42 protein-coding genes and 12 pseudogenes (1 of these 54 running past the window's edge) are annotated in these 57,671 nt (G+C 59.1%); 25 read left to right on the forward strand and 29 right to left on the reverse strand.

All coding sequences use genetic code 11. From position 1 onward, the window contains the following. From EN808_RS31235 to EN808_RS31270, 8 genes are all read right to left on the reverse strand, one after another. A partial coding sequence (locus EN808_RS31235) for an IS110 family transposase (RefSeq protein WP_135917874.1) occupies positions 1–752 on the reverse strand: 752 nt, incomplete at its 3' end. Beyond that, the gene (locus EN808_RS37855) at positions 664–1,266 is read right to left on the reverse strand and encodes a transposase (protein ID WP_189524210.1); all 603 of its coding nucleotides are present in this window, start codon (positions 1,264–1,266) and stop codon (positions 664–666) included. The genes EN808_RS31235 and EN808_RS37855, both read right to left, overlap by 89 nt. 122 nt (positions 1,267–1,388) lie before the next feature. Further along, a complete protein-coding gene (locus tag EN808_RS31245) occupies positions 1,389–2,615 on the reverse strand; it encodes an aminomethyltransferase family protein (RefSeq protein WP_245525169.1) in 1,227 nt (408 codons plus the stop codon). Then, complete coding sequence (locus tag EN808_RS31250) at positions 2,612–4,186, reverse strand: NAD(P)/FAD-dependent oxidoreductase (protein WP_135917875.1); 1,575 nt, start codon at positions 4,184–4,186, stop codon at positions 2,612–2,614. Before EN808_RS31250 ends, EN808_RS31245 begins: the two co-directional genes overlap by 4 nt. Continuing rightward, positions 4,173–5,795 (reverse strand): NAD(P)/FAD-dependent oxidoreductase, encoded by a 1,623-nt coding sequence (locus tag EN808_RS31255; RefSeq protein ID WP_135917876.1) that lies wholly within the window; start codon positions 5,793–5,795, stop codon positions 4,173–4,175. Before EN808_RS31255 ends, EN808_RS31250 begins: the two co-directional genes overlap by 14 nt. Further along, entirely contained in the window at positions 5,792–6,844 is a 1,053-nt protein-coding gene (locus EN808_RS31260) for a histone deacetylase family protein (protein WP_135917877.1), read from the reverse strand. Before EN808_RS31260 ends, EN808_RS31255 begins: the two co-directional genes overlap by 4 nt. After that, the gene (locus EN808_RS31265; protein WP_189524211.1) at positions 6,841–7,308 is read right to left on the reverse strand and encodes a GNAT family N-acetyltransferase; all 468 of its coding nucleotides are present in this window, start codon (positions 7,306–7,308) and stop codon (positions 6,841–6,843) included. Before EN808_RS31265 ends, EN808_RS31260 begins: the two co-directional genes overlap by 4 nt. 176 nt (positions 7,309–7,484) lie before the next feature. Next, positions 7,485–9,044, reverse strand: a complete 1,560-nt coding sequence (locus EN808_RS31270) for a class I adenylate-forming enzyme family protein (protein ID WP_189524212.1) — start codon at positions 9,042–9,044, stop codon at positions 7,485–7,487. A gap of 190 nt (positions 9,045–9,234) precedes the next feature. Here EN808_RS31270 and EN808_RS31275 point away from each other — a divergent pair, with 190 nt between their 5' ends. The 6 genes and pseudogenes from EN808_RS31275 to EN808_RS37350 form a co-directional block, all read left to right on the forward strand. Next, on the forward strand, positions 9,235–9,996 hold the full coding sequence (locus EN808_RS31275) for a TetR/AcrR family transcriptional regulator (RefSeq protein ID WP_189524213.1): 762 nt from the start codon (positions 9,235–9,237) through the stop codon (positions 9,994–9,996). Next, positions 9,993–10,472, forward strand: a complete 480-nt coding sequence (locus tag EN808_RS31280; protein ID WP_135917881.1) for a MaoC family dehydratase — start codon at positions 9,993–9,995, stop codon at positions 10,470–10,472. Before EN808_RS31275 ends, EN808_RS31280 begins: the two co-directional genes overlap by 4 nt. After that, positions 10,454–12,541, forward strand: a complete 2,088-nt coding sequence (locus EN808_RS31285; protein ID WP_135917882.1) for a 3-hydroxyacyl-CoA dehydrogenase NAD-binding domain-containing protein — start codon at positions 10,454–10,456, stop codon at positions 12,539–12,541. The genes EN808_RS31280 and EN808_RS31285 overlap by 19 nt, the downstream gene beginning before the upstream one ends. Continuing rightward, entirely contained in the window at positions 12,538–13,719 is a 1,182-nt protein-coding gene (locus EN808_RS31290; RefSeq protein WP_135917883.1) for an acetyl-CoA C-acyltransferase, read from the forward strand. The genes EN808_RS31285 and EN808_RS31290 overlap by 4 nt, the downstream gene beginning before the upstream one ends. A gap of 80 nt (positions 13,720–13,799) precedes the next feature. Continuing rightward, complete coding sequence (locus EN808_RS31295; RefSeq protein WP_210235475.1) at positions 13,800–14,237, forward strand: acyl-CoA thioesterase; 438 nt, start codon at positions 13,800–13,802, stop codon at positions 14,235–14,237. 170 nt (positions 14,238–14,407) lie between these two features. Beyond that, positions 14,408–14,566 (forward strand): annotated as a pseudogene (locus tag EN808_RS37350) (IS6 family transposase); the annotation flags it as partial. A 494-nt stretch (positions 14,567–15,060) separates the two neighbouring features. Here the strand turns inward: EN808_RS37350 and EN808_RS31305 are convergent. Continuing rightward, positions 15,061–15,432: a hypothetical protein gene (locus tag EN808_RS31305; RefSeq protein WP_135917884.1), complete on the reverse strand. Its 372-nt coding sequence runs from the start codon at positions 15,430–15,432 to the stop codon at positions 15,061–15,063. Between the two features lie 546 nt (positions 15,433–15,978). Here EN808_RS31305 and EN808_RS36825 point away from each other — a divergent pair. From EN808_RS36825 to EN808_RS31340, 7 genes and pseudogenes are all read left to right on the forward strand, one after another. Beyond that, the gene (locus EN808_RS36825; protein WP_210235477.1) at positions 15,979–16,191 is read left to right on the forward strand and encodes a hypothetical protein; all 213 of its coding nucleotides are present in this window, start codon (positions 15,979–15,981) and stop codon (positions 16,189–16,191) included. A gap of 895 nt (positions 16,192–17,086) precedes the next feature. Further along, the gene (locus tag EN808_RS31315; RefSeq protein WP_135917885.1) at positions 17,087–18,703 is read left to right on the forward strand and encodes an ABC transporter substrate-binding protein; all 1,617 of its coding nucleotides are present in this window, start codon (positions 17,087–17,089) and stop codon (positions 18,701–18,703) included. After that, positions 18,703–19,644, forward strand: coding sequence for an ABC transporter permease (locus EN808_RS31320; protein WP_135917886.1), 942 nt, complete (start codon positions 18,703–18,705; stop codon positions 19,642–19,644). The genes EN808_RS31315 and EN808_RS31320 overlap by 1 nt, the downstream gene beginning before the upstream one ends. A gap of 1 nt (position 19,645) precedes the next feature. Beyond that, on the forward strand, positions 19,646–20,527 hold the full coding sequence (locus EN808_RS31325) for an ABC transporter permease (RefSeq protein ID WP_135917887.1): 882 nt from the start codon (positions 19,646–19,648) through the stop codon (positions 20,525–20,527). Position 20,528: 1 nt separating this feature from the next. Beyond that, the gene (locus EN808_RS31330; RefSeq protein ID WP_135917888.1) at positions 20,529–21,536 is read left to right on the forward strand and encodes an ABC transporter ATP-binding protein; all 1,008 of its coding nucleotides are present in this window, start codon (positions 20,529–20,531) and stop codon (positions 21,534–21,536) included. Continuing rightward, the gene (locus EN808_RS31335; RefSeq protein WP_135917889.1) at positions 21,533–22,576 is read left to right on the forward strand and encodes a dipeptide ABC transporter ATP-binding protein; all 1,044 of its coding nucleotides are present in this window, start codon (positions 21,533–21,535) and stop codon (positions 22,574–22,576) included. The genes EN808_RS31330 and EN808_RS31335 overlap by 4 nt, the downstream gene beginning before the upstream one ends. Before the next feature lie 99 nt (positions 22,577–22,675). After that, a pseudogene (locus EN808_RS31340) lies at positions 22,676–23,038 on the forward strand (IS6 family transposase); the annotation flags it as partial. A 164-nt stretch (positions 23,039–23,202) separates the two neighbouring features. On the opposite strand, the gene EN808_RS37720 reads toward EN808_RS31340, so the two are convergent. The 6 genes from EN808_RS37720 to EN808_RS31370 all read right to left on the reverse strand — a co-directional run bounded on the left by EN808_RS37720 (position 23,203) and on the right by EN808_RS31370 (position 30,017). Continuing rightward, complete coding sequence (locus tag EN808_RS37720; RefSeq protein ID WP_210235478.1) at positions 23,203–23,922, reverse strand: PDR/VanB family oxidoreductase; 720 nt, start codon at positions 23,920–23,922, stop codon at positions 23,203–23,205. A gap of 301 nt (positions 23,923–24,223) precedes the next feature. Further along, the gene (locus tag EN808_RS31350) at positions 24,224–25,183 is read right to left on the reverse strand and encodes a sterol desaturase family protein (protein WP_210235479.1); all 960 of its coding nucleotides are present in this window, start codon (positions 25,181–25,183) and stop codon (positions 24,224–24,226) included. A gap of 328 nt (positions 25,184–25,511) precedes the next feature. Beyond that, positions 25,512–26,081, reverse strand: a complete 570-nt coding sequence (gene gfa / locus EN808_RS31355) for an S-(hydroxymethyl)glutathione synthase (RefSeq protein ID WP_135917891.1) — start codon at positions 26,079–26,081, stop codon at positions 25,512–25,514. Positions 26,082–26,126: 45 nt separating this feature from the next. Then, positions 26,127–27,239, reverse strand: a complete 1,113-nt coding sequence (locus EN808_RS31360) for an S-(hydroxymethyl)glutathione dehydrogenase/class III alcohol dehydrogenase (protein ID WP_135917892.1) — start codon at positions 27,237–27,239, stop codon at positions 26,127–26,129. A gap of 79 nt (positions 27,240–27,318) precedes the next feature. Beyond that, entirely contained in the window at positions 27,319–28,776 is a 1,458-nt protein-coding gene (locus tag EN808_RS31365) for an aspartate ammonia-lyase (protein WP_245525170.1), read from the reverse strand. A gap of 74 nt (positions 28,777–28,850) precedes the next feature. Further along, complete coding sequence (locus tag EN808_RS31370; RefSeq protein WP_135917893.1) at positions 28,851–30,017, reverse strand: aminotransferase class V-fold PLP-dependent enzyme; 1,167 nt, start codon at positions 30,015–30,017, stop codon at positions 28,851–28,853. 392 nt (positions 30,018–30,409) lie between these two features. Here EN808_RS31370 and EN808_RS31375 point away from each other — a divergent pair, with 392 nt between their 5' ends. The 6 genes and pseudogenes from EN808_RS31375 (at position 30,410) to EN808_RS31400 (ending at position 37,178) form a co-directional block, all read left to right on the forward strand. Continuing rightward, positions 30,410–31,207, forward strand: a complete 798-nt coding sequence (locus tag EN808_RS31375) for an IclR family transcriptional regulator (RefSeq protein ID WP_135917894.1) — start codon at positions 30,410–30,412, stop codon at positions 31,205–31,207. A 179-nt stretch (positions 31,208–31,386) separates the two neighbouring features. Continuing rightward, positions 31,387–31,503: pseudogene (locus tag EN808_RS31380) on the forward strand (IS6 family transposase); the annotation flags it as partial. Between the two features lie 1,634 nt (positions 31,504–33,137). Beyond that, complete coding sequence (locus EN808_RS31385; protein WP_135917895.1) at positions 33,138–33,794, forward strand: antitoxin Xre/MbcA/ParS toxin-binding domain-containing protein; 657 nt, start codon at positions 33,138–33,140, stop codon at positions 33,792–33,794. Between the two features lie 677 nt (positions 33,795–34,471). Further along, positions 34,472–34,762 carry a DUF982 domain-containing protein gene (locus EN808_RS31390; protein ID WP_135917896.1) on the forward strand — a complete coding sequence of 97 codons (291 nt, stop codon included), beginning with the start codon at positions 34,472–34,474 and terminating at the stop codon, positions 34,760–34,762. A gap of 224 nt (positions 34,763–34,986) precedes the next feature. Further along, the gene (locus tag EN808_RS31395; protein ID WP_135917897.1) at positions 34,987–35,214 is read left to right on the forward strand and encodes a hypothetical protein; all 228 of its coding nucleotides are present in this window, start codon (positions 34,987–34,989) and stop codon (positions 35,212–35,214) included. Positions 35,215–35,531: 317 nt separating this feature from the next. Then, positions 35,532–37,178 (forward strand): MFS transporter, encoded by a 1,647-nt coding sequence (locus EN808_RS31400; protein WP_135917898.1) that lies wholly within the window; start codon positions 35,532–35,534, stop codon positions 37,176–37,178. Between the two features lie 1,004 nt (positions 37,179–38,182). Here the strand turns inward: EN808_RS31400 and EN808_RS37860 are convergent. From EN808_RS37860 to EN808_RS31425, 6 genes and pseudogenes are all read right to left on the reverse strand, one after another. After that, positions 38,183–38,270, reverse strand: a pseudogene (locus EN808_RS37860) (SRPBCC family protein); the annotation flags it as partial. Positions 38,271–38,329: 59 nt separating this feature from the next. Next, a complete protein-coding gene (locus EN808_RS31405; protein ID WP_135917899.1) occupies positions 38,330–39,562 on the reverse strand; it encodes an FAD-dependent oxidoreductase in 1,233 nt (410 codons plus the stop codon). Positions 39,563–39,591: 29 nt separating this feature from the next. Further along, a complete protein-coding gene (locus tag EN808_RS31410; protein ID WP_135917900.1) occupies positions 39,592–39,918 on the reverse strand; it encodes an FMN-binding negative transcriptional regulator in 327 nt (108 codons plus the stop codon). 25 nt (positions 39,919–39,943) lie between these two features. Next, positions 39,944–40,606 (reverse strand): annotated as a pseudogene (locus EN808_RS31415) (IS3 family transposase); the annotation flags it as partial. A 101-nt stretch (positions 40,607–40,707) separates the two neighbouring features. Next, positions 40,708–41,952: pseudogene (locus tag EN808_RS31420) on the reverse strand (LLM class flavin-dependent oxidoreductase); the annotation flags it as partial. Positions 41,953–42,639: 687 nt separating this feature from the next. Beyond that, positions 42,640–43,527: pseudogene (locus EN808_RS31425) on the reverse strand (IS3 family transposase). Between the two features lie 64 nt (positions 43,528–43,591). On the opposite strand from EN808_RS31425, the gene EN808_RS31430 reads away from it, so the two are divergent. Then, complete coding sequence (locus tag EN808_RS31430) at positions 43,592–44,623, forward strand: IS110 family transposase (protein ID WP_135917924.1); 1,032 nt, start codon at positions 43,592–43,594, stop codon at positions 44,621–44,623. A gap of 337 nt (positions 44,624–44,960) precedes the next feature. Here EN808_RS31430 and EN808_RS31435 read toward each other — a convergent pair. The 5 genes and pseudogenes from EN808_RS31435 to EN808_RS37725 form a co-directional block, all read right to left on the reverse strand. After that, positions 44,961–45,134: pseudogene (locus EN808_RS31435) on the reverse strand (IS110 family transposase); the annotation flags it as partial. A 259-nt stretch (positions 45,135–45,393) separates the two neighbouring features. After that, positions 45,394–46,650, reverse strand: a complete 1,257-nt coding sequence (gene glyA / locus EN808_RS31440; protein ID WP_135917902.1) for a serine hydroxymethyltransferase — start codon at positions 46,648–46,650, stop codon at positions 45,394–45,396. A 13-nt stretch (positions 46,651–46,663) separates the two neighbouring features. Continuing rightward, the gene (locus EN808_RS31445) at positions 46,664–47,476 is read right to left on the reverse strand and encodes an amino acid racemase (RefSeq protein WP_135917903.1); all 813 of its coding nucleotides are present in this window, start codon (positions 47,474–47,476) and stop codon (positions 46,664–46,666) included. Positions 47,477–48,258: 782 nt separating this feature from the next. Further along, positions 48,259–49,056: an IclR family transcriptional regulator gene (locus tag EN808_RS31450; protein WP_135917904.1), complete on the reverse strand. Its 798-nt coding sequence runs from the start codon at positions 49,054–49,056 to the stop codon at positions 48,259–48,261. Between the two features lie 185 nt (positions 49,057–49,241). Further along, the gene (locus EN808_RS37725) at positions 49,242–49,430 is read right to left on the reverse strand and encodes a hypothetical protein (protein ID WP_281041856.1); all 189 of its coding nucleotides are present in this window, start codon (positions 49,428–49,430) and stop codon (positions 49,242–49,244) included. A gap of 997 nt (positions 49,431–50,427) precedes the next feature. Between EN808_RS37725 and EN808_RS31460 the strand changes: the two are divergent. The 3 genes and pseudogenes from EN808_RS31460 to EN808_RS31475 all read left to right on the forward strand — a co-directional run. Continuing rightward, a pseudogene (locus EN808_RS31460) lies at positions 50,428–50,857 on the forward strand (ISNCY family transposase); the annotation flags it as partial. After that, a pseudogene (locus EN808_RS31465) lies at positions 50,857–51,116 on the forward strand (IS630 family transposase); the annotation flags it as partial. The pseudogenes EN808_RS31460 and EN808_RS31465, both read left to right, overlap by 1 nt. A 717-nt stretch (positions 51,117–51,833) precedes the next feature. Then, the gene (locus EN808_RS31475; RefSeq protein WP_245525172.1) at positions 51,834–52,754 is read left to right on the forward strand and encodes an IS110 family transposase; all 921 of its coding nucleotides are present in this window, start codon (positions 51,834–51,836) and stop codon (positions 52,752–52,754) included. 172 nt (positions 52,755–52,926) lie between these two features. Here the strand turns inward: EN808_RS31475 and EN808_RS31480 are convergent, their stop codons facing one another. Together EN808_RS31480 and EN808_RS31485 are read right to left on the reverse strand one after the other, a co-directional pair. Further along, positions 52,927–53,208 (reverse strand): hypothetical protein, encoded by a 282-nt coding sequence (locus EN808_RS31480; protein ID WP_135917906.1) that lies wholly within the window; start codon positions 53,206–53,208, stop codon positions 52,927–52,929. A gap of 887 nt (positions 53,209–54,095) precedes the next feature. Continuing rightward, positions 54,096–54,935 (reverse strand): annotated as a pseudogene (locus EN808_RS31485) (IS3 family transposase); the annotation flags it as partial. 65 nt (positions 54,936–55,000) lie between these two features. Here EN808_RS31485 and EN808_RS31490 point away from each other — a divergent pair. Further along, positions 55,001–56,053, forward strand: coding sequence for an IS110 family transposase (locus EN808_RS31490; RefSeq protein WP_135917908.1), 1,053 nt, complete (start codon positions 55,001–55,003; stop codon positions 56,051–56,053). A gap of 252 nt (positions 56,054–56,305) precedes the next feature. Here the strand turns inward: EN808_RS31490 and EN808_RS31495 are convergent. Then, positions 56,306–56,554, reverse strand: a pseudogene (locus EN808_RS31495) (transposase); the annotation flags it as partial. 547 nt (positions 56,555–57,101) lie between these two features. On the opposite strand from EN808_RS31495, the gene EN808_RS31500 reads away from it, so the two are divergent. After that, positions 57,102–57,671, forward strand: the beginning of a protein-coding gene (locus tag EN808_RS31500; protein WP_135917909.1) for a peptide ligase PGM1-related protein. Its footprint extends 771 nt past the window's final position; the window shows 570 of its 1,341 coding nt (coding positions 1–570); it begins with the start codon at positions 57,102–57,104; its stop codon lies off the right edge, out of view.

Consider the following 57,671-nt stretch of genomic DNA (forward strand, 5'->3'; position numbering starts at 1 on the left):
GGCACGAGCCCAAGCCAGGCCGCAAAGTCCCGCCCGCGTTTGAAGCTCTCCATCGGCGGAGCAAAGCCGCTGATCGCCAACGCGGTCTGGGGCCCGACACCAGGCATTGTCTGCAGGCGCCGCGCTGTATCTGTCGCCAGGGAAAGGGCTTTGGCCTTTGCCGTTTTGACGTCGATCCGGGCCGTCTTTTCAGCAATCTGTTCGAGCAGATCAATGCATTCCTCGCGCACCAGAGCAGGCAGGTCACTGTTCGGCTCCTCCAGAATAGTCTCAATCCGCTTGATATGGGCGATCCCTTTCGGAATGATGTGACCATATTCGTACAGCACCGAACGCAGAGCGTTCACAAGCTCGGTGCGCTGATGGAGGAGGCGCTCCCGACCTCGGAACAACACAGCGCATGCCTGCTGATCTTCCGACTTCGGCTGTACAAAACGCATCTCCGGGCGCTGTGCTGCAACGACGATTGCTTCAGCATCGGCAGCATCGTTTTTCTGCCGTTTGACAAAGGGCCGCACATATTGAGGTGCGATCAGCTTCACCTCGTGGCCAAGCTTGACCATTTCTCGAGCCCAGTAGCTCGCGCTGCCGCATGCTTCCATCACAACCACAGCAGGCGGCTGGCATGCCATGAACTGCCGGAACCGTGACCGCGTCAGCTTCTTACGGAATCTCAGATGCCCCGTCATTGTCGCGCCGTGAAGCTGGAAAACGTTCTTTGCCAGGTCCACCCCGATCATAGTATCTTTCATTTGCCGTCCTCTCCTTCTTGTGGCGTTGAACACCACGACCTTGGCACATTGCGATGCCGTCTGGGGAGGGCGGCAACCATCCCATCTTCTGCCGCTTCACGAACGGTATGACATAGGCCGGGGCAATCAGTCTTGGCTCATGGCCAAGCCGAGCCATTTGAAGAGCCCAGTAGTGAGAGCTGCCGCACCCTTCCATCGCCACGACACATGCCTGTTGACTAGCCATGAACTTGCAAAACTGCAGGCGCGACAGCTTCTTGCGGAACACAACCGATCCGTCAGCTGCCGCCCCGTGCAGCTGAATGACGTTCTTTGCCAGATTGACCCCAATGATGGTAACCTTTCCATGGATGGCTGCCTCTCCTTTGTGTGGCGCTAACACCACAAACTTGGCACATTCCGATGCCGTCGGAGAAGGCTGGCTCCACCCCATCAGCAAAAATGGCGTGGCGTTCAGCGGTAACGTTGGCGTGTCCGCCGCGCAGCTCCCGTGTTTTAACGGATCGGTGGACATGGCGACTGCGTCTCAGGCGGCCAACGGGTTTACGCGGATTCGGCTGCCGCCGGAGGAGCAAGGGGACGGAACGGCAGTCCGCCCCGCAGCGCACCGGCAGCATTCTTGCCCGCCCCGTCCGCCTAGAAGGCGGGGGGCGGGGTCGCCGAACGGCGCTTGTGGGTGAAGAACGGGCGATCGACGATCGTGGTCCTGACCTTCAGCTTTCGCCATCCGAGCTCACGAAGCGTATAGATCTCGACCCACAGATTGCCGTTGTCCTTGCCGACATACCTGCTCTGGAGCGAGGCGATTGCGATGTTGCGTTTCGCAGTGGGGGACCATGCCGCCGCGGTGATGTGGCCGATTTCCTTATTGCCGTTCAGATAAACGAGCGAATCGACCGCCGGTACGTTGCCTTCCGTGTCCAGGCCGACGAGCGTGTAGCGCGAACTGCCGCTGTTCCGTTCGCGGAGCAGAGCCGTGCGTCCAGTGAAATGCGCGGCTTTGTCGAAGGCGATCATCCAGCCGAGCCCAATCTCGAAGGGCGAGCGACGGCGTTCGGCCCGGATCGCCGTGGCAGCGCTGACGAAATCCGAATTCGTCACGATGAACCCGGCTTCGAGCCGCGCGAGGTTGAGGGCGTTGCTGCCGATCGACGTGATGCCGTAGAGCGAGCCGGCATCGAACAGCCTGTCCCACAGGCCAAGCGCATTTTCCGGCGACAGGACCAGCTCATAGCCGAGGTCACCAGTGAATCCGGTGCGCGACATCATGATCGTTGCGCCGTCGATCACAAAATCACGGATGCCGAAGGGCTTCAATGTCTCGATGCCGGTAAAGCCGGCCTCCTTCAGGACGGTGCAGGACGTCGGTCCCTGGACCGAAAGGCCGGCATAATCCTCGCTGACATCGCCCACTGAGACGTCGAAGCCGACCGCGCTGTCGCAAAGCCAAGCGAAATGCCGCTCCTGGCAGAACAGCATGAATTCGTCGGCGCTGCAGCGGAATAAGGTCCCGTCGTCGATCACCTTGCCGTCGTCGTTGCACCAAGCGGTATATTGCACCCGTCCCGGTGCGAGTTTCGTGATGTCGCGCAGGGTCATCTTATCGAGCAGGGCGGCCGCGTCGGGACCGGTGATCCGGTATTTCACCATTGGCGTCATGTCGAACACCGACGTGGAATTGCGGATGGAGAAATACTCCGCCGATTCATTGGCGATCACGCCGGCGGTCAGGTAGCCGGCCCAGCCGTGCCAATCATGCGTCGTCGAGAGTTCGGAGATGCGCGGGTAGAACGCGGTTTCCTTCAACGGCTTGCGGTAATGGTCGCGAGGAAAGGATTTGTGCATCTGATCGGCGTTTGTCACCACACAACCCTCTGTTTGAGGATTCGCTTTGCTGCATTGAGGCCAGCAAGGCCCCTGATCCCGCCGCCGGGATGGCTGCCGGCGCCGCAGAGCCACAGGCCCTTGACCGGAGTCTCGTATTGCGCCGTCTCGGGTACTGGCCGGAGCATGAACATCTGGTCCACCGCGAGTTCGCCGTGATGCCAGTGACCGCCCGGCAGGCAGTAGCGCGCCTCGAGATCCGCCGGGGTCAGGATTTCGGTGCCGACGATCTGCTGGCGCAGGCCCGCGGAAATGGTTTCCAGCGTTGCGAGAACGTTTTCTAGGAAGCCAGCACGCTGCTCCTCATTCCATCCGCCCTTCAAGGCATAGGGCGCATAGATGGCGTTGATGGACAGGACGTGATGCCCCGCCGGAGCAAAGCTCTGATCGGTCACGGTCGGGACGACGATCTCCAGCGCCGGATTGGGCGAGAAGCGGCCGTATTTGGAGGCGTCGAAAGCCTTTTCGAGCGCGTTGATGCCCGGAGCGACGAGAAACCGGCCGGCCATGCCCTTGCCATCCACGCCGTTGAAGCGCGGCATGCCGTTCAGCGCGATGTGGACGCGCGCCACATTGCCTCTCGCGCGGAAATTCCGGACGCGGCGGACGAACTCGGTGTCGAGATGTCTCGGACCGACGAGGTCGAGCAGGGTCTGATGGGGATCGGTGCCTGATACTACGAGTTTCGCGGCGATCTTCTCGCCGGAGCCCGTCAGCACGCCGGCGACACAATGGTCCTCGATCAGGATCTTGTGGACCTTGACATTGGTCTCGACCGTGACGCTCGCGGCTGTGGCGGCAGCATGGAAAGCCTTGGCGATCGCGCCCATTCCGCCGTTGGGAACAGCGATGGCACTCTGGACGCCCGCAACCTGGCCGGCGAGCCGGTAGAGCAAGGTCAAAAGCGTGTTCGGCGAGCGGGGTCCGAAATGATTGCCCAGCACGGCGTCGAAGGCGAGCGCGCCCTTCAGACGATTGTCCTCGATCTCCTCCTCGAGGACGTCGGCGATATTCATCAGGATCATGCGCAGCAGTTCGCGCATGCTCTCGCGACCCATCCCTCGGATCGAAAGCCCCAATTTTCCGAGCGTCATCCAGTCCGCTAGTTGACCGTTCTTCAGGCGTGGCGGCGTTTCGGACAGCATGCGTCCGAGCGTGTCGGCCAGCTTGAGAAGCTTGGCGCGCAGCTCCCGCCATGCGGCGAGATCCGCCTTCGACAAGTCGCCGTCGATCGTCTCGCCGAAGCCGCCCCGCATCACCAGATTGCGGCCGTCCGGCGAGAGGAGTGTGGTCGGCAGTATGGCCGGGGAAAGCTCCAGGCCATGACGTCCGAGATCGAGCGCGGCGATGACGGCGGGATCGATCTGGTTGACAATATGGGCGACCGGAGATACCTTGTAGCCCGGTGCGAACTCCGCCGTTCGCGCCGCGCCGCCGATCTCGGGGCCGGCCTCCAGCACCAGGACCCGGTGCTTTGACTTGGCCAGCAGGGCGGCGCATGCGAGGCTGTTGTGGCCGGCGCCGACTACGATGATATCAAAGGATCGCATAGGCATCGCTCACCACAGTTGTGTCCCGCTTCAGGTCGCTGAGAATTTCTTTCGCCGCATTGCGGCCGGGGGCGCCCATGACGCCGCCGCCGGGATGGGTCGACGATCCGCACATATAGAGGCCGGAGATCGGCGCCCTGTACTGGGCATAGCCGGGGATCGGGCGATTGAAGAGAATCTGGTCGAAGGTGAGTTCGCCCTGGAAAATGTTGCCTTCGGTCAGGCCGACCTCGGCCTCAATCTCGCGCGGGGTGCGAACCTCCATGTTCAAGATCTTTGAGCGGAAATCGTCGGAATAGTCGGCAATCTGGCTGACCACGGTTTCGGCGAAGGCGTCGCGATCGGCATCGGTCCAGTCCCGGCCCTCGACCTTGGGCGGGCAATATTGCACGAAGCAGCTCATGAAATGCTTTCCCGGTGGCGCCATTGTCGGATCGACGGTGGTGGGGATCATCAGGTCGATGAAGGGATCGGCCGACCATTTGCCGGACTTCCAGTCGTCATAGGCCCGCTCCATGCGTTCGACCGTATCTGTGAAATGCAGGTCGCCCTTGATGCAGGGCGATCCCTTCGGCAGAGCGCGGAATGTCGGCAGGCCGTCGAGCGCGATGTTGAGCTTGCCCGACGAGCCACGGATCTTGTAGTTGCGCACCTTCTTCAGGAACGTGTCCGGCAGTTCCTTCTCGTCGACATGCTTGAGGAAGGTCCGCTTCGCGTCCATATTCGAGACGACGATCCGGGACCGGATCTCCTCGCCGTTTTCCAGAACCACGCCGACCGTGCGGCCGCCGGTCACCAGGAACTTGTCGAGGCCGGCGTTCAGGCGGATCTCGCCGCCATAGGACTGGAGCGATTGCGCCAGCGCCTGCGTGATTGCGCCCATGCCACCGCGGGCATAGCCCCAGGCACCGATCGTGCCGTCGACTTCGCCCATGTAGTGATGGAGCAGGACATAAGCCGTTCCAGGTGACATCGGCCCCAGCGCCGTGCCGATGATGCCTGAGATCGACAGCTTCGCCTTCAGCACTTCCGTCTCGAAATATTCGTCGAGGAAATCCGAGATCGACATGGTCCAGAACCGCATCATGTCGCACATTTCGCGTTCGGTCAGGTCGTGCAACTTCTTGCCGATATAGAGCAGTTCGGAAACGTCGCGCGGGCGGAACGAAGTCGGGTCTGGCGGCGTGCGCATCAGCATCGGCTGGATGAAACGGCACTGGCGGATCAAGTCAGCCGCATAGCGTTCGTAGGCCTCGGCGTCCTTCAGCGAAAAGCGCTCGAGTTCGCGCCGATGCGCGTCGTGGTTCCGGTAGCTCGCGAGTGCGTCGCCGTCCTGGGTCAGGACCGCGCCGCCTTCGAAAGGAAGGATCTGCAGGCCGTGACGCGGGAGGTTGAGGTCGCGAATGATTTCCGGGCGTAGCAGGCTGCACACGTAGGAGCAATTGGAATAGATGAAGCCCGGATAATGCGAACGGCTTGTGGCCGCGCCCCCGACCCAGTCGTTCTTCTCGATGACGAGAACCGATAACCCCGCCTTGGCGAGATAACACGCGTTGACGAGGCCGTTGTGACCGGCTCCCACGATGGTCGCATCATAACTCTTGCTCATATTGCCCTCACGCCCAGAGGGGCCTGTGTCTCTTCTACTCCGTGCAGCAGACGGATCAGATTTGCTCCGAGCGAGGGGTAGACATAGCCTCCCTCCTGGACGAGCACGGCGGGCAGGCCGATCCTGCCGACCATCTCGCCGATCCGGGAAAATCCGCCGCCGGTAACCTTCAACCCGCCGAACGGGTCTTCTTCCGAGACATCGAGGCCCATGGCCAAAACCAGGGCGGATGCCGAGAAGCGATCGATTACGCCTATCGCGATCTCGAGCGCGCTCAGGAATGCCTCATCGCCCGACCCGCGTTCGAGCGGAATATTGACGTTGGCGCCTTCTCCCTCGCCATGGCCGACTTCGGAGGCATAGCCCGAGAAGAACGGATAGAAGCGCTGCGGATCGGCATGGATGGAGATCGTCAGAACATCGCCGCGCTCATAGAAGATCTCCTGCGTGCCATCCCCGTGATGCAGGTCGATATCTAGGATGGCGACGCGATCGTATCGGCTTCGAAGGATGGCGGCTGCAATCGCCGAATTGTTAAGATAGCAGAATCCAGATGCGGTATTGCTCGATGCGTGGTGCCCCGGCGGCCGGCAAAGGGCATACACAGAGCGCTCGCCTTCTAGAACGAGATGGGCCGCAGTGGCTGCGACATTGGCGCTCTCGCAGGCCGCCTCGAACGTATGCGCCGAGATCGGGCAGGCGGCATTGGTCAGGTGAAATCCCGCTTGGCCTTCAACCGCCTGCGGATAGGCGCCGCGCCCGCGACCCACCGCATGCACATTCGGAATGATCTCGACCGCGTTGGGATCCACATGTTGCCACCTGTCCCAACTCGTCTCGAGAAATTTTAGATAGTGGGCGTCGTGGACAGCCTCCCGCGCGCCGGGGCCGTAATCCTTCGGCGGGACGACTTCACAACCCCCAGCTCTGGCCGCCTTGCGCAGGATATCGGCGCGTTCGGGCACTTCCGGGTTCGGAACATCGAAGCGGCTGTTCAGAAAGTGACGCGGCTGGTGCAGCCGGTGTTTGTCCGAATAGACGGTCTTCATGAAATTGCCTGTGAGGAATTGCGGTTGAGCGCGAGGCGATAGACGGCATCGCCGTCCTTGAATTCTCCCGTCGCGACGAAACCGAGCGAATGATAGAGGCGTGTGGCTGTTTCGTTTCCCGGCGTGACCGCCAGCATGATCTCGCGGCAGGCGGTCGTCTCGACGAGGAGGGCGATCGCAGCTTCGACGGCGGCTCGTCCATAGCCGTGGCCCTGATAGTCCGCCCCGATGATGACACGGTGGATCCAGCTCGATTTGTCGTCCGGCTTGAGAACGATATGGCCGACTACGCGCTCGTCGACCTCGACGGCGAAGGGCAGGAGCTCCGGCACATAGGCACATTGGGCGAGCGAGAAGGCGGCCGTGAACACGAAACCCGTCTGGCGCTCCTGAACCTGGAGCCAGGCACAGGCTTCCCAGTTGTGGGCGTCGACCTTGACCAAGGCCAGAGTCGGTGAAGCCATGGCGCTATTCCTCCGGCGAGACAACATGCACGCAATCCAAAGCGGGATCTCGGGCCGGCGCTGGGCCTGATCCAGAACGAATAGGCTATGATGAACGCCAGTAGACAAAGGAGCAGCGCGACCACTACGGCGAGGGCTGGGAACGGCAGTGCGGGTATTGCCGTCGATGCCGCGTTTCATGACCATTGCGACGTCTCGCGATCGAAGGTGGCCGGATTCGTCGACAAGATGACCTGCTGCAAGCGGGGCTTGTCGACCTTATCGCCATTCGCTGTCATCGGAAGCGCTGGCAGGTAGGTGATGAAGCGCGGCACCTTGAAGGGGGCCAGAGCCGTGGCGCAGTGCGCGGCGATGGTCGCGGGCGGCAGCGCGTCGGGGGCGGCTTCGTCGCCGAGGACGATGCAGGCCCTGACTTCTTCTCCGCGCCGGTCGTCGGCAACGCTGACGACTGCGACCTGGCGTACCGCTTCGAGCTTCGAAATCACATGCTCGACCTCATAGGCCGAAATGAACTCGCTGCTTCGGCGAATGACGTCATTGAGACGGCCCTCGAACCTGTACCAGCCCTCCTCGTCCATTGTGAAGAGGTCGCCGGTACGGAACCAGCCGTCGACATGCGCCCGTTCGGTTGCGTCCGGCCGGTTGTTGTAGCCGAGCGAGATGCCGGGTCCGCGAACCCAGAGCTCGCCGAGTTCGCCGGCGGCAGCCGGCTGGTTGTCGGGACGCAGGATCTTCACTTCGCGAAACGGAGCGGGAATGCCGCACGTGGCACTCTTCGCCTTTTCGGTCGCGGCACGCGGCACATAAAGCACGGCGCCCAGCTCCGTCGTGCCATAGGCCTCCCGCGCGATGGTGCCGAACCGGTCCTCGATCTCCTGGCGGCGGGTAGGATTGATGCCGAAGCCGTGGACGAATCTAAGCTCGTTCTCGCGATCGTCGGCCTTTCGCGGCTGCCGCAGCACGAGTTCCGGGAAGTTGCAGTAGTTGATGCCGAGGGTCTTGATCCAGTCGAGCAGCCGCGTCGAGCTGATGCGCCGGGCGCAGCAGAAGGTTGCACGGTTGAACATGGACATGATTAGGACGTACAAAGGCTCCATGTAGAAGAGCGGTTGTGGAACCAGGAGCTTGTCGAGCGGGGTCTCGATTTCCTCGGCCACCACCCAGCCGAGCTTCAGCCAATATTCATGCGTCAGCAGGCAGCCCTTCGGAAAGCCTGTCGTCCCCGAAGTGTACTGGATATTGGCGAGATCGCCTGTCTGCACGGGCTCGTCATCAATTCCGCTACCGGTGTCCGATACCAGGAGTTCGGACCAGCTCACTCCGCCGGGCAGCGCGCTTGCGCCGATCGTCACTGTCGCCCGGAGCTTCGGCATGGATTCGCACGCCAGCAGCTTTTCGTGCAGGTCCTCGACCGTGATCAGGATATCGGCACCTGAATCCCCCAGCACGAAATCGATTTCGCGCTTAGTGGAGTTGGGGTTGATCGGCACGGTGACGGCACCGAGCTTGAGCAAGGCGAACCAGGAGACGAGGTTTTCGAGGATATTGGGCGTCATCAGTGCGACCCTACTGGCCTTGCGGACTCCCAGCCCCTTTAGTCCCTGCGCCGCCTTCCTCGCATCTGCCGCAAAGTCGCCATAGGTAATCTGCCGACCGTCTTCGAAGAAATCCATCGCCATCCTGTCGGCGGAATCCGACGCGCAGGTCTCGAGCAGCTCGAAGAGGTTGTTCGGCAATAGAGTCGTTTCCACGCGGCGGCGCAGAGCCTCCGGCCCCGCATTCGGCTGTGGGATGCTTACTCGAAACATGCGTTCAGATCGTCCTAGGAATTGACGTTGAATTCAATTTCAATTATTCGTCTTTGCCAGCAGCTGTCAAGGGCCCGCGAAGCAACGGTTCCTGCGGTCCAACCACAAAAGGTGCTTTTTGCGTTTTAGAGATCATGTCGCCAAGCTCGTCGAGGAGGCAGCCAGTGCTCCCAAAGGCGACAGGACACGCCTCCGGCTAAAGCTCGGTGCGATCGACGTCCTCGAGCAGATTGGCTATTTGGACGCCCGCATTCCCGACATCGCGCGCGGCGCGGATGTGGCGGTCGGGACCTTCTACACCTACTTCCTTGACAAGAAGGCCATCACGGTCGAACTGATGACCGAGCTGGTCACGTTCCTTGACGACCAGAACCGACTGGCCATCGGCGGTTCCGATCCGTTCTCCACGGTGCTGGCGAAGATCACGCAATATGTGCGGGTCTACAGCTCCAATGCAGGACTGCTCCGCTGCCTGCAGCAGCTCTGCGATATCGACAGCGACTTCCAGGCGCTGTGGAACGACACCAACCATCGGTTCTCCCGAATATTCGCCGACGGCATGACGCGTCGCCAGAACAAGAAGATCGAACGCGAGCTTCTGCAACTGGTCGGCTACGGGCTGGCCGCCATGGTCGATGAACTCTTGCGGTTGATCTACGTGGTCAAGGATCCCCGGCTCGTGGCCCTGGTCGCCTCGAATGATCACGCGGCCGAAATCCTTTCAGTGCTCTGGTATCGCGCCGTCTACGCGCAGGATCCGCCAGCGGAACGGCTGCGTTTTGCAAACAATCTCCTCGCCGCCAAACACATGTTCAATGTCGAGGAAATCTCGGGGATCGGCGAAAACCCGGGACATCGGAAACGCGGAGAACAGAAATGACCGTTCAGCAGGACACCGTGCCTTTCTCATTCGAGAGCGCCGATTCTTTCGTCGGCAAAAGCATCGGCGCATCGAAATGGCTCGAGATCGACCAGCAGCAGGTCGATACATTCGCGAAGGCGACCCTCGATGACGACTGGATGCACATCGATCCCAAGCGCGCGAGCGAGACGATTTACAAGGGCACGATCGTCCAGGGTTTCCTCGTCCTGTCGCTGCTGACGCAGTTCTGGCACACAATGGGTGTCGCCGATCCGAGCCTCGACCTAGCCCTGAATTACGGTCTGGACCGGGTGCGGTTCACCCAGCCGGTGCCTGTCGGGTCGCGCATTCGCCTGCTGACCAGCCTGTTATCGGTCGAGCCGCGAGAGGACGGCAGCAAACTGCTCACCACGCGTAATACTGTGGAACTCGAAGGCACGGAAAAGCCGGCGATGGTCTGCGACTGGAGGACGCTGTGGTTCAAGAAGACCTGATGCCGCAACGTGCCAAGGAAGTTCGCGCTGCATCCGTGATGCCGGGCATCGGCTTGCTGCTGATCGAAGCTCCTCCGTTGAATGTCCTTGCCACGCCCGTCATAGCACGCCTAGCGGCCGAACTCGACCGGTTGGAACGAGATCCGAAGGTGCATTCTATTGTTATAGTCGGCGTCGGCAAGCACTTCAGCGCGGGCGCGGATATCGAGATGCTCGATGCGGATAAGGTGCCGCCGGGGCTTTCCGTCCGTGCCTTCGTCGAACGGCTTGGCCGGTGCTGCAAATTCGTCGTCGCAGCAATCGAGGGCATATGTTTGGGCGGCGGCCTGGAGATCGCCATGGCCTGCGACCTTCGGGTCGTGACGCAATCGGCTACGCTGGGATTGCCGGAGATCAAGCTGGGCCTGATCCCGGGCGCCGGAGGCACCCAGCGTCTTCCCCGATTGATCGGCATCGACAATGCATTCGCGCTGACAACCTCGGGCGAATCCATCACCGGCCTGCAGGCTGCGCAACTCGGGCTCGCCGATGTGGTGGATGAGTCCCCCCTGGAGCGGGCACTGTTTATCGCCGGGGAAACTACGGCTCGGCCCAAAGCTCGCACGAGCGATAGAAGCGTGGCGACTCCTGTCGGCAATTTCGTTCCAGCCAAACGGGTCCAGCCCGGCTACGCGGTGAAGAAGGCGACCGAGGCGATAGAGGCCGCCCGAACCCTCGATTTCGATCGGGGCCTCCAGCGGGAGGCGCATAATTTTGCGCTTTGCCTGCAGTCACCGGCGGCGCAAGGCCTCATCTACCTGTTTAAGGCTGAGCGGCAGGGAAGGTCCGCGGAGGCGGCCAAGCCTACTATTCCGTCCCAGGTCGCCGTCATTGGCGGCGGCGCCATGGGCCGGGGCATAACGCTTGCCTTCCTGGATGCGGGCCTGAGCGTCACTGTCGTCGAGCAGGATGCGGAGCGTTTGGCGCAGTCCAAGCAGCTCCTCGAGGAGCATTTCGAGACATCCGTCCGACGGGGCCGCCTCAGTGCGCAGGCTCGTCAACAATTCGACGAGCGGCTGGCCTTCTCCCACCAGCTGGAAGCCGTCGCGGCGGCCGATTTCGTCGTCGAAGCCATCGTTGAGAACATGGCCCAGAAACGGGCGCTGTTTACAAGCCTCGGCAGGATTTGCAGCGCCGGCGTAATCCTCGCCAGCAACACGTCGAGCCTCGACATCGACGTGATCGCCGACAACGTTCCCAATCCCGAGCGGGTTGTCGGTTTGCACTTCTTCAGCCCGGCGAATGTGATGCGATTGGTAGAAATCGTCGTCAGTCGACGCACCGACGAGGCGGTTGTCGCCACCTGCATGGCGATCGCCAAGCTTCTGCGCAAGGTGGCCGTTACGGTCAAGGTGGGTCCAGGGTTCGCCGCCAACCGCATGCTCGCCGCCTACTTGCGCCAGGCGACGCTGCTTTTGGAGGAAGGCGCCGAGCCTCAGGATGTCGACTCTGCGCTGCATCAATTCGGTTTCGCGATGGGGCCCTTCGCCGTCTACGACCTTTCGGGAAACGATGTGGCGCTGAAAATGGCGCAGGAAAATCCTACCTTGGCACGGGAGGCGGGCCGCCCGACGCCGTTGCTGGAGCGCGTCGTCGGGCTGGGCCGGCTGGGACAGAAATCCAGCCTCGGCTGGTATCGCTACGAAAACGGCAGCCGCGAACCACTTCCCGACACGCAGATTTCGGAGCTGCTCGCGCGGCGGGCTGACGAAATGGGAATCGCAAGACGGGCGATTTCGCAGAAGGAGATCCGGGCGCGATGCCTCCATGCCATTGTCAACGAAGCCTGCCGCATCATGGAAGAGGGGTTGGTCGAGCGCGGCAGTGACATCGACGTCATCTGGACATCGGGCTTCGGTTTCCCGAGGGAGCTTGGCGGCCCCCTTTTCTGGGCCGACCGCTTAGGGCTCGCCGACCTGGTCTCCGAGATGGAGCGCCTGTGCGACAGGTCGGGTCTCGTGCCGGCCACATTGCTTCGCCGGGCGATGAACGAGCGCATCGCGCTCAGCACATGGAGACGTCAGAAATGAGGGAAGCGGTTATCGTTTCTACTGCGCGCACGCCGATCGGCAAGGCGTTTCGCGGTGCATTCAACGCTACGCATGGCGCAACCCTTGCCGGGCACGCGATCCGCGCCAGCGTCGAACGCGCCGGTGTGGCACCCCAGGACATCGACGACGTGATCCTCGGTTGCGGCATGCCGGAGGGTGCGACGGGCCGCAATATCGCGCGGCTTGCAGCGATACGTGCAGGCCTCCCTGTCAGCGTTTCAGGCGCGACGGTCAATCGACTCTGCAGCTCTGGCCTGCAGGCAATCGCTTTCGCGTCGCACCGGGTCATGCTGGGCGAGGCGGATATCATGGTCGCCGGCGGTGTCGAATCGATCAGCCTGGTCGAACCCTTTATGAATATTGTAAGCGAACGGGAGGAATGGCTTTCCGTCCACAAGCCCGATGTTTGGATACGGATGATCGACACGGCTGAGACTGTCGCAGTCCGCTACGGCGTTTCGCGCGAAGCCCAGGACCTCTATGCATTAGAGAGCCAGAGGCGCACCGCAGATGCGCAGGCTGCCGGACGCTTCTCTGAGGAAATCGTGCCGATCGAAGTCACGATGAAGACCAGGGACAAGTCAGGCGCCCAGACCGCAGAGGTCAACATCACGCTGGATAGAGACGAGGGCAACAGGCCCGCGACCACGCTTGACCAACTGGCTGCATTGAAATCCGTCTCGAACCCACACGGCAGCATAACCGCCGGCAATGCCAGCCAGCTGTCGGACGGCGCGTCGGCCTGCGTGGTGATGGACGGCAGGGAAGCGGAACGAAGGGGACTTGAGCCGCTCGGGTTCTTCCGGGGCATGGCCGTTGCCGGCTGCGAACCCGACGAAATGGGGATCGGGCCAGTTTTCGCGGTGCCGAAGTTATTGAGTCGTCACGGGCTCACGGTGGATGACATTGATCTCTGGGAGCTCAATGAAGCCTTTGCCGTGCAGACGGTCCATTGCCGCGACAGGCTCGGCCTGCCGTCGGAGCGGCTCAACGTCAACGGAGGCGCCATCTCGATTGGTCATCCCTATGGAATGTCGGGGGCACGCATGGCAGGACATGGCTTGCTCGAGGCGAAGCGAAGGAACTTCAGAAATGTTGTGGTCACCATGTGCGTGGGCGGCGGCATGGGTGCGGCGGCGCTGTTTGAGGCTGCGTAGCTGTCTCGAGGACATCGGCGTAAGGGCGATTTCTCCAACTCACACCGTTGCCTTACCTAAGCTCGCAATGGAGTTTGTCGATGCAAACGTACACAGGTGTTGTTTATCCGTTCCAATGTGACGCAATGGGCCACATGAATGTTCAGCATCACATGGCGGCGTTCGATCAGGCGATGTGGCATCTGGTTCGGTCGCTGGGTTATTCCATCGAAGTACGAGTAACCAGAAACGAGGGCTGGGCGGATGTCCGTCACGACGTACATTTTCTGCGGGAGCTCAGGTCAGGGGACCTTTTCTGCGTTGTAAGTAGCGTTGTCGAATGCGGCACCAAGTCTTTGACTACGCGCCATAGGATGCTGGACTCGAACGACAATCTGGCAGCGACGGACGAGATAAAATCCGTCTATTTCGATCTGGCAGAGCGCAAGGCAATTTTGCTGCCAGATCACATCAGAAATGCGGCGTGCGAGGCGTCGGCCAAAAGAATGTTTGACCGAGAACTTACGCCGTTGGCCTGACATCCCTGCGTCGACCAGAGCCCCGTAGTTTTCGCTGTCAGTCAGCCCTCAGCCGGCTTGGCATTCGTTGGAAGGCTATTTGGCGGGCAGCAATACCAGTCACGTGCCTATTTTCTGCTTCAAAGCCGAGTTATCGCGCAAGGTGGTCCTTAGAAATTCTTGGGCGAGCGGTAGTGGACAAATTTGGAGCACTGCAACGCTTCGTTTCGATCTTCTCGGCTCTGCGCAATCTCTTCGTCCCGCCCCGCTCAAAACGCTCCGCTCTCGCTACACATATTCACCGCCTGCAGGCCGTGGCGGAATGGAAAGCCGTGGCCATGGTCAGCTGACATCAGCGGCCGCAGGTCTCAACGCGTATATGCAGACAACGTGACATCGCCGCTTGATGAACGCCTTGACATAGCGAGGTGCGATCAGCTTCGGCTGATGGCCAAGCCGGACCATCTCGCGCGCCCAATAATAGAAGCCGGCGCACGCCTCGAGCACAGCGGCAGGCTTGCTTGGTCGGCAGGGAGCCCTGCGAGGGGCCGACAATGGATTCCGAGGCGGAGTTCGCCATAAGCAGGCGCGGGTCCCGCGCGGCAGACTTGTATTCGGTCGATCTCAGTGGATCTGCAGCATGCGCATCGGTAGGCGAAGCTCCGGGGGCGGCGGGCCCATTCTACGTCCGCGGACCGAGGGCGATGCGTAGCTTCGGTTTGCCGCCACCTCGGAATTCATCATCGGCAGACCCTGCTGCGGGCCAGCCAATTCGGTGTGCGTTTGCTCTCCTCTTCCCACATGCCCCGGTCACGCCGCACGCAAACTGACGCCCTACGGCGCCTCACGCTGGCGGGGTGGATGGCATGGCCTCGATGTCGCGCGCCCACAGCCAACACGCCAGCCAAAAGCCGTCGCCGGCCGCCTCATAGGCGACGGCGCTCCGCTTGATCGTATGCCCGGCCTGGCCGGCTTCATCGCGCCAGGGCTGCAGCAGCTTCAACAGTGATGGTGCGTCGGCATCGATCTTCTTGAAGGGCTGGCGCTCGAGGCCGGGTACGAGCGCGGCAATCAGCCATTTCGCCTTGCTCATTTCGATGACGGCGATGACCGTGTTATCCTGTTCAAAAGCGTAAAGGGACCGGCTCGCGTCAAAAGACTGCGACATCGGGTGCCTCCTTCTAATGGTGGATCCAACAGCGCCGAAGGATGCCATACCCTCGCCGCTCGCCCCATAGCATCTACTCCCAGAGACACGATCCATTCCAAGTTCAACCATCCTGCAAACCGCGTATGCCGATGCTGTCTCTGCGCTCTCCCGTCCGCCCGGACACCATTGCCTGCCCGACAAGCCAAGGGGTTATTGCCTGCTCGCTTACATCGCCATTGCAATGGAAGCCGCGATCGCAAAGAGGCGGGTAGAACGGGCCGCCATCATCGATTGGTCCACCACGGCAACGGCACGGAAGCGATCTTCTATGACCGATCGGATGTGCTGACGATATCTGCATCAGGAAAACGATTACCCCCCGCAATTCCGGAAACGTGGGCGACCGCGGCAGCGGTCACGGTGAAGGCTACAACATCAATCCCGATGGTACCAGGCACCGGACACCTTGGTTATGTTAATGCTTTCGAACGCATCGTGCTCCCCGCACTCCGAGCTTACCAACCCAACGCAATTGTCGTTGCCTGCGGCTTCGATGCATCCCACGTCGATCCGCTCTCGCGTATGCTGGCGTAGTCGACGACTTTCGCCGAAATGACCCGCATGACAATGCAAGCTGCCGACGACCTCTGTGGCGGCCGGTTGTTGCTTGTACATGAAGGCGGCTATTCCGAAGCGCATATACCGTTCTGCGGCCATGCTGTCATCGCCACCCTTGCTCGTTCAGATATTGTTGCGCCTGTTCCCCTGCAGGTCCGGCTTGATTTTCAGCAGCCCAATCCGGAACTCACCGCCCTACCGGCTTAGCGCCATTGACCGAATGGTCGAGGTCTTCGCCAAACAACGATATCGAACGGGAGGCCGTCGACAGAAACAACGCGTCGAACGCCGGGACCGTGATCCCCTCAACTGCGAAAGCGCTCACTCGCTATCGCACGAAGGATTAACTTCGAACAGGGATGCAGAATTGCCGTCTCACGCAACCCGCTTCGCGACGATCGACCTCAAAACTTGCCTCGGCCAGGAAAAACCCATCCATGCTGCTGTCGCAAACTCAAATGTTTTTACATACCGTTGACTTAGTTTCCGCCACGCAATGACGTTCCTCAATCAGCCACCTTTTCGACAAGCAAGAACCGACCGTCTCGCCTCTGTTCAAGCCAACACCGCCCCTGCTGCGAGAGCTTGGCCCCAAGGAAGTTGCCGCATCCATCTGGCATCGGTGGCGTTATCAATATTCGGAATAAAGAATGTCATAATGCGAGTTTTTTGTTTGACAAGAATGGGCGTCCCCGTGAAACTGCGACAGACTTCACTGACGGGTAGCAGCGCTGGTCGATCGGTCTGGAAGTAACCAACAAGATAGGCCAGGCATCATCGCGGCGCCCATTCAAGGAAGATAAAATGTCTTTGGAGGAGAAGACTGACGCGGCGGTGCCCCTGACCGGCCGCAAAGCGCTGCCGGGGATAATTTGGAAAGCGGATCGCGCGAAACGAGTTGGTCCAGTCCAGATGGCACATTTACCGCGCTGAGCATTCCGGGAAGTATCGCACAACACGGTTAGCGCGAGAATGTCGGTAGAGTTAGAACGACGACGAGCGCGTGACCTGCAGATTCCGGGGGAGGCGGATACACTGAGACAGTCCTCATTCACTAGTATATCGCAACGCCAATCAACAAAAGAGAAAAGGGGAATGCAACATGAAAATCTCTAGACGCAACCTCATTAAGGCAGGCATTGCCGCCGGAGCGGCCTTATCGATCCCGTCGGTCGTGCGGGCCCAGACTGCGTCAAACGACGCACGGACAGTGCACATGGGGGGCGGCGGCGGGAGCTTCGCCCTGTCCAGCTTCGATCCGATCTACTCGACGTCGGACGATGTCACCAATTATGGCGCGGCTATTTACGAAACGCTGTTCGCGCTCGACTCTAAGTTCATGCCGCAGCCGCAAATGGTCGGGAAATGGGCCGTTTCCGACGACAAGAAGACCTACACATTCGAGCTGCGAGAGGGCCTTGGCTGGCACGACGGCACACCGGTCACCGCGGCGGACTGTGTCGCCTCAATTCGGCGTTGGGCTGAGGTGAACCCCGCTGGGAAGCTGATCATGGAGCGCGCCAGCGACATCTCCAAGAAGGACGACAAGACTTTCACGATCGCGCTGAATGAGCCCTTGGGAACTCTGATCGATTTCCTGGCGAATATTTCGCCGCCAGTCCCATTCATCATGCGAGAGAAGGACGCCAGTCGCCCGGCGAGCGAGCAGGTCACGACGAAAATCGGATCTGGGCCGTTCAAGTTCAACGAGGCTCTAGCCCGGCCGGGTGCCAGCTACACCTACGACCGCAACGAAAAATACGTGGCGCGCAAGGAGCCGTCCGACGGGTTCGCCGGTGGGAAGATCGTCAAGGTCGATCGCGTCATCTGGGATGTTATCGCCGACCAGCAGACTGCAGTGGCGGCGTTGCAAGCGGGTGAGATTGATTACTGCGGGGTGCCGCCCGATCTTTACCCATTGATCGAGAGCGATCCCAATCTTCAACTAGAAGTTCTGGACAAGGGGGGGCAGGACGTGATCTTGCGCATGAACTTCCTGCAGCCGCCGTTCGACAATGTCAAGGCGCGCCAAGCGATGCTCCACCTGATCGATCAGGAGGCATTGATGCGCGCCGGATGGGGCGACTCAAAACACATCGGCATCGTCACTTCGATATTCGGCCAGGATACGCCCATCTCTAACGACGAGAACATTGGATGGTTCAAAAAGGGTGGCGATCCTGAAAGAGCTAAGCAGCTCTTTCAGGAGGCTGGATATGCAGGCGAGAAAGTCGTCATTCTGCAACCCACAGACTGGGCCGAGGCATCGAATGCCTCTCAGCTTCTGGCAGCCACATTACGGAAGATTGGGCTCAATGTCGAGCTCGCGCCGATGAGCTGGGCTGAACTGTCCACGCGTCGGGCGAACAAGGGACCCGTCGAGAACGGCGGCTGGAACCTCTTCATCACGAGCGATAATGAACATTCGCTCGGCAATCCGCTCACGGATTCCATCCCCGTCGCAAGTGGCGATAAGGCGTGGTATGGTTGGCCGAAGAACGACGAATACGAAGCGCTGCGGATGAAATTCGCAGATGTCGCAACGCTCGACGAGCGCAAGGCGCTCGCCCGCAAGATGCAAGGGATCTGGTGGGACTTCGTCGGTGATCTGAGGTTGGGAAAACACGTTTCGCCGATCGCTCATCGCAAGACGCTCACGGGCCTCATCCACATGCCGCAGATCCTCGCGATGTGGAACCTGCAGAAAGTCTCGGCCTAGTGGGTGCTTACATCCTTCGCAGGTTGATCTCGACCGTCGCCGTCATGGCGATGGTCGGGATTATCGTATTCCTGCTTCTCAGGCTGGCGCCCGGCGACCCGGCGGCCATGATTGCCGGCAGGTCGGCTACGGAGGAGGTGATCGCAGGAATCCGCGAAAAACTGGGCCTGAACGATCCTATGCCGGTTCAGTTCATACGTTGGGTGCGCGACATGCTCGGCGGCGATTTCGGCACCTCGATATTTTCTGGGCTACCGGTTCTCGAGCTCATCTCACAGCGGCTTGAACCGACCCTTTCCCTGTCGATGCTGACGATGATCGTTTCGGTGACGGTCGGGGTCTCTTTCGGCATCCTTGCCGCGTGGCGGACTGGCGGGCTCGTCGACCGCCTCCTTGCGGCCTTTTCGGCATTTGGCTATTCGGTCCCGGTCTTTGTCATCGGCTATTTTCTCATTTACTTCTTCGCCATCAGGACACACTGGCTTCCAGTTCAGGGATATCGGCCCATCCAAGACGGCCTCGGGCCTTGGTTGGTGCACCTGATCCTTCCCACCGTGGCGCTAAGTCTTGGCTTCATTGCATTCATCGCCCGGGTTACGCGGGCGAGCATGCTCGAAGTCCTATCGGAAGACTATATGCGAACGGCCGCCGCCAAGGGCGCTTCGTCTTATGCCATGCTTTTCCACCATGCCTTAAAGAATGCCGGCGTCCCCATCCTGACCGTCATTGGCATAAGCTTCGCCTATCTGATCGGCGGCGTCGTCCTGACGGAAACGGTGTTCAACATACCCGGTATTGGTCGTCTGGTCGTGGATGCGATCAACAATCGCGACTATCCCATCATTCAGAGTGTGCTCATCCTGACTTCAGGTCTATACGTGTTGATCAACCTCACAGTCGATCTTGCTTATACGCTGATCGATCCCCGGATCCGGTACTGATATGACCCTCCTCTCCGCACCAGTTGAAGCCGTGGCGATGAGTCGGCTGCAGCTATCTGATCTTCCTCGTCTCGCAAGGCGGCACCCGCTGGTCATGATCGGCGGCGGTCTCCTGGTGCTCCTGATCATTCTGGCGATTGCCGCCCCCCTTTATGCCGGCAATCCAGTGAACATGGATCCGTTCAACCGCCTCCAGCCGCCTTCCGCCGAAATGTGGTTCGGAAGCGACAATCTGGGCCGGGACGTCTTTGCGCGAACGATCTTCGGCGCCCGCATTTCCCTCATGGTGGGCCTGCTGTCGGCAGCGACTGCGGCCATGGTCGGGCTCCTGATCGGAGTCATCGCAGGTTACAGCCGCGGCTTCGACAACGTCGTCATGCGGGTCATGGACGGCCTGATGTCGATCCCGACGATTCTGCTGGCGATCGCGCTCATTTCGCTGACAGGTCCGGGGATCGGCATCCTTATCGTCGCCATCGCCATCCCTGAGACGCCAGCTGTCGCGCGGCTGGTTCGTTCGGTGGTTCTGGGGGTTCGCGAGCGTCCCTATGTGGAGGCCGCGCTCTGCGGCGGTGCGCGCCTGCCTAAGGTAATGTGGCGGCATATTCTGCCGAGCACCATTCCGGCCCTGATGGTGCAGGGCGCTACTGTCTGCGCCAGCGCAATCCTGACGGAGGCAGGGCTGAGCTTTCTCGGCGTGGGCGTACCGCCCGAGATTCCGAGCTGGGGCAACATGATCGCCAGTTCGCGCCTCTATCTCGCCATCGCCCCATTGACAATCTTCGCCCCCGGTATCTGCCTTGCCGTCACGGTCCTTGCCGTCAACCTGCTTGGGGATGGTTTGCGTGACATGTTCGATCCCCGCGCAAAGCGGAGACGCTGACATGCTGATGCGAGAATCTGCAGAAGATGATGTGCTTCTCGACGTGCGAGACCTTGAGACGCACTTTTACGGCGAGGAAAGCGTCACCCGCGCCTTAGGCGGCATCAGCTTCCAGGTCAAGAAAGGCGAGACACTTGGCGTCGTTGGCGAGTCGGGATGCGGGAAGAGCGTCACCGCTCTCTCCATTCTTCGTCTGCTGCCGAAGCTGACCGCCAGGACTGTCGGTGGCGAGGTCCGCTTTCACGGACGCGATATTCTTGAGCTGTCGGATCGGGAGATGAGAAAGATCCGCGGCGACCAGATCGCTATGATTTTCCAGGAGCCGATGACCAGTCTGAACCCCGTCTATACGGTCGGCCACCAGATCTCAGAGGCGGTTCAGATCCATACCAAGGCCTCGCGGTCCGTTGCGATGGCGAAGGCCGAAGAGATGCTCCGTCTGGTTCGCATCGCGGACCCCGAGCGTCGCGTGAACAGCTATCCCCACGAAATGTCGGGTGGCATGCGCCAGCGCGCCATGATCGCCATGGCTCTCGCCTGCTCACCGGAACTGTTGATCGCTGACGAGCCAACGACTGCGCTCGACGTCACAATCCAGGCGCAGATCCTGCGGCTCATCGTTGATCTGAAGGAGCGCACGGGAACGGCCGTGATGTTCATCACGCATGATCTGGGCGTCGTGGCCGAGACATGCCAACGCGTGATCGTGATGTACGCCGGCCGGATCGTAGAGCAAGCGAACGTCATAGATCTGTTTGCACGTCCCGCGCACCCCTACACCCAGGGGCTCATGCGATCGGTGCCGGATCCGCGGCGTGGCCGCCAGCGCCGCCTTCCAGAAATTCCCGGGATCGTGCCAAACCTGCGCGAGCCCATTGTGGGCTGCAGCTTTGCACCTCGCTGCCCGTTCGGGATCGATATTTGCCGCGAGAAGACACCCATCCTGCGTGATGTCGGGTCGAGCCACGGCGCAGCTTGCTGGCGCGCCGAAGAGGTGATGGGCGAATGAACGGTCCTCTGCTGAAAGTCAAGAATCTGACCAAGCATTATCCGCTTGGCTCGGGAATCTTCAAGAAAAGCATTCCGGTGATCCGGGCGGTGGAGGATGTATCCTTTTCCGTCGAGGCCGGCGAGACCCTCTGCATCGTCGGCGAATCCGGCTGCGGCAAGTCGACTGTCGCGCGCCTCCTGATGCGGCTCGTCGAGCCGACGGGTGGGCGCGTGTTGATCGACGGGACCGACATTGCAGGCCTCAAGAAGGGCGCGCTTCACGCATGGCGCCGTCGAATGCAGATGGTGTTTCAGGATCCTTACTCCTCGCTGAACCCGCGCCTTACCGCCGGGCAGATCATCACCGAACCCGTCGAGAATTTTGAGCGTCTCAGCCGCAAGCAGCGCAACGCGCTTGCTGCGGACCTCCTCCAAAAGGTTGGCATGGCGCCCGAGATGATGCACAGGCTTCCGTCCGAACTGTCGGGCGGCCAGCGGCAACGGCTCGGCATTGCGCGGGCGCTGTCGCTCAAGCCCTCGCTCATCATCGCCGACGAGGCGGTGTCAGCCCTGGATGTCTCCGTGCAGGCCCAGATCTTGAACCTGCTTCTAGATCTCCAGCAGCAGATGGGAATCGCCTTCGTCTTCATCTCGCATGACCTCAGCGTCGTGGAGCATATCGCGCATCGTGTCGCAGTCATGTATTTGGGCCGCATCGTGGAGCTCGCACCCTGCGAAGCCCTGTTCACTAAGCCGGTCCACCCCTACACCGAGGCGCTGATCGCAGCGGCGCCTGTGCCGGATCCGACGCGCCTCCGGCTGGAGGCGCCCGTAGATGGCGAGGTGCCAAGCCCGATCAACCCGCCGAGCGGGTGCGCGTTTCATCCCCGTTGCCCACTCGCGGTCGAGCGTTGTCGAATCGAAGTGCCGCCTTTGATACAAATGACAGACGGCCGCGTCGTGGCTTGTCATGTGCGCGCTCCGGCAATTCGCATCCAGGGACAGCCGGCTGCGGCGACCAACTTGGATATGCCCGCCTCAGCAATTGCCGGGACCTAGAGGTGGAAGGCCAGCTTAGTTCACTTATTTCCGCATAACTGGCCAGCCGGCGTTATCAACTTAACTCGGGTTCAGGGATTTGCGGCATAGACCGATGTCATGGACACGGCAACCGTCAGCTACAAGCGCCATCGTTTCCCGCCGCAGATCATCGCCAATGCAGTCTGGCTCTACTACAGGTTCCCCTTGAGCCTGCGTCTGGTCGAGGAAATGCTGCTGGAGCGCGGGATCGTGGTTTCGTATGAGACAATCCGCCGGTGGGGCATCAAGTTCGGTCCGGATTACGCTCGGCGCTTGCGCCGCAAGCAGCACAGCCGAAACGATGTCTGGCACCTGGACGAGGTCGTCATCACCATCGCCGGCAGGAAACACTGGTTGTGGCGCGCCGTCGACCAGGATGGCTATGTGCTCGACGAGATCGTCCAGAACCGCCGCAACACCAAAGCGGCCAAGCGCTTGCTGACGCGGCCCTGAAGAAGCAGTGTACAATATACGCGAAATATCAATCGCTTCCGTATACTTCATGGCCGACCAGCTAGTGAAGATGCCCAACGGGTTAGTTCGATACAGCGTAGGTCCGCACAGGAAATTTCCCTATAGGCGATTTGCGAGTATTGTGAGCACGACTATGCATCAAGAACCAGAAAGCTTGTCTTGGCCCGCGAGACGCAGGGGCAAATCTGGTCATTGGTCGCCTTTTCTCGAGCAGAGAGAAACATGTCGCGATGATCGGGTTCGCCCTGCAGAACACCGGTCGCGCAGGAACCGCAAACACCCTGACGGCATGAAGAAGGTATTTTGATGCCCTGCTTCTCGAGCACTTCGAGAATACTCAAGTCGGCGGGTATAAAGAAGCTTCCCCCCGAGCGGGCCAAGCGAACCTCGAAGCTCGATTGTGGGCCGACCGATGCCGCCGGATCGGCGGAGAAACGCTCTATATGGACAGCCGCCTCCTGCCAGCTCGCCTGTGCTGTCGCCTTGGCCAAATCCATAAACCCCTCCGGTCCGCATAGATAGAGATGGCCATCGGCGGGCGGGACCGCGAGTAGTTGGACGAAGCGGTCCTTTATAGCGGCCCGCTCCAGCCCAAAATGGAAATGTACCTGACTGGAATAGGGTGCTTTGGACAGTTCGTGGCGAAACGGCGCCTGTTCGGACGACCGGGCAAAGTAATGGAGCTCAAAAATTCTCCCTATCTGGGCGAGGCGGTCGGCCATCGACAAGATCGGTGTGATTCCTATTCCTCCCGCTATGAGAAGGGTATGTGCCGCCGCTTCGTTCAGGGGGAAGTTGTTGCGCGGCTGGCCTATTTCCAGCCGGTCGCCTGCCGACACCGCTTCATGCATGAATCGAGATCCACCGCGAGAGGCCCCCTCAAGCTTTACCGCAATTCGGTAATTGGAAGGATCGTGGGGATCGCGGAATATGGAATACGTCCGCGACAGACCAGGTTTCATGTGAACTTCGACATGAGAACCCGGAGCCCAGGGTGGCAACGTCGACCCCTTCGCCGGACTGAGCACGAACGAGCGTACATTAACTGCCTCCTCGCGTGCGGCAGCGACAAGAACGTTCAGTGTGGTGGGAATGGGGGCGGTTTTTCGAGCGCCGCCGAACGCGCGTGACCAAATACTCATATCTTAATGCTCACTTGCGACTGAGCCGTTTGCGCATTTGCTCGGTGGACTCGGCTGTACCGTCATGGAACGAACCAAACCACTTGTCCCACGGAATGTCCTGTCCGCCGTAATTGCATTCGAAAAAGCGATGATGGAGTTGATGGTAAAAATTTCCCAGCGCCATCTGCTTCTTGTCGTGAGCGAGAAGCTCCTCGAAGCCCGAATGCGAGGCGAGCGGATTCAATACCTGCATTTGCATGTGGAACAGCATCAGAATTGGGTTGGACGGTACCACCAGGTGAATGAGACATGAGGACAGGTAAAGGACATGCTCTATGGGATGCATGGAGAACCCCGACCATGGCCCGGTCGCGATATTGCGGTGATGGAGCGAATGGACAGGCTTATAGAGCGGTCCCCAATGCAGTAAGCGATGGGACCAATAGAAGTGAAATGACAGCCAGAACGGGGTCAGCAGGAAAAGAGCCACACCCAAAATCGGGTGTTGGGAAAAATTCAGCTGTGGTAAGTAGCCATTGCTGAACGCCCAGAAATACAGAACCTCGTAGGCTGTCCAAATCGTAACACCGCTCGCAAGCGACCAGAACATATTGTCCCAGACCTGGTTGCTTAACGTGAACATCTTCTTTTTCTTGGCAAATTCCTGCGCGATGTATTTGCGCCTGTTGCCCTGCAGCTTGTAGGTATGCAGATAAAGATGCAGTCCGCCGGCGATGATCGTGATCAGCGCAAAGTTGCGCAGATAGATCTGGGCGATCCATCCGAACTCGAAAGTAGAGCATCCCTCGAGAGCGGGTTGAAGGTAGTTTGCGCTGAAAATGGCTGTGCCCAGAGTGACAAGCGTCATCGACAGCTCGAACCAGGACTTCGCAAGCGACCTGAATATTGCGATGGGGCGCAGAGGCCATTCGAACACCGACGAATGCGGAAGTGGCAAATTGGGATGCCAATTCCATTCCTCGCTCATTGGAGCGTCGTCGATAGGTGATTTGGAAGGATTACGATCCATAACCGTTGCCTTTCCAGAGTAACTGTCTTCTCGGTTCAACATGTCGTTCCACCCAAAATGCTTTTCCAAAGGACGCCGGGCGCGCTGATGGTTTCGGTGTCTGAAGCAAGGGATGGTCGCACGCAGGCGTAGACCTGTCCAATTTATTCTTACATTATTAAGGCATTTATTCCGAAATTCGAGAAAAGTTACCTGAAAAGCGGACGCGTATTAAAACCACCTATACCCCCAAGATAGGACACGATCATAGAGGCGGGCCAGGATGATCCGGACCGCCTCAAAAATGTCACTGCAGAACGCCATTTTTCCTTGCGGTCCACGTAGCGAGAAAGTCCATGAGAGCGGGCGAAAGGCAGTCATAAGCCTCGAGCCCAACATCCTTGAGTTTTGCGCGGATGGCATCCATCTCCGAGGGATCGACACCACTTTCAATAACGGAAGACACGAATGCGGCAAAGCCGGGCTCCGGCCATTTGCCGGTGTCGAACAGCTCTGGGTGTATGAAGGACAGACCCTTGAACGCATGATCCCGCTCCACCGGACCGTACATATGGGTGCCACATTCCTTGCACGCGTGACGTTGGATCAGGGCAGAAGGATCGACGACAGCGAGCTTGGCGCCGTTTTCGACGACCGAAACGCTTTCGCTCGGCACCACGGCCACGACGGAGAACGAAGCGCCATCTGGTTTCCAGCACTTTGTGCAGCCGCAAGCATGGTTGTGGGCGATCCCGCTCGAGACTTTCACCTTAACAGGTCGATCTGTGCATTTGCAGGCAAGAATGCCGCCTGCATGATTGCTGTCTCCTTTGTGAAGCCCGTTCTGGACCAAAGGATGAAGAAGTCGAACGCTCATGGTTTCCTCCTGGGTTTCCCGCGACATGCGGGTTCTAATCAGCGGTCAATAGATGATCACCGAACGGATCGACTTGCCTTCGTGCATCAGATCGAATGCCGTGTTGATCTCATCAAGCGGCATCTTGTGCGTGATCAGGTCATCGATGTTGATCTTGCCTTCCATGTACCAGTCGACGAGCTTCGGTACATCCGTCCGCCCACGGGCGCCGCCGAAGGCCGTACCTCTCCAGACGCGGCCAGTAACAAGCTGGAACGGACGGGTGGAGATTTCCTTACCGGCTTCCGCCACGCCAATGATGATGGATTCCCCCCACCCACGATGGCAGCATTCGAGTGCCTGGCGCATGACGTTCACGTTACCGGTGGCGTCGAAGGAATAATCGGCACCGCCTTCCGTCAGGTCTTGGATGGCCTGCACCACCTTGTCGTTGCCGACCACATTGGGGTTGATGAAGTCGGTCATGCCAAACTTGCGAGCCAGTTCGGCCTTGGCGGGGTTTAGATCAACGCCGATGATCTTGTCGGCACCGACCATGCGAGCGCCCTGGACGACGTTGAGGCCAATCCCACCGAGACCAAAGACAACAACCCTCGAACAGGGACGAACCTTGGCCGTGTAGATCACCGCGCCGATGCCTGTTGTGACGCCGCAGCCGATGTAGCAGACCTTGTCGAAAGGCGCGTCTTCGCGAACCTTCGCAAGTGCGATTTCCGGCAGGACGGTGAAATTGGAGAAGGTCGAGCATCCCATGTAATGGAATATCTCGCCACTATCGCAGGAAAAGCGTGTTGTTTTATCCGGCATAAGCCCGAGCCCCTGCGTGGCCCGGATGGATGTGCAGAGATTGGAGCGCTGCGAGAGGCAGGTTTTGCACTGGCGGCATTCCGGAGTGTAGAGGGGAATAACGTGATCGCCCGGCCTCAAGCTCGTGACGCCTGGGCCCACTTCGCGTACGATGCCCGCACCCTCATGACCGAGGATCGCCGGGAACTTGCCTTCGGAATCGAGACCGGAAAGGGTGTAGGCATCGGTGTGGCAGACGCCTGTCGCCATGACCTCTACCAGCACTTCGCCGGCCTTCGGTCCGCCTATTTCAATGGTTTCGATGGATAGAGGTTTATTTGCCTCCCACGCGACGGCAGCTCTGCTTTTCATGTTGGCACCTTTTTGAATTACTGGTGAGTTGGGCGGCTGCTTCGCACCGCGCAACAGTCGATCGATCTCTGGCCTGCTGTTAAGATGCCAATCGTGATCGCGTTGGCCGGGTCAAAAGGTGCGGATCGGCGGTTTGCGCGATTAGATCCTCCGAAAGGTCGGGCTGCTCGGCCAGGACTTCGCAAATAGTTTTTCCGGAGGCCAAGACCTCCTTCGCAAGCTCCGCTGCCCGCTCGTAGCCGATCGCTGGCGTCAGTGCTGTTGCAACGGCGGTACTGGCTTCGAGATGTTCGCGGCAAGTCTCTGCATTGGCAGTAATGCCCACGACGCATTTCGTGCGCAGAACGTCGACGGCATTGGTCAGAAGCTCCAGCGAGTGCAGTATGTTGTAGGCGATGACCGGTTCCATCACGTTCAACTGCAGCTGCCCCGCTTCGGAGGCGAGAGTGATTGTGAGATCGTAACCGATGATCTGGAAGGCGACCTGGTTGACCACCTCCGGCACCACTGGATTGACCTTTCCGGGCATGATCGAGGAGCCGGGCTGAAGCGCTGGCAAATTGATTTCGTTCAGGCCGCCGCGAGGGCCGCTGGATAGCAGCCGCAGATCGTTGCAGATCTTGGAGAGCTTCGTGGCCGTCCGCTTCAGCATTCCAGAGAAGAGCACGAAGGCGCCGGTGTCCCAGCAGGCTTCAATCAGATTTCCGGCCGAGACGACGGGCACGCCGGAAATCGCGCGCAACTCCGCGACGGCTGCCGCCTGATAGTCGGGGTTCGTATTGATGCCCGTGCCAATCGCCGTGCCACCGAGGTTGATTTCATGGAAGAAGGCGCCAATCTCGCCGAGACGGTCCACATCTTCCCGCAGCGTCGTCGCGAAGGCCTGGAACTCCTGGCCCAGCGTCATCGGAACAGCGTCCTGCAACTGCGTCCGGCCAAGCTTAATCACGTCCGAAAAGTTTTGCGCCTTGGCCTCCAACACGCCCGCGAGTTGCTCCAAAGCTCGCTGCAGCGCCCCGCGTGAAAGGAGGATCGCAAGTCGGATCGCCGTTGGATAAACATCGTTTGTAGATTGAGCGAAGTTGACGTCGTTGTTGGGATGCAGCTGGTCGTATCGTCCGCGTGGCAGTCCCATGATTTCCAAGCCGCGGTTGGCGATGACCTCGTTGATGTTCATATTGGTTGAGGTGCCGGCGCCGCCCTGAAAAACGTCAAGTGGGAAGTCGCCAAGGTGCCTGCCCGCCACGATTTCCTCGCAGACCTGACAGATGACATCGGCCTTTTGTTTATCGAGTTCGCCGAGCGAGGCGTTGGCGCGCGCCGCTGCCATTTTCACGTAGGCAAGCGCCTTGATGAAGTTCGGAAAATGGCTGATCTTTATCGCCGAAATTGGGAAGTTGGCGATCCCTCGCGCTGTCTGCGGCCCGTAGTACGCGTCAGCGGGGATGCCCACAGGACCAAGCGCGTCTTTCTCAATGCGCTCGATTTGTGGAGCGTTCGTCACGATGATACCTCGCATGATTTGCGAATCGCCCATGGGTGCCTTCCAGAGAAAGCGCATTGTCGCGTGCCTGGCATGACATCACGCGCCCGGACTGGAGCGAGAATGCATTAGGCGGCCTGTGAGGAGCGGCCGGCCGTATTGCCGCGTTCCTTGATGACATCCAGGACGCGATCGATATCGGAGGCGGTGTTGAACATGCCAAGCGAAATGCGAATACCATCGCGTTCGGGCGAGACTCGCACATACTTGGAGGCGAAGTAGTCGATCCATTCATCCGCTGGAAGCGCGACGACGTAGATATGCGGTGCGCGGTTAGAGCGGTCTCGGGGGCCAACAAGCTTGATGTTGAGCGCATCAAGCCCCGCTATGAGCCTGTCGCCCAAATCAAAGCAATGAGCCTCAATCTTCTCGATACCGATGTCGTTGATCAGATCGAGAGCCGCGCCGAGCCCCTGAATTGCCAGCAGGTTGAAGTTGCCGATTTCGAAGCGGCCTGCAGTGCGAGCCAATGCCATGTCGTCAGGGCGGGCGACAAAGTCGGCAGGCGGGTTTTCAAGGCTGCTCGCCGCAAGATAGGCAGGCTCCAATTCCGTGCGGGCGCGATCCCAATAGAGCAGACCCAGGCCTTGGGGAACGAGGAGCCCCTTGTGCGTACCGGAGCCGATGAAGGTGGCGCCGACTTTCTTGGCATCGATTGGCACGACGCCAACCGCCTGCATAATGTCGATGACGAAGTAGAGCTTCTTTTCTTTGCAGAGCGCACCCACGCTTTCGATATCGAAGCGATGACCTGCATGGAAAGCCACATACGATATCGAGATTGCTTTGGTATTAGCGTCGAGGTGTGAGCGGAAGCTGTCGGCGTTGACTATTTCCGTCATGGGAATGAAGCGGACCTCGACGCCCTTTTTCTTCAGGTTCAGGAATGCGCAGGTGTTGTTGGGATGGTCGCCATGGATCATCAGAACATTGTCGCCCGCCTTCAGCGGAAGAGCGTTCGCGGCAATGTTCATCGCTTCGGACGTGTTTTTCGTGAATGCAATTTCTCCGGTGGCCGCGTTCAGCAAAGCTGCGACCTTGGCCCGCGTTTCTTCCATGCGGTCAATCCACACGGATTTCGGACCAGCTGCCTCATAACTTTCCCTCATAAAAGCTTCAAAGGCTTGCTTGACCGGCGTTGACATCGGCGTCTGGAAGCCGGAGTCGAGGTAGGTCATTTTCTCGACGACAGGAAATAGCTTCCTCACCGCTTCAACGTCATAATACTGCGTCATTGATCTCTCCGATTCGGCTAGTCTCGGCTGCTCCGCCGCGGGGTGAGCCACGTTTTTCTCGTCCCGACATTTAGGCGAAGCTATTGGCACGCACCCTCTGCGCCGCAATTTTCCACCTGCGAGCAGCAGTGGCTAAAGCATAGGTAAAACCAGATAGAGGTCCACAAAAATAACTCTTATCGAACTTTTTTATTCCAAAAAATGATAATTGTGCGCTCTCCCTGGAGGGCGAACTCTGGCTCCGCTCTAGCTCGCAGGTTAAACGCCCAGCTCGATAGCCGAGGGTTTCAAGGTCATGTTAGGCATTCCCAAATCCGAGGGTCGCTGCTATAATCAAGTTTCGGGAATTATTTTCTCGAATTTTTTGATCCCCTCACCCAACGCGAGATATTGTGAGATCAACAATCAATTCGGATGGTCCACTGGATCGCGCATTTGCAATTCTTGATTTCGTGGCTACGCAACTAAAAGCAGTTACTGCGGCGGACATTGCCAAGAGTCTCGACCTGCCCTTGCCAACAGCTCACAGATTGATCAGCAATCTGGAGTCCCGCGGACTGCTCCAGCGCGCGGCGGGCACAAAACGATTCGTTGTCGGAAACAACCTAGTCGTGCTTGCGGGCAAGACGATTGGCTCAGCCTTTCGAACGGCACGACGCCACGCAGTCCTTCAGAATGTCGCAGCAGAAATTGGCGAGCAATGCGAAATTGGAATCGTGAGAAACAACGAAGTAGTCTATGTCGACAGCATACGGGTTACAGCTCCCCATGGACTCCAGTTCGATCCTGGGCATAGCGCGCCCATTTACTGTACGTCTACTGGGAAAATTTACATGAGTACGCTTCCCATAAAGCCGCGTGAAAAACTGGTGCGATCCCTCCACATAGAGCAGCATACGGACAGGACGATAACCGATCCTGATGCGCTTCTCGTTGTTCTAGAGGAAACTCGCCGGGAAGGATGGGCTCGGACGAACGAAGAATTCGTTAAAGGTGTAGTTGGATGCGCTGTTCCAATCCTAGCTCCTGGCGGTACTTTGATCGCTTGTCTTGGTGTGTCCGTTCCAGTCGCCCGCGTCAGCTTTGACGAGCTTCAGCGTTTCCGTGAGCCCTTGGTAAGGGCAGCAAAGTTGCTATCTGAGACGATACTGCAGACCAGCGGCGACTTTGCCGAAGAAGGCATTGGCTAAAGCGCACAATCCGGTGAGGGCTGCGCATTGGCTTCCTGACCTTGCAGGCGTATCGTAGACTCGCTCGCGAACCCGTGACAAATTCGCTCAAAACAGGCCCAACTGCGAGGGCTCTGCCGCAAACCTTTCGGTAAGCGGAGCATGTCATGGAACGCTCCTCAGCTATGGAGGAGCACGTGATGTTCAGGGGTCGTCATTTCGACCAGTCGGTGATCCTCCTGTGCGTGCGCTGGTACTTGGCCTCCAAGGCCGAACGCGGCTTGAAGGTCGACCACCCCACCGTGCATCGCTGGGTCGCTCTCCACAGGCGACCGATTCCGACTCCGCATCAAGGGTGCAGGGGAACAATCGCCGCAAAGACCGTTTTTTTGAATGATCACATATTTCTCAATTATCGGAACAAATCGTTCAAAGAGACAAGAATTTTTTGGACAAGTCGGTGTCTGTGTGCCTACTTTTGTGTAGAGCCTTTTGGTGGGATAGGTCCCAGACATGAGAGCGTCCAACCTGGGAAAACCGGTTTAGCCTAGTCGGCATTCGCAAAAAGAACCGCAGTTCGCAAAAAGAACCGCAGTACTGAAGCTCATTCTAACGGCGGTTGGAACGTCTTCATCACGGATAGTTCCGAATATTCGGACAGCAATCCGCTCACGCAAGGCCTCTCGAGCCGCGAATGGCGATAAGGCCTGGTAGGGTTGGCCGAAGAACGACGAATACGAAGCGCTGCGGGCAAAATTGGCAGATGTCGCAACGCTCGATGAGCGCAAGGCGCTTGCCCGCCAGATGCAAGGGATCTGGTGGGACTTCGTCGGCGGCGTGAGGTTGGGAAAATATACCACCCCATAGCGCGACGTAAGGCCCTTACCGGCCTCGTCCAAATGCCGGAGCTCCTCCCGATGTGGAACATGCAGAAGGTCTCGGCCTAATGACCGCCTATATCCTACGCAGAGCAGTTGCGGGGCTGCAGCCTGCGACGCCGCAGGTGCTGTCCAGCATGGAGTCGGCATACCTTCAAGATCATCGTCGCCGTCAACAAGGACGGGGAGGCGCGACTCGAGTGCGGTATTGTCTGCGACGCATTGCAGATCCTGCCGGAGTGGCAAAAGGCGCTCTAATACTAATGAGCGAGCATATTGACTTACGCCACCTCCCAAGGCGTGCCGGCCCGGCAGTGAGCTTAGTCTCCTGCTGGGCCGGCAATTTGCTGAGTGTCTGCGCTCATTATTTGATCCCACCGAGCCTCGAGTGCCAACAATGAGCGAGATGCGACACCTTACTTTCGTTTTCGATACGACTGGCGTGAGCACAGGGCCCGCTGGTCGGTAGTGACGAGGAGGCGGCGCTTGGTCCTTCGGCTGCATGATGTCCGCTGAGGCACCGGATAAAACCTGCTTCCCTGCCGGGAAGTCCGTATAAGTGGATCGAGCGATCTTGCAAATGAAACGTCCGCCAGGGCGGCCCAACCTTTGTCATGAAGGAGGTGCTGTGCTACCTGGCCATGCGAGGCGGCAACAGTGAAGCATGTATTCCTCCAGTAGATGCGCGCATCAAAGTCTCGGTCGACTGCACAGTTCGTCCACATATTAAAAGCGTTGGATTTGTCCAAGGTAATACTTGGAACATTGTGGCACAAAATCCACGTCTAATTATATATAGCTGAGAATCTAAACCTTGAACTTGGACAAATGAGGTCGCGGATAACGTCACGCTATGAAGGATGCATTGCGATGTGCTTCTGTTTCGATCGTGGAAAAAGACGGTCGTCCATCGCTGTTCTTCCCTTTTTTATTGAGAGGCACAAATTGAAACCGCGCGAGGGCTGCTAGGTCGCGAGCACACGAAGACGCGACATAGCCACGTCCTCCAAACTCCATGTCTTCAACGCTCTTTCGGCGGCTTGCTGAGGGAATGCTAATGAGAAAGCCCACATATGTCCGGGTCGAGTGATCGTGGAGATGAAAAGCGCCAGACCGAGCTTTCAAGCTTTGTCATGAGGGAGGTGCAGCGCATCCTTGCCCAGTGCGATGAGGCGAGGCAGGGTGACAACGCTGCTGTTGCGACTTCGGGTTCTCCTTCCAACGATTTGACCGCCGTGGCCGCCGAATTTCTTGGTAGGCTCGAGGCCGAAGCAGCGCGACGGCTAAACGCCCAGGCGTGTGAGATCGCTTCGCGACCGCGGCCAGCCAATTATCCGCTCGGGCATCCGATTTTAGAAGATTGCCCGAGAGAAGGCGCGCGCATTGCAGAGTGGGCCGGTCCAGTTGCGGGGTCGACGCATCTCGAGAGACGTTTTGGGATACCGCGGTCCACGCTGCATTGGTGGCAGCGGCACAATGATGTGGTTGCCTTTCGCAGAGGGTCCCGCAAGCATGTATTTCCCCTGGCTCAGTTCATCGACGGCAGGCCTATGCCCGGAATAAGGCAGGTCCTTTCCTCGATCTCCGATCCCAAATTGGCTTGGCTGTGGCTGACCAGGCCGTCGCCTCTTCTCAAGGGTCGCGTTCCTATCGAATTGCTCAGAGAAGGTGCCAACACAGAAGTCGTTGCATCGGCCGCCCAGGCTATTTCTCTCATCGGAACTATCTGACGATTAACCGGACGATGGCTGGTTGCTAACGTTCTGTTCGGTGAACAAAGCAGATGTGCCAATTGTGCGATTTGTGCAAATGTATAGTTGTCCCATTTGTGCAAGTAAAACCGACATTTTAGTGATAAAAATGCAACTTATACTTCTTCCGCCTCGTCAAAGGCTTGCCATTGAGCGCCCGACCGGGGGGACCCGCAAACGGGATCAGTCGAGGAGTTTCTTTTTCCGGCGGTGATCCGAGCAACCGCAACACTTCTCTGCTCGACAGACGACGCGGGGACGGGCTTGCTTGCCGCGCTTTGCGGCTCCAATCAGATGCAGCTCAATGCATTTGTCTTTTTGCCTCCGTTCCAGATAATCACTGCGTTGCCGAAGGCGCCTCGCGCGTCCAAAGCGCTGGCGTGGTCTCTAGCCGGTGCTGAACGGCACCAGCGACGCGCAAAGCGAACCGCGACGGTGCTGTCCCGCAGCTAATCGATTTTATGCTTTGTGCTCTCCCCGGGTCCGCGGTCAGCATCTTGAAAATGCTGCCCGTTGCAGATGCGGCGAGCGGTCTCGCCGAGAGTGGAACGAAAGGGCTAGGCCCCTTGAATCGTCGTAGTCCTGACAGCACATTTTGCGAGGATTGCCGGGCCGCGCCGCGCCCAGAGTGAGAGTTCATTTGCTTGAAGGACCCGATGAACGCGGAGGACTTCAGCAGCCCAATCTTCGTCAAGCGTGCTGCCTATATCGTGCAAGAGATTGCGAACGTTGCGGACGCCGTCGATTTCCTCAATGACTGGCCCGAGGAGCAAAAGGACCTGACTCACCAGACGGCCCTTCAGGCGTGCTGTAATGCATATGATGGGCGCAAACCTGTAAGCGCCGCACACCACGCTTTTCTCGAATTCGCCATGCGCGCCGCGATTTTGGAAGATCCAATATCGGCCATGCAGTGGATCGCCGCGTGCAAAAAGCTTCTGGCTTAGGGTTCGCGGGGGGAGGGGTGAATCTATCGTGCTCGAGGAATTCGGGCGACCTGACGAGCGATGCGCGAACGGGTTCACAATCGGAACTGGTATGTGTTTCCGGCGCTTTGAGATGGCGCAATAGTGCCGGCTCGCAAAAGCGGCTTGGTCGATTGACACGCGGGCTGCGATAATGCGGCGGGCGACGTAGTGAATGGCTTCAGGCGCTTTGAGGGAGGTCTGCCATGCCGCACCATAGTTTTGCACGTCCAGAACAACTGGAAATGCTCAGCAAGGCGCTCGCGGAGCTCGGCGGCCATTTCCCGCCGGACAGCCCCGAACGTGAGGCCTTGGCCGCAAAGATCATGGCGCTCTTCGAAAGCGGAACCGACACGCTCGAAGAGATCAAGAAGGCTGAACGACCGCGATGCCACTCCATGACCCCCTGGGCTCTTGTCCGATGCCAAGGGTGAAAACGGCTCGGCCCTAGGCGCAGCCCGTTCTCGTTTTTGCCGCGGATCGAGCCGGTTGACCCTGTCAGCCCGCGACCGTTTGACAAGCCGCCCCTCGGCGCGGTAGCACCATCCAAAGCTGAGATCGCGGGGCAGAACGGACCGCGCCCACCGGGTTGCGCGACCCCGAACAGCTTACACCCAATTGGCGCCATTACGCACATCGGCATGGCGATGCGAAATCTCTCCTGTGTCGAGAGCGCGAGAACGAACTTGGTTGTGACGCAGCTGAGCGCCAAAGGCCCGGCTGTCAGCAGGTGAGGGAGGTTGAGAACGTCATGCGCCCTGAAAATTCCCCGCTCTTTGCGGCGACCACTTTGATCCCTCTCAACAACTCGGTCTTTCGTTCGATCTGGACAGCCACGCAGATTTCCAGCCTTGGCTGGCTCATCCAAAGCGTGGCGATCAGCTGGCTTATGGCCACCATTCCAGCCTCCGATCTGATGGTTGCGCTGGTGCAGGCAGCCTCGACGCTGCCCGCCTTCTTCCTGTCGATCCTTGCCGGGGCCATTGCCGACAGTCTCAGCCGCCGCGGAGTGATGCTTGCGGGACACTGCCTGATCGCTCTGGCGTCCACGACGCTGGCTCTCTCTGTCGCGCTGGGCTTCGTCAGTCCGTGGTTGATCCTGGGCTTGAGTTTCCTGGCCGGGTGCGGCTTTGCCTTGAATGATCCGGCCTGGCATGCCTCCGTCGGCGATATCCTGGAAAAGGGCGAGATACCCGCTGCCGTGACGCTGATGTCGATTGGTTACAACGTTGTTCGAAGCATAGGGCCGGCGCTGGGCGGCGTAATCTTGGCTTTGCTGGGACCTTTGGCCGCTTTCGCCTTGGCTGCGCTGAGTGATTTCGTCCCATTGAGCGCTGTCTTGCGCTCCAAATGGCACGTCCGCTCTTCGCCTCTTCCGCGCGAACGGATGATCACTGCCATCCGCGATGGCATGCTTTTCACGGCGATCTCCTCGGAGATCCGGTTCGCGATCGCGCGTGCAACCCTGTTTGGGCTGTCGAGCATCTCGATCCTCGCTCTGCTCCCGCTCCTCGTGCGTGATCAGCTGGCGGGCGGCCCACTCGTTTACGGCGTTCTGCTGGCCGGTTTCGGCACCGGCGCCTTCATCGCCGGACTGGCCAATGGCTACTTGAGACGCATCGCCTCGCAAGAGAAATTGGTCACGCTCGCGTCCATTGCCTGCGCGGCATGTTGCCTTTTGCTGGCCCTCACATCGTCGGTTGCTGTGGCGGCGATCGCGCTTGCCATCGGTGGCGCCGGCTGGGTTGTCACCTGGACCGGAACCGACGTGTGTGTGCAGTTCGCAAGCCCAAGGTGGGTCGTCGGTCGCACTCTGTCGATCTATTATGCCTTGACCTATGGCGGCATGGCGGCCGGCAGCTGGATTTGGGGTGCGGTCGCGCAGAACCATTCGCTGACATGGGCGTTCGAAGGCGCTGCAGTGGCGCTGTTGCTGGTTGCAGCGGCGGGAAAAGTGCTGCCCATCGAACTTTGGGAAGAATCGGACCAGGGGGCCGCCGACTTCATTCCCCCCGAACTGGCACTAACTCTAAGACCAAGGAGCGGTCCAATCGTGGTCAAGGTCGAGTATTTGATCCCCGAAGCGAACATCTCGGCATTTCTGCGCTGCATGCGCGAAAGGCGGCGCGTTCAGAGCCGCGCCGGCGCGCGCAATTGGACGCTGCAGCGAAATCTTCAGAAGCCCACGCTGTGGACCGAGACGTTCCGCACCCCGACATGGACCGATTATCTTCGTCTAAACCATCGGCTGACTGTGGCTGACAGGGAGCTCGACGAGCGCCTCGCCGCCCTGCAGGCCGGTGAGGCTCCTCCTCATCTCGCGCTTTCGATCGAGCGGTCGACAAGCTTGGCGCCCGGCAGCGAGGTCCAGCCCGTGCCTTTTGTGTCGCGTCCCTGAAGGTCGTTGAGAGAGAGCTGCACGGGCACTCTCGCATCTAGAATCCGAATTCGCGAGTGATGCGGACGGCTGCAGACTGGGGAAGATCCAAATGGCTTCGGTTGTCGTTCCGGTGCCGACACGCCTCCTCGCGGCAGCAAAAAAGTCGTCGATACGACGTGCTGTATGCAGGCGGGCTAGACTAGCGGTGCTGGAGGCTGGTGGCGATTTGGCCCACCGCGTGATCGCCTTAGATGGTTCCCGAAAGGACAAGCGGTTCAGCTTCTTTCCTAAGACCTTCGTTTGCACAAATCTGCGGCAGGGCGACCGCACCTGCAGCCCGATGCCAAGCTTAGGGTGGATCTTCACGGCTGGAGCAACTGCTGTTTCGGATTTTCGAGGGTTGCTGAAAAGCTCTACGCCAAAACAGGCGGTTTGTGCATCTTCTGTCGTATTTTCGAAGCGCATGTCCGCGTAAAGTGATTGAGCTCACAACGCTTCAAGGCGGCTCAGACCGTCACGCTCACAACGGCCATTTCCAGAGGGATGATCATCATCATCGACCCGGCGCGCGGGAGGTTCGGCCGGTTGAAAGAGGGGCGATGGCAAATGTCGCGATCAGAAGAGCGTCGGCACGATCAGCGCACGGCAAGTTCACGGATCGTCGGCCAGAAATGGAGGGCCGGCGTCGCACTCGAGGCACCCTCACGAGTTGTTCGCGAGCCCGGAGGCTTTGCCATCTGCTGTCCTCAGGGCGAAGCGCGCAGCAGCAGGTGAGCCTTTGGCCATTCGTGCGCCAGTATGGATTGCCGGCTCGGTTCCTGCTTTGCGGCTTTCGTCTCCCGATAAACCAGCAGGGCCATGACCGCTTCGGCTCTGCCTGGGTCCTATTGGCAGGCGATGATAGAAACCGGTGCGTGGGGAAGGCCGAGTGCATCCCAGTCGCGCGCCTTTTTGGGGCATGATCTCAAACTTTTCACCGAAACGCGCGTCGTCCGGCAATGCCATTTCGACCAGGAGACCAGCAGTTCGGGATGGGCGCCGCCGCAATGATAGCATTCGCGGTTTATTTTCGATCACGAGCTTCCAGTTCGCTTCCTCCACGATCACCGAGTTGGTGCGGCACGGCTCATGCGTCGCGAGGTATGGCGAGACGGCTCTCCTGAAGGCTTCTAGTTCTCCAGAAGGGCATCGATCGCTGCTGACGGGCGTCCGTTTGTCCCGATGTCGATCGTTGTAGCCAAAGCGATCGCTGCCTTAAGCTTTCTGATCGGGCCTGCAATGTCGCGGACCGGGCCGATGGCGCTTGCGCCGCGAAGCACCCCGTCGGTTGTGAGGGACAGGAAGAGACGAGCAGCGCCAGAGGTTGTCGCGACGGTGATTTCGCCATGCGTCGGCAGGCCGGCAACCTGAAGCGCAAAATCATACTGGTTGCTCCAGAACCACGGAACCTCGTCGAACGCCTTTTCTTGACCAAGCATGTTGCGCGCCACCGTGTCCGCCTGATCTTCGGCGTTGCGCCAGTTTTCAATTCGCAAGGCGCCACCGAACAGGCGGCTTTCATATCGGCAAACGTCACCGCATGCGAAAATGTCGGGATCTCCCGTCTGCAGGAACCGATTGGCGACGATACCGTTGTCGACGGCGAGCCCGGCCGCCTCGGCCAATTTGGTTCGCGGCCGGACGCCAACGCCATAGACGACGACGTCGCACGCGATGACTTCACCGCCTTGAAGACGGACGGCCGAGACCGTGCCCCTGCCTTCCAGCGCGGTTACGCCGACACCAAAGCGAATATCCACGCCACGACGGCGATGCTCCGAAATCAGGACATTCGAAACCGCCAGAGGCAGGCTACGACCCATTGCATGAGGTGCCCTTTCGAGGACGTGAACGACGCATCCGAGCTCGACCGCGGCCGCAGCGACTTCCAACCCGATCACACCGGCTCCGATCACGACAACCTTTTGCCCGCTTCGGAACGAACGCGCGATCGCATCCGCATGTTGGGGCGTTCGCAATGGCCAGACACCGTCCAGCTCGGCTCCAGGTATCGTCAACCGATTGATCGCCGAACCCGTCGCCAAAAGAAGCTTCCCGTAGGGCAGGTCCTGACCGTCGGTCAGCACGACGCGCTTGTCCCGGCGATCGATGCTTCCAACCGATTTATCCAGATGAAGGCCGATATCGTTTTCGCCAAACCAGGTGGCTGGAAAGAAGGCACACTGTTCGCTGGTCTTCTTGCCGAGAAGCACAGCCTTGGACAGCGGCGGGCGGTCATAGGGGGCGTGAGTCTCGTCGCCGATCAAAGTGATCTTACCCGTCCAACCATGTTTGCGAAGGGCTGCTGCCGCCTTCGCCCCGCTGTGGCCAGCGCCGACAATAATTGCAGATTGCGCGTTCACGATTGGATACTCCAGAACCGGGCCGAGCCTCAGGATTGACGGGCCTTTTCCGTTCCAAAGGCCACCATGCTGTCGCCGATCAACTCGTCTCCCTGCTTCTGCAGCATCTCCCCTGCCTCGAGGATATCCCGCGCCTCGCGGTTTTGGCTCAGCTTGAACTTGCCCGTCAGGCGGGTGATCTCGATTTCGACGCCGACGATCGCCTTCAGCATCATGTCGATATAGTCCTTGGGACTGTCGGTCATCTTCCAGGGATCCGCCTGCGCGGCCTCATGCGTTCGGGTGAGGCGGGCGACCAGGCCGCGCACATACCGCTCGTCGTCGCGGATCGTCGCCCGACCATGCGCGTGGACCATGACCTGCTCCCCGTTTTGTCCGCGCCTATAAGTTAGCCCTGTTCACGTTGTGGTCCGATCTGGACCGGGTTGCAAATTCGTTCGGTGTGAGCCCGTCGAGGCTCGTGTGGGGGCGGTTCACATTGTAGTCGATCCTCCATTCTTCGATGCTGTCTCGGGCATGCCGATAGCTGGTGAAGAGCCGCTCGTTGAGACACTCGTCGCGCATCCTTCCGTTGAAGCTTTCCACGAAGCCGTTCTGCATCGGCTTGCCCGGCGCGATGTAGTGCCATTCAACATGCCGGTCTTCCTGCCACGCCAGAATGGCATTCGAGGTCAGCTCGGTGCCATTGTCCGACACGATCATGCAGGGGTAGCCGCGATGCTCGGCGATGATGTCGAGTTCTCGGGCGACACGTTCGCCCGAGATCGAGTTGTCGACGACGGTCGCCAGGCACTCCCGGCTGAAGTCGTCGATGACGCACAGGATCCGGAAGCGGCGGCCGTCGGTCAGCGTGTCGGAGACGAAGTCGAGGCTCCAGCGCTGGTTGGCATCCTGCGGTATCGCCATCGGTGCTCTCGTGCCGAGCGCCCGCTTGCGGCCACCGCGTCTGCGCACCGTCAGCCTATCTTCGCGATAAAGCCGGTAGAGCTTCTTCCAGTTCACCGCCACGCCTTCGCGCTTCAGCAGAAGGTGCAGCCGGCGATAGGGTAGGGCGAGGGTGGGTTGATGTGGTCATGAGGGACTGCTCCTTGGTTGGGCCGCCGGCGTGGCTCGGCCCTTTGCCGGTTGGTTGATCGGGACTTCGGTTATTCGGCCGCCTGGCTGCCGGGCTCGCGGTGAGGGGCCCGATGAGCGGGGTGCTTCAGGCCGAGGTTCTCGCGAAGGGTGCGGCCCTCATATTCGGTGCGGAACAGGCCGCGGCGGCGCAGCTCCGGGATGACCAGCTCAATGAAATCGTCGAGCCCGCCGGGCACGGTCGGCGGCATGATGTTGAAGCCGTCGGCGCCGCCCTTGTTAAAGCGCTCTTCGAGTTCGTTCGCGATGGTCTCGGCCGTCCCGACGAGCTGCCAATGGCCGCGTGCCCCGGCGATGGTCTCGTAGAGCTGACGGATGGTGAGATTTTCTCGCCGGGCAAGATCGATGATCAATTGCTGGCGGCTCTTGCCGCGCTCGGTCTCGCTCAGGTCCGGCAGCGGCCCGTCGAGCGGATAGGCGGACAGATCGATACCACCGGAGAGGTTCGACAGCAGCTCCAGCCCGACGTCAGGATGGATCAGCGACTGGATCTGCTCGAATTTTTCGCGGGCCTCGGCTTCGCTTCGCCCGACCACTGGAAAGACGCCCGGCATGATCTTCAGATCATCGGGATGGCGGCCATACTTCTCAAGCCGTCCCTTGAGGTCGGCGTAGAAGCTCTGCGCCTCCGGGAGCGTTCGCAGGGCGGTGAAGACAACCTCGGCGGTGCGGGCCGCCAACTCCTTGCCCAGCTCGGATGAGCCCGCCTGGACGACGATCGGGTGACCCTGCGGCGAGCGCGAGACCGTCAGCGGTCCGCGCACCCGGAAATGCCGTCCGCGGTGCCCGAGGATATGCAGTTTCTGCGGGTCGAAAAAGAGCCCGCTATCCTTGTCGCGCAGGAAGGCTTCATCCTCCCAGCTGTTCCATAGGCCGAGCACGACATCAGCGAATTCTTCCGCCCGTGCGTAGCGATCCTGATGCGCGAACTGGCTGATATTGCCAAAATTCTCCAATTCGAGCGGATTGGACGAGGTCACGAGGTTCCAGCCGGCCCTGCCGGCGCTGATCTGATCGAGCGAGGCGAATTTGCGGGCCAGGTTGAACGGCTCATTGAATGTGGTGGAGGCTGTGGCCACCAGGCCGATGCGCTCCGTCACGACGGCAAGCGCCGACAGGAGCGTCAGAGGCTCGAAGCCAACGGCCCATTCGTCGGTCCGGGAGAGGGATTTGAGATCATCCGTATGGGCCGCGACCCCATCCGCCAGGAAGATCAGGTCGAACTTGGCGCGTTCTGCCGCCTGGGCAAATGCGATGCGCTGCCACGCTTCGATTACGGCTTGTTCCGTGCGGTTGCGATCCTCGACATCGAAAGTAGCCGAAGTGGCCGATCTTCTTGGCGACCCGCCCGACTAGCTGGTCGTCGAATAGCCTGGTCTTCGAAGGACGAGTAAGATTGCCCGAAACCCCTATTGCGAACTTTTTCGACATTCCCGGCTCCCTCAAAGCAATCACCGTCACTTAACTCTATAGATTTGGTAGAAATGTAAGAGACAGTTGATTTCAAAAACCCGCCGCCAATCGGATAGAGTTTGCGGAACATTGGCTGCAAACAACGTCGTCGCCGTCGCGTTGGCGAACAAGATGGCGAGGTTCGTCTGGGCGCTGATTGACCGGCCGCCGTTTTGAAGGTCCCGCCGCCCGTTGAGGCGGCCGCGGAGGGTGAAGAGATTGGTGAGGAGCTGATGGTGTGATGGCGAACGGTCGAGCCGGGGTCGGACAAACCCGCTCAGTGGGTGCCGCTTCAAAGCGCGTTGACCTGTCTGGGATCCGATCAGCGGACTACATCAGGGCCAGCGGCATGAACGCGCCGCAATCAAAGGCCGTATACATGCCTGCACCCGACCCGCCAGAAGCGCCGAAAAAGCCCTTGCCACGCGGAGGCCGTCCATACATGCCACTGAACTGTCATCCATCTGAGATTAGAGCCTCGGCTGTTTCTGTTACGCCGTAGGGCGCTGGTTGCGCAACCGGTGGAGACGCGAAGCCCTCATAGAGCGAAGCGTCGGAGCCGGTTGCGGCGAGGGTTCCGGCGAAAGCCGCCGGGGTCTGGTAGCCGAGCGAGGAGTGCGGCCTCGCGCTGTTGAAGTCCTCCCTCCATTCGGCAATGGCACTGCGGGCGTGGTCGAGGCCGAATAACAGGCTCTCGTTCAACAACGCATCCGCCCGTTGAAAGATTCGACGTAGCCGTTTTGCATGGGTTTGCCCGGCGCTATGTAGTGCCATTCGACGCGATGATCCTTCGACCAGGCGAGGATGGCGTTCGAGGTGAACTCGGTGCCGTGGTCGGAGACGATCATGCCCGGCTTGCCGCGCTGGGTGATCAGTTCCGTCAGTTCAAGCGCAACCCGACGGCCGGAGATCGAGGTGTCCGGGATCGCCGCCAGGCATTCGCGTGTCACGTCGTCGACGACGTTGAACACGCGAAACCTGCGGCCGCAGGCGAACTGGTCATGCACGAAATCCAGCGACCAGCGCGCGTTCGGCCTTGCCTCGACCAGGATCGGCGCCCGCGTGCCGACCGCTCGCCGCCTTGCCCGGCGCTTGCGCACCGTCAGGCCTTCCTCGCGGTAGAGACGATAGATGCGGTTGACGCCAGATGCCTCGCCCTCGCGCCTGAGCAGGATGAACAGCCGCCGGTAGCCAAAGCGTCGGCGCTCGTTGGCGAGGTCGCGCAACCTGCCACGCAGCTCCGTCTCTGGCGGTCGCCTTGACTGGTAGCGGATCATCTTGCGATCAGCGCCCACAAAGGAACAGGCCCGACGCTCCGACAGACCCATGACGGCCTGCAGATGCGCGACGGCTTCGCGCTTGGCGGCGAGCCCTACCATTAATGGAATGGTCCGCCCCGTCCTCCCGCAGCATCATCTGGCAGTCACACCAAAGGAGGTTGCAATCTCCCTACGCAATGCGCCGCGCCCTGCGGCAGTCTACGGAGTTGATATCGGCAAGAATATCTTCCACGTCGTCGGCGCGGACAGCGGCGGCGAGCCCGTCCAGCGAGCTCGCTTCCGACGCGACACGCTGCTGCAGTTCTTTGCGCGAGCAGCGCCGGCGGCAGGATCACAATGGATCGCCAGGAGACTGCAAGCGCTGGGGCACAAGGTTCGCCTGATCCCGGCACAGTTCGTGAAGCCCTACGTGAAGTCAAACAAGAGTGACATTATCGATGCCGAGGCCATCGCCGAAGCGGCCACTCGGCCGACAATGCGGTTCGCTGCGATCAAGAGCGAGGAACAGGCTGACCTCCAGGCTCTGCATCGGGTGCGCGACCAGATGATCGGAACGCGAACTCGTCTCATCAACCAGATGCGGGCGTTTTGCCTGGAATACGGCATTGCATTGAGACAGGGAGCGGGCCTGTTCAAGCTCGACTTGCCGCTGGTCCTCGACGATGCGTCGAACGACCTCTCGCCGGCGATGCGTAAACTGCTCACGGATCTGTTCGCCGACCTGCGCCGGCTGGAGCAGCGCATCGGCGACGTGACGAGGGAGATCGCCGCGATTGCAGATCGAGAGGATGTTGCCCGCCGGCTCATGACGATCCCGGGGATCGGAGCACTGGGCGCTACCGCCCTTCTTGCGGCGGTCGGCAACGGACGTCAATTCCAGAAAGCCCGCGACCTGGCTGCATGGCTGGGCCTTGTCCCAAGGGAACACTCGACCGGAGGCAAGCAGAAGCTCCTCGGCATCAGCAAGCGCGGGAACCGCTACGTCCGCAAGCTCCTTGTTCATGGCGCGCGATCCTGCTTCCGACATCTGGACCGAACACGGGATCGTCTTGGAAGCTGGCTCGATGGCCTGCAGAGCAGAATGCACCCGAACAAGGCCGTTGTTGCACTCGCCGCCAAGATGGCGCGCATTGTCTGGGTTGTCCTGACCAAGCCGGGAGCGCTCTACGAACGCAGAAATCCTGCATTCGCCTGACCCTCTCGGCTCGATTGCAAGGCTCGGGAATAGCGATGACGAAACAGTGGATCAGCATGCCGTAAGCCCTGTGCAAAAAAGCGGGCTTCGTGCCCGAACCATTTATTGGGAACGGCGTGCGCGGATCTCATCATGGCCTGGCTGCAACAGCAGTCCACTCGCGAGAGGCCGGATACATTTATGCAACTGGAATCGTCGTCGGCGATGTCGCGAACCCTGGCACGGACGGGGCGGACCATACATCTTTTGAAAGAAGCTCACGAAGTGCCGATGCTTCCAGCATCTGATCGGCAAGCAGCTTCTTCAGCTTCACGTTCTCGTCTTCCAGAGCCTTCAGGCGCTTGACGTACGGTTTGACATATTGAGGAGGGATCAGCTTCACCTCATGCCCAAACGACTGCAGCAGGCGTGCCCAGTAGTGCGAGCCCCCGCACGCTTCGATCGCTACCACCGTCGACGGCAGCTTCTCAAAGAACGCCACCATCTCCGTGCGCCGCAGTTTTTTGCGCATCGCTGGCTCCTCAGCTGCGTTCACACCATGGAGCTGGAAGATGTGTTTTGACGTGTCGTTCCACGGACGGTCTCCCTTTGCTTGAGATCTGTAACGACCTCATTCTGGCACATCGATGCCGTGCGGGGGCCGTCCACCCCAACATCATGCGGCGGCCCAACGTCGACCGGGAAGAGAAGCGAGTGACCCGCGGGGCGACACGGTCCGGAAAAATTATAAGGAGGAGCTTGACCTCAACGACCCCAATCAGAGAAGCCTGCTAGGTCACCCACTTCCGATTGAACAAAGGGAGTCCCTGTGTGTTTTGCTGAACAAAAGACCTCAAGTCCGCAACTCTATTAGGATTACTGGCAGACATAACGACCTTTCCGATCCTTCCTCCAAGTTCAAAAAACTGCCCTTCATCAAGCCCCCGCGTTGTCAGTGCAGCGCTGCCGAGCCTAAGTCCGCCTGCCTTAGAAGGGGAAAGCGTGTCAAATGGGATCGGATTCTTATTCGCGACCACCTGAGCTTCTAACAACGAGCTTTCAATTTCACTTCCGGTCGTGCCACACCTTGACACGTTGAGAAGCAGTAGATGCGAGGAAGTGCCGCCAGAAACAAGCGTAACACCTGCATGCACCAAGCCCCGCTCCAAGGCTTTCGCATTTCTCAAAACATCTCTTGCATAATCGCGAAACCGATCAGTCTGTACTTCAGCAAACAAAACCGCACGCGCTGCAATCATGTCCATTTTGGGCGCGCCCTGCAAGCCAGGAAAAATTGCCCGGTCGATTTGTTTAGCCAAGCTATTTTTACATAAGATCAAACCGCCGCCACGGGGTCCCCGCAGGGTTTTGTGTGTGGAAGTCGTAACTATGTCTGCATGGGGGAAAGGTGAGGGGATCGCGCGTCCCGCTACAAGACCTGCGGTATGTGCTAAATCCACCCAAAGGAGTGCGTCAACCTCTAGTGCGATCTGGTGCATCTTCTCATAATCAATCAATCGCGGATATGATGAACCTCCACAGATGATTGCTGCAGGTCGATTTTCCAGCGCGATTGATCGCACCTCATCATAATCCAGGTGCTCGTCTGTCTCTGACACTCCGTAGAAACACCATCGAAAATTTTGGCCGCTCGCATGAAAAGGGGCGCCGTGGCTTAAGTGACCGCCGTCCCGAAGCCGCATGGCCATTAGTCCGTCGGGTGGCTGAAAAAGCTCATTCATTATCGCGAAATTGGCAATGGTAGCGCTCATGGCCTGTACATTCGCGTGTTCGCAGCCGAATGCAGATTTTGCCCTCTCGATTGCTAAAATTTCTAGTTGATCAGCATATTCGCAACCTGAGACACACCGCTTACCCGGGTAGCCCTCAGCGTTTTTGTCGGCAAATATGCTTCCTTCAAAGGACCTAACCGCGGGAGAGGAATAGTTTTCAGAGGCAACCAAGCTTATCTGGGACAACTGCCGATGTTCCTCCCAGTGCACAAGTTTGTCGACCTCTATGTCTACCGATGTTGCAACCGTACCCACTGTGCCATCCTCTTTATAATTCTCGAAAAAATGCTGAGGTGTCCAATCCGCCAACTTCTCCGAAAGTGTGACTTCCTGCTATCCACCAGTCAATGCAAGCATCAGCAAGGATGTTAATTGGGTCCACGATGTCACTGTCGTCACCGAGATCTCCGCAGATTGCTGACAATTCACTGCAGGCTAGGATGATTTTGTCAGGGGCGAAAGATCTGGCCGCGTGGACAAGTCTCGTGAAATTTTCCTGCGCATCTGTGATGTTTCCGGACTTGACGTCAGCTATGATCTTGATGGCTTCACGCTCAAGTTTGGTAAGGCTTCGAAAAAACTGTTCGCCGAGGGCGTTTTCATTTGGTGTCACGTAAAGCCCGTTTTGCATAGATGCTCTCGTTCCTAAGGAAATTGAGCGAAAGTTGTGTGCTTCACTGCCACGCGAGTCCCGTATGGCTTGTCTTGTGATCTCTACCATATCAATCAATTGTACTGACAGCGCTTGTTTAATCTCTTTGGCCCAGAGATGGGCAGTATTGCAAGGGATAGCGATTGCTCCGCATCCAGCTTTCTCTAGCCAATACGCGCGTTCTAAAATTTGCAGCAAGGGGGCGTCGCTGCCGATTGAAATTGCTTGCGAACGATCAGGGATATTGGGAGCCGATAGACAAATGAATGGGATGTGATCCTGGTCTGTTTCAACTCGGCTTTTGCGAGCCAGAACCTCCAAGAATTTCGCAGTCGCCAAGCTTCCCATTCCGCCGACCACTCCAAGTGGTTTTCTTTGCCCAAGTAGTCCGAGAGATGGGGAATTACGTCGCTGGATGAGGTGGGGCATCGAAATTTCCTATTGTTGACGTTTTGCGCCATGAATCGTCTGTGAGGCGGGCCACCCCCGGTCGTCTTCACCTGCTTCCCCGTCGTGCGGGATGCCCGTCATCGCTGAAGCTATGACGACGCGGATTCGCCTAGAACTGCCGACCTCATTGACGTATTGACGCTCTACGGGATCCAAAAATCGTGCCAACTGCGCAGAAAGCGCCCTGAATGGAAGTTTTGATGTGAAGATCAGATGCTTAACGGTCACGAAATTGGCCCACCACTATGTAGCAGGCGCGACAGACTCGACAGGGCATGTCGCTTGTCGATGACCGGGTAGAGACAGCGCCAATGCCGGAATTCCAATCGAACCGGTCCGCAGATTGGAGGGACGAGGGTGCCGCGGGAGATCGGCAAGGAGTAGATGGTGAAAATCCATTGCAATGAAGGGGTAGCGAGGTGCTGTCACATTGATTGAGCGGTAAGGAAATTGAGGTAGCGCCAATGGCCGTGAGTGCACCGACCTACAAGAACACCGCCACCGATCGAATTCGTAGCGCGTGCTGTCTGGCTCTACTTTCCGCCTCAATCTGAGCCTGCGCGATCCGCCAATGGCGCCGAAAGCACGGCCCTGATTAAGCGCGCCGCATACGCCGCAAGGCACCAACGAAAGACGCAGCTCAGGCAAATAATCCGCAGCGCCGAGGACCCTTCTGCGTCACCTCACAGAATGTAGCTGCAACCCTAACAATTCTTCGCGCCTGCAAGGTCAGGAAGCCATGCGCAGCCTGATGGTCCGCTTTAGCTAATGTCTCCTTCGGTAAAGTCGCTGCTAGTCTGCAGTATCGTCTCAGACAGCAACTTTGCTGCCTTTACCAAGGGTTCACGGAAATGCTGAAGCTCGTCAAAGCTGACCCGGGCGACTGGAACGGACACACCAAGACAAGCGATCAAAGTGCCGCCAGGAGCTAGGATTGGAACAGCGCATCCAACCACACCTTTAACGAACTCTTCGTTTGTCCGAGCCCATCCTTCGCGGCGAATTTCCTCTAAGAGAACGAGAAGCGCATCAGGATCGGTTATCGTGCTGTCCGTATGCTGCTTCATGTGGAGGGACCGAACCAGCTTTTCACGCGGTCTGATGGGAAGCGTACTCATGTAAATCTTACCGCTAGACGTACAATAAATTGGCGCGCTGTGCCCAGGATCGAACTGGAGTCCATGGGGAGCTGTAACCCGTATGCTGTCGACATAGACTACTTCGTTGTTTCTCACGATTCCAATTTCGCATTGCTCGCCAATTTCTGCTGCGACATTCTGAAGGACTGCGTGGCGTCGTGCCGTTCGAAAGGCTGAGCCAATCGTCTTGCCCGCAAGCACGACTAGGTTGTTTCCGACAACGAATCGTTTTGTGCCCGCCGCGCGCTGGAGAAGTCCGCGGGACTCCAGATTGCTGATCAATCTGTGAGCTGTTGGCAAGGGCAGGTCGAGACTCTTGGCAATGTCCGCGGCAGTAACTGCTTTTAGTTGCGTAGCCACGAAATCAAGAATTGCAAATGCGCGATCCAAGGGACCATCCGAATTAACCGTTGAGTTCATAATACCTCGCGTCGGGGTGAGGGGGCAAAATGTGAGAGAATAATTCCCGAAATTTGATTATAGCCGCGATCCTCGGATTTGAGAATGCCTTACAAGACCTTGAAATCACCGGCTATCGCGGCATTTAACGGCCACGAAAATCTCACGATCTGCGGTTAGGTCGATGCTACACCGAAATACCGCCTTTAGGCGACATCGAGGATGCGGTTGACCAAGCTTGAGAAGCTGTGTCCGGTGGTCTTCGCGGCCAGGACATACGGGCTGCGCATACCGAGTCCAGGCACGGTGTTGATCTCCACGACAAAGGGCTGGCCGGACCGGTCGATCCGGAGATCGACACGGCGTAATCCAGCACGGAAGCTCGCAACCGAAATTTCTCGAAGCTCGTCGCAACCTTATCGCGATACTCTTTGCCGCCGCAATCGCTTCCCCAACCAGAAGACGCGTTTCGTGGTTACCGAAATCCTGCTCCACCAGAGGCAACACCTCGAGTTCTCCGTTTCCTAGCAGCGCGATGGTGATTTCTCGCCCCTCGATGTCTTCTTCCACAAGGGCCTCCTGCGCATACTGGGTGACGACCACTTTTACGGCCTACCTCAACCTGAGCAGGCTCATGTACGATATTCCGCAACTGTCGGATTCGTGACGCGGCTTCACTACCATTAGGAATCGCAGGTTGCCGGTGCACTCGGTGCCGCGACGCATTACGCGAAAAGTTCGGCGTCGGCACGCCGAGATCGCAGATGAGCCTCTTGGCGATAACTTTGTCGAGGGCCAATGCATATACGAGCGGGCCAGAGCCGGTGTATGGAACACCAGCCATTTCGAGCACGGCCGGAACGTGGTGAGACGGCACTCGCCCTGAATTCCGTACGCCATGTTGAAAACGATTCCCGAGCGGCGGACTTGGGGCTCGGTTGGCATGAATCGCTCGAGCGTCCTAGCAGTTCTTTAACACATCGGCACAGCAGGGTCTCGCAGCAGCCGCCCTCTTGCAGTGCCGCCGCTACGCTTTTGACCCTCTCGGGGCTATATTCAGTCGGACAAGGCTGACCGAACCGGTTGATCACGCCTATATGGTCATCGGCCCACATGACAGCTATTCGCATGAGCTTATTCCCTCGTTCTTTCGGAGTTCATATAGACCTCTCCGACCGGACACTGGACGGCCGCTTACCGGGGGTAACGGATCCTCCACCGCATCCCGTGCAATCGGCGTGCCGCTGAAGGGGTCGTGAGAGAAGAGGAACAAGCCGTATATTTCGCGCCCCAGCGGCGGTGTTCCCACCGTGTGTCGGGTTCCGAACAGGGACGTCTTCAAACGGCAAGACGGACGTCGCCTGACGACGGTTGTTTCTTGGCCCTTGTATGCTCATGCATGAGCCGAGCGACAGCAGCCTGCTTTGGGATGTAGGGCGGGTCACGGTACGCCAAATGAACGCGATCATTGCCGCGCAGCCAAGAAGCCCGCCCGCAGGATCCAGTTCACGCGCGGTCGACCCAATCGGGTCCAACTCTACCGCGAATTGATCGCAATCACCCGCATGACCTTGGCCTATCTGAAGCAGGCGAACGAGCGATTGGCCATGGCGAGCACTCCGCTCATCGCACTGTGGCGGCTCCAGGTTCGTCACTATCGGCCGATGATCGAACGCATCATCAGACGGAGCGAGCGGCGGGTATTGGCCGGCGAGCCGGTGCCGCCCGACGAGAAGTTGGTCAGCCTCTTCGACCCGCATGCCGATTCATCGTCAAAGGCAGCCGCGACACTGAGTACGGCCACAAAGTCAACCTGACCACGTCGTCGGCCTCTTTGTCGATCCGCCGGCTCACGCCATCGTGCTGTCGGTCGACGAGAAGAGCCAGATCCAGGCGCTCGACCGCACCCAGCCCGGCCTGCCATGAAGAAAGGCAGGCTCGGCACCATGACCCACGACTGCAAGCGCCATGGCACAACCACCCTGTTTGCCGCTCTCAACGTGCTCGACGGCAACCTCATCGGCAAGAACATGCAACGGTATCGCCATCAGGAGTTCATCCACTTCCTCAACGCCATCGACCCCAACTGCCGGCCAGCGCTACCGGCCTTCGGCGCAAGCTCGACACGGTGTCAGCAGCTTCTCGAAACGGGGATACCACTTCGGCATGCCGGACGAGCGGTCGACTAACGAATCACAGGCGGCCCCTTAAGGACATAGAACGCATGGTTGATAACGAGTCCGTCGAGACCTGTGGCCCGGGCATAAGCTAGCAACTCGCTGCACGATTGATGAAGCCGGCACCGTTGAGGTTTAGCGATGTGTTGCAAAGAACACCAACCCCGCTTTTCGCCTTGAACGCGGTAAGTAGCTGAAAGAGGCCGCTGTCGATCGCACATAGAAGTGCCGTGTCGCTCTGGGCTTTGCCTCCGCGTGGTAAGCGGACCACGCATTTAGCAATCCGTGGCATTTATCAGACGGCGTTCCTTGGGCGGAGCCGAGCCGCGCACTGGAACCCATTCGCGACGTACGAGCGCAATCAAGGTCTCCGAAGCGGTCGCCGGCGAAACGAGGGCGCGCTCAGCGACCTGATAGACACCGAACCATTCTTGCCCGAGGATCCTGTGTGTTGTTCCGATGGTATGGTTGAAGTGGGAAGGAGACCGAGAGGATCCAGGTCGTCCTTTTTGAGGACAGGCCGCGGCATGGCTCGGTCCCTTCCCACCGATGAACCATCAACCTGAACAGTTGCACGGGGCTGTTAGCAGCAGACCCCGCACCACAGGAAGAGGCGTGGACATGATAATGCAGAACTATGTCGGTTGCGACATCTCCAAGATGTGGCTCGATTTTTTTGATGAGACAAGCAGTCGTTGCCGGCGCATCGACAACCAGGCCGATGCGACCGCTGCCTACGTGGCAGGCCTTCAGCCTGGCCGGGATTTTGTGGTCATGGAGGCGACAGGCGTTCATGACCGGCTGCTGCGCCATGCGCTGGCCAAGGCCGGCGTTGCGTTCTCGCGGCACAATCCGGCGCATACCCACTACTTTGCCAAGTCGACGAGACGGCGCGCCAAGACCGATCGTCTCGATGCCAGGATGTTGAGCGGCTACGGCCGGCGCTATCACCCCGAGGCCGAGCCGGCGCCGCGCGAGGAAGGCGAACATCTTCAATCGCTTGCCCGCCTGCGCGACCAACTGGTCGAGATCAGGGCAAGGCTGAAGAAGCAGCGCAGTGAGGCTTTTGACGAGACCGTCATCAGCGAGCTCGAAGAGCTGACCACCACCTTCAACACACGCATCAAGGCGATAGAGAGCCGGATCGCCGAGGCCATTCGTCAATCCGAGGAGACTGCCCGCGACAACGCGTTGATGGTCTCCGTGCCAGGTGTCTCCAAGGTCACGGCATTCTCCCTGCTGGCACCCGAGCTCGGCCTGCGGTCACCCAAGTCGATCGCGGCACTCACCGGCCTTGCCCCTTTCGACAACAAGAGCGGCAAGCTCAATCGCAGAAGCCAGATTCAGGGCGGCCGATCGCGTGTGCGCCGTGCCCTCTACATGGCAGCGCTGGGCGCCATCAGAGCATGTGAGCGCTTCCGAGTTTGCTACAGCGCCATCGCAGCCCGTTCAGGCTCGAAGAAGCTGGCCATCATCGCCGTCGCAAGGAAGCTCCTCGTCGTCCTCAACGCCATCATCCGAGACAAAAAAGCTTTCGCATGAACACAGTTGCCATGTGGCGTGAAGTGCTTGGGCTCGCTTGCCGGCGACGACATTGCTCAGCGAGCGGCCTTGCCGTCTGGATCTTGGTTTGTCGATACGGTAAAGACGCCGTCCCGCAATAAGGAAAAGGCTGCCGCTCTCATCGAAATATCCGCTGCGCTCCTGCCCCAACTCAGGCGAGATCGTTTCCGCCAAAAGGACCGGGATGGAAGGTTCTGCAGCTCGCTGCCGCAATGTCGCGCATGCGCCATACCGGTTCGCGCTCATCGAGAGGGAGCAAGGAGCGCTTGAGTTCGATCGACAGTCGGACTGGACGATCATCGATCTGGGCGTACAGCAGCGCACCCCGCAGGGGTTCGCCGGACTGCTCGAGGGGAGAAACGGGGTTGCCCGTGGCCTCCGAGAGGGTCTCGATGAAACTTTCCACTAGCGCCGCTTGATCGGAATACGCCATTTTCCCTCATTTGCTGCTCAGCCGTTTCGCCCGTTATACGACGCCGGCGCTGATCTCGGCCCCTATGCGATCGCCCGGGACGCCCGGGGCTTCTTTCGTGGACCGCGTGTGAGCGACCAGGCCGACCACGACTTTCCGTCCTGCGCTCTTTCGCGGATGAATCTGTCCTTGCGGTCGAGAAAGGCGGACAAGTGGGTGCCGTTGCGGTGAGACGATCCACGCCGAGCGCAATCGCAAACCTCTCCACTGCCTCGCGGCATCGCGCCACAAGGTTGTCGGTATCAACCGGCAACAGCTGCGCCAGCATCTTAAGGGGCGCTCTCAGATCGTCCTTCGCTGTGGAGCGCCCGCCCGGCGACAAATTCGGCGGCCGCTCCTGTCCGGCGAACAGGGCGACGAAGGGCCGAAGCCTTTGAGCAGATTGCCGATTGACGCGCGTGCCGCACGAGCACCCGAGTGATGACCTCGACCGGCACGTTCGGTACCGCGGCATAGTCCTCTGGACGGTTCGGACCCCAGCTGCGCCGCGAATGCGAGGATTGGTTCGCCGATGTAGCGGCGGCTAGCCGCCGGATCGCGACAGTTGCACCAGATCCGCACCCGCCTGCATCAAGGGGGAGCGCCAGAAGGCCGCGCGAGGCGAGCTTCGCATATCGCTGCCAAGTGGCTTGCCCTACAACCGCTCCGCCCAGAATTTGTTCAACCCTGATCCAGAGGTTCAGGCTCGGCTGCGTCTAATCTTCGACAAATTTCAAGAGCTTCAGACCGCGCGACGAGATAAAGGCGGCGATCTGATGGTTCGCAACCGGATGCAGATCGTACTACAGGTGACCTGAGACCCTTGTTCCCTCCATTTCAATGGAGAGTCCGGCGCTTCATTTCTGGCCTCATGCGGCCTGTTTTTCCAGCGCCATTTTTATGGCGAATTCGATGGGCGTGATGTTGCCCAGGGCTGAGTGTGGTCTGTTCTGGTTGTAGTCCTCCTTCCATAGATCGATTGCGGTCCGCGCTTGCGTGAGGGTGGAGAACAGCGTTTCGTTCAAGCATTCGTCGCGAAACCGGCCGTTGAAGCTCTCCACGAATCCGTTCTGCATCGGCTTGCCGGGCGCGATGTAATGCCATTCGACGCCGCTCTCCTGGCACCATTTGAGGACCGCCATCGACGTCAGCTCGGTGCCGTTGTCCGAGACGATCGTGCGAGACCTGCCGCGGCGAGCGATGATGGCATCCAGTTCCCGGACGACGCGGGCGCCCGACAGCGACGTATCCGCGACCAGCGCCAGGCATTCCCGCGTGAAGTCGTCTACGACGGCCAGAACCCTGAACCGCCGACCATCTGTGAAGGCATCGCTGACGAAATCCAGGCTCCAGCGCTCGTTCATCCCGCCTGACGCGATCATCGGCCTTCTCGTTCCCAAGGCCCTCTTGCGACCGCCACGCTTGCGAACCTGGAGCTTCTCCTCCCGGTAAAGCCGCCGCAGCTTCTTCTGGTTCATCACGATCCCTTGCCGTTCAAGCATGATGTGGATGCGCCGGTAGCCAAAGCGGCGTCGTTCGGCTGCCACCGTCTTCATCGCGGCCCGAGAGGCGGCATCATCCGGCCGGATGCTCGTGTAGCGAACGCTCGAGCGATCGACGAAAAGAGCCTTGCACGCCCGACGCTGGCTCACCCCATGCTGCTCGCAGGCGTGGGCCACAGCGCATCGCTTGGCAACGGGCGTCACCATTAATGGGATGGTCCGCCCCGTCCTCCCGCAGCATCATCTGGGCAGTCACAACAAAGGAGGTTGCAATGTCCCTACGCAATGCGCCGCGCCCCGCGGCCGTCTATGGTGTCGATATCGGCAAGAACATCTTCCACGTCGTCGGCTTGGACAGCGACGGCGAGCCCGTCCAGCGAGTTCGCTTCCGACGCGATACGTTGATGAAGTTCTTTGAGCGGGCAGCGCCAGCAATCGTCGGGATGGAATCGTGCGCTGGATCGCAATGGATCGCCAGGAGACTTCAGGCACTGGGGCACAAGGTTCGCCTGATCCCAGCGCAGTTCGTGAAGCCCTACGTCAAGTCGAACAAGAGCGACATCATCGATGCCGAAGCTATCGCCGAAGCAGCCACGCGGCCGACGATGCGATTTGCCGCGATCAAGAGGGAGGAGCAAGCCGACCTCCAAGCCTTGCATCGGGTGCGCGACCAGATGATCGGCACGCGAACCCGTCTGATCAACCAGATGCGAGCATTCTGCCTGGAATACGGCATCGCATTGAGACAGGGCGCCGGACTGTTCAAGCTCGACTTGCCACTGGTTCTCGATGACCTGTCGAATGACCTCTCGCCGGCAATGCGCAAACTGCTTGTGGACCTGTTCGCCGATCTGCGCCAGTTGGAGCAGCGCATCAACGACGTGACTAGGGAGATCGCAGCGATTGCAGACCGAGAAGATGTTGCCCGCCGGCTCATGACGATCCCCGGAATCGGAGCATTGGGAGCCACCGCGCTATTGGCGGCCGTCGGCACCGGATGCCAGTTCCAGAAGGCTCGCGACCTGGCCGCATGGCTGGGGCTTGTCCCTCGAGAATACTCGACCGGGGGCAAACAGAAGCTACTCGGTATCAGCAAGCGCGGGAACCGCTACGTTCGCAAGCTGCTCGTTCATGGCGCGCGATCATGCTTTCGCCACCTGGATCGACCCCGGGATCGCCTGGGAAGCTGGCTTGATGGGTTGCAGAGCCGTATGCACCCGAACAAAGCCGTTGTCGCACTTGCCGCCAAGATGGCGCGCATTGTCTGGGTTGTCCTGACCAAGCCGGGAGCGCTCTACGAACGCAGGGACCCTGCTTTCGCCTGACGCTCCGGCTCGATTGCAAGGCTCGGGAATAGTGATGACGAAACAGTGGATCAGCATGCCGTAAGCCCTGTGCAAAAAAGCGGGCTTCGTGCCCGAACCATTTATTGGGAACGGCGTGCGCGGATCTCATCATGGCCTGGCTGCAACAGCAGCTCACTCGCGAGAGGCCGGATACATTTATGCAACTGGAATCGTCGTCGGCGATGTCGCGAACCCTTGCACGGACGGGGCGGACCATACATTTTTTGCAGTGACATCCTTCAGGATGGCATTGTCCAGCATCTGCTCGGCCAGCAGCTTCTTCAATTTGGCGTTCTCCTCCTCCAAAGCCTTCAGCTTGCGGGCGTCGGAAACGTCCATGCCACCAAACTTGGCCTTGTATTTGTAGAAGGTCGCTTCCGAGATCCCGTGCTTGCGGCAGACATCGGCGGTCTTCATTCCCGCCTCCTGCTCCTTCAAAATCGCGATGACTTGTTCTTCCGTGAACCGTGAACGCTTCATTCGTCCGTCTCCTTGAGCGGGACGGACTCTACCAAAGACTGGAGGAGCTTCAGGGTCTCAAGTCACAGGACCTACCCTGGAACGTCAGGTTTGTCGCGTTTGGAACAATGACGTTGGCCCATTTATGCGCCGCGCGCCAACATAAGCTCTTGATACTTTGGCGAAACACTCTGCCTAAGGTTCTTTCACTAGTTGGCACGAATTTTGATCCTTTCACAGCGAGCCGACACGGCTGGCGTCACAGAAACAGCACACCTGTCTGCCTGCTGAGTTGGCTGCGGAGCAATTATGATCGATTCTAATACTGCCCATTTCTGGAACTCTCCGATCAAGCACGTGTTATACATATACTTCAGAAATATACGTCGGATCACCAAACAACCACTATATAAAGGCCGGCCAACGCAGCGCCTTCCGATCGGTCCTACTTGGAACGCATGCCACTATGCAGCGATCTCTGTTCACGAACGGCCCGATGCGACTTCTTGCTGATTCACATTGATTGATGAACGACTAAACAACCTCTAAAACCTCATAGGAGGCGACAGTGACCCGCATAATACTGGCCAATACTGGATCCGACGCAATCGTTTCGCCATCTTCTTGTCCATCGGATGAATCGTTGCAAGCAAGTGCGAGGTGGGCCAAAAGAATGCTTTGGCTTGCTAGAAGCAACGACATTTGTATCACGCCCACGCCGGTGACGACGCCATTCTTAGACTACTTTAGCTACCTGACGGGTGAACGGAGTATCGTTGTTCTGTCCACCTCTACGACATCCACTAGGCGTCCCGCGCCACTTTCGAAAAAAGACCTCCAAGATAGTGGTTGTTTGACCAACTCGCTGCCTTTGTTGGCATCCGGCGTCCAATGTCTGGAACCGTTTGTACTCGACGAATTATCTATTTCCGTTGCCCAAATTGTCGGTGATGTTCCCGTAGCATCTGCAAATCGGAGCGTTCAGGCAAGTCCCGAAGCCAGTCGCCTTCTTAACAACAAAGTGAAATTTCGCGAGTTTGCTAGAAATCTGGGTGTTCCGATCGCCAATGGTAGTATTTGTATTAACTCAAGGGAATTGGCGGAAGGTGTCTGTAGAGCTCTTTCGGTTTCCGATAAG

Source organism: Mesorhizobium sp. M8A.F.Ca.ET.165.01.1.1 (assembly GCF_004792065.1).
GTDB lineage: Bacteria > Pseudomonadota > Alphaproteobacteria > Rhizobiales > Rhizobiaceae > Mesorhizobium.

Bases quoted from the DNA above. Each gene is read 5' to 3' on its own strand.
- EN808_RS37855 (WP_189524210.1), bottom strand. From the start codon at position 1,266: ATGTCCACCGATCCGTTAAAACACGGGAGCTGCGCGGCGGACACGCCA.
- EN808_RS31250 (WP_135917875.1), bottom strand. From the start codon at position 4,186: ATGCGATCCTTTGATATCATCGTAGTCGGCGCCGGCCACAACAGCCTC.
- EN808_RS31255 (WP_135917876.1), bottom strand. From the start codon at position 5,795: ATGAGCAAGAGTTATGATGCGACCATCGTGGGAGCCGGTCACAACGGC.
- EN808_RS31260 (WP_135917877.1), bottom strand. From the start codon at position 6,844: ATGAAGACCGTCTATTCGGACAAACACCGGCTGCACCAGCCGCGTCAC.
- EN808_RS31265 (WP_189524211.1), bottom strand. From the start codon at position 7,308: ATGGCTTCACCGACTCTGGCCTTGGTCAAGGTCGACGCCCACAACTGG.
- EN808_RS31280 (WP_135917881.1), top strand. From the start codon at position 9,993: ATGACCGTTCAGCAGGACACCGTGCCTTTCTCATTCGAGAGCGCCGAT.
- EN808_RS31290 (WP_135917883.1), top strand. From the start codon at position 12,538: ATGAGGGAAGCGGTTATCGTTTCTACTGCGCGCACGCCGATCGGCAAG.
- EN808_RS31295 (WP_210235475.1), top strand. From the start codon at position 13,800: ATGCAAACGTACACAGGTGTTGTTTATCCGTTCCAATGTGACGCAATG.
- EN808_RS31305 (WP_135917884.1), bottom strand. From the start codon at position 15,432: ATGGCATCCTTCGGCGCTGTTGGATCCACCATTAGAAGGAGGCACCCG.
- EN808_RS36825 (WP_210235477.1), top strand. From the start codon at position 15,979: ATGACCCGCATGACAATGCAAGCTGCCGACGACCTCTGTGGCGGCCGG.
- EN808_RS31315 (WP_135917885.1), top strand. From the start codon at position 17,087: ATGAAAATCTCTAGACGCAACCTCATTAAGGCAGGCATTGCCGCCGGA.
- EN808_RS31325 (WP_135917887.1), top strand. From the start codon at position 19,646: ATGACCCTCCTCTCCGCACCAGTTGAAGCCGTGGCGATGAGTCGGCTG.
- EN808_RS31330 (WP_135917888.1), top strand. From the start codon at position 20,529: ATGCTGATGCGAGAATCTGCAGAAGATGATGTGCTTCTCGACGTGCGA.
- EN808_RS31335 (WP_135917889.1), top strand. From the start codon at position 21,533: ATGAACGGTCCTCTGCTGAAAGTCAAGAATCTGACCAAGCATTATCCG.
- EN808_RS37720 (WP_210235478.1), bottom strand. From the start codon at position 23,922: ATGCATGAAGCGGTGTCGGCAGGCGACCGGCTGGAAATAGGCCAGCCG.
- EN808_RS31350 (WP_210235479.1), bottom strand. From the start codon at position 25,183: ATGAGCGAGGAATGGAATTGGCATCCCAATTTGCCACTTCCGCATTCG.
- gfa (WP_135917891.1), bottom strand. From the start codon at position 26,081: ATGAGCGTTCGACTTCTTCATCCTTTGGTCCAGAACGGGCTTCACAAA.
- EN808_RS31360 (WP_135917892.1), bottom strand. From the start codon at position 27,239: ATGAAAAGCAGAGCTGCCGTCGCGTGGGAGGCAAATAAACCTCTATCC.
- EN808_RS31365 (WP_245525170.1), bottom strand. From the start codon at position 28,776: ATGGGCGATTCGCAAATCATGCGAGGTATCATCGTGACGAACGCTCCA.
- EN808_RS31370 (WP_135917893.1), bottom strand. From the start codon at position 30,017: ATGACGCAGTATTATGACGTTGAAGCGGTGAGGAAGCTATTTCCTGTC.
- EN808_RS31385 (WP_135917895.1), top strand. From the start codon at position 33,138: ATGTCCGGGTCGAGTGATCGTGGAGATGAAAAGCGCCAGACCGAGCTT.
- EN808_RS31390 (WP_135917896.1), top strand. From the start codon at position 34,472: ATGAACGCGGAGGACTTCAGCAGCCCAATCTTCGTCAAGCGTGCTGCC.
- EN808_RS31395 (WP_135917897.1), top strand. From the start codon at position 34,987: ATGCCGCACCATAGTTTTGCACGTCCAGAACAACTGGAAATGCTCAGC.
- EN808_RS31400 (WP_135917898.1), top strand. From the start codon at position 35,532: ATGCGCCCTGAAAATTCCCCGCTCTTTGCGGCGACCACTTTGATCCCT.
- EN808_RS31410 (WP_135917900.1), bottom strand. From the start codon at position 39,918: ATGGTCCACGCGCATGGTCGGGCGACGATCCGCGACGACGAGCGGTAT.
- EN808_RS31445 (WP_135917903.1), bottom strand. From the start codon at position 47,476: ATGCCCCACCTCATCCAGCGACGTAATTCCCCATCTCTCGGACTACTT.
- EN808_RS31450 (WP_135917904.1), bottom strand. From the start codon at position 49,056: ATGAACTCAACGGTTAATTCGGATGGTCCCTTGGATCGCGCATTTGCA.
- EN808_RS31475 (WP_245525172.1), top strand. From the start codon at position 51,834: ATGATAATGCAGAACTATGTCGGTTGCGACATCTCCAAGATGTGGCTC.
- EN808_RS31480 (WP_135917906.1), bottom strand. From the start codon at position 53,208: ATGGCGTATTCCGATCAAGCGGCGCTAGTGGAAAGTTTCATCGAGACC.
- EN808_RS31490 (WP_135917908.1), top strand. From the start codon at position 55,001: ATGTCCCTACGCAATGCGCCGCGCCCCGCGGCCGTCTATGGTGTCGAT.